Source organism: Kitasatospora sp. NEAU-CNBT7 (assembly GCF_057220535.1).
The window spans coordinates 138,312-192,927 of the sequence record NZ_JBXQQB010000014.1 but is presented as its reverse complement, the minus strand read 5'-3'; the positions used below and the strand labels follow the sequence as shown (position 1 = coordinate 192,927).

Here is a 54,616-nt window from a genome sequence, read left to right as displayed (position 1 = left end):
CGTTGGGATCGTCGTAGAACTCGGTGCGTGCCACGTGATCAGCTCTCCTCAACCGGCAGGGCGGCGTTCCACACTGCGTCGAAGCTCGCAGCATAGGTGTCAAACAGCGTCCCTGCCCCGGTTCGGCGCAGGTGCCAGACCGGCGCTCCGAAGGCGTTGACCCCCCACACATGGGCGTTTACCAGCACCTGGTCATCTGCGCGGTAGAGGCTGTTGTAGAGCGTGGTTCCGTGGGTGCGGATCTCGATGCCGGGCGTGCCGAGCAGCGGGCGGTAGTGCATGAGGGCGAGCCTGCACCGGGACTCGATGCCGTGGCCGAACCTCTCTTCTTCCCCGCGTTGCTTGACGTTCTCACTGTCGGCGGCGCCGAGGGCGATCCGGACCACGCATCCTTCGGCGGCGCGCTCACGAAGTAGATCGTTAAGCCGGGGATACGCCTCGTGAAGGAATACGGCAGCGTAGACCAGCACGTCGATGCGCTCCGTGGCCTTTCCGAGCAAGTCCACGAAGACGGATACCGGTAGATCGGCTCGCTGTTCGTACAGGGCGACCAGTTCAGGGCTTATCGCGCGTGCGGCGCGCGGCTGCCGCAGACTCGGCCACAGTGCGAACATGTCTTCTCCGAGGGCTTCGGCAGCCAAGCGGGCTGTACCTAACCGAGGCGTGCGGTTCTGATTGGCCCACCGCTCAACCGACTTGGTGTCCACGCCGGCTCTCTCGGCCAGGGCTGAACACGTCCAACCTCCCGACGCCATAACGTCTTTCAGTCTCTCGTTCGGCATCTCGTTTGTCTCCCCACACATCACGGACCTTTTGTAGGGACGTTCTACCGCACGAGGGACGTTCTGAAGTGTCCTTTGAGCGAGGTTCCACCGTCCCGGGTGACTGCCAGATCTTGGTGTCAACTCGGCGGAGGAGAGGAGCGGGGCCGATGGCGACGCGCAGGACGACCCGAGGGGCGATCTACCTACCCAAGGTCGGAGAGGTGGTCCGGGACCGCGCCCACCAGGGCGCGGAGGGCACCTACATGGGCACCGTGGGCGGCATGGTCTATCTCCGCCCCCGAGGGGGTGGGAAGGAGTGGGAGACCTACCCGACCGAGATCGAAGCTTTGCCGGGTGTGCCGGAGCTGATCCCTGTCATGCATCCGAGCGCCCCGCGCCGGGCGCCGGAGCTGATCGGGTCGTGAGGCCCTCTCGCCTGGTCATCATGGGTCGTGTGCTCCGGGCGCTGGTGACCGAACCGCGTAACACGGTCGCTTGGATGTGGGGTGCCCACATCCAATTCGCTTGGCCTGTAACGATGTTCAGTCCCTACCGAAGGACGCTTGCCCGGCGGATGAAGCTCCGCCGGAAGCTCGACCAGCAGATGCGCACTTGCGCCCGACTATCCACCGGCGGCGCTGATGCCTGATCCCTATGAGTCACCAGTGTTCGGCATCGGCGGCCTCTGGGCGGGCCAGCGCCGGGCCCGGACCGGGCTGCCCCCGCCTGTTCCGTGGTGGGCGCAGGGGCGGCCCGTGTGGGCCCCGGAGAACGAGGAAAGGCGCGCCTGTGGCGGTTCGCAAGCGGTACCGGTTTCTGAACTGGACCGTCACTCACGACAGCGCGCCCGACGCGCCCCCGACATGGCACATGTTCCGGTGTCTCGGGGAGGACGAGGACGGCAAGCCGTGCGGCGCGGAAGGGCCCGTGATCGAGGACTTCCAGGAAGCGCAGCGCTGGCCGTTCGAGCACCTGCGGGAACATCAGGACCACCGCAGCTTCGCGCATGTCGCCGAGGTGCCGTGGCTGATGATCCCCGAGGAGGAACCGTCGTGACCGGAGCCGACCAGGACGAGTATCGGCGCGCCCGGAGCGAGCCGGTCAGCCGGCGGGCCGCTTACGGGGTGTCGGTGGCTGCTGTGGTGCTGCTCGCGGTGACGTTGCTCGCGCTGGCCCGGCCGCACTGACTCAAGACTCCCGCTCCGGCCGTCATCCCTGGCAGGCAGCCGACCGGAGCGGGCTCCGCAACACCGCACGACCCGGACACCGACCGGCGGTCCGGCCCGACACGATGTGAGGAGTTACCAGTATGAGTACTCCGACCGAGCGCCCGCCGGGCGACACCGGACCCGGTACCACGCAGGGCACGGCGCGAAGCTGCGCGCGGCCCCGGCAGCGCACCAACTAGCGGCACCAACTAACCGACAGAAGACAGGAGTTCACGCATGGCATGGGGTAGGAGCAGCGGCGGGAGCGGCGGGGGCGGCAAGCACGGCGGGGGTTCCGGCTCCGGCTCGGGCGGCAGTCAGCAGGACGACTCCAGCAGCGGCAACAAGCACGGCGGTGGCGGGTCGGACGAGGGTGGTAACACCTCGGACGGCCAGGGTCCGGCGACGGGCCGCTAACCGGTGAGCAGCGAGCACGAAGCGGAGGCCGGTCGGACCCGGCTGGCCTCCGCGCTCATCGCCAACGGGTCATTGACTACGGACTGGCTGCCTGCCTACAACGCCGTGCCGCGTCACCTGTTCGTGCCTGACACGATCTGGCCGGGACAGGCGGACGGTGTGCGCCAGGGCGAGGCGATCAACAAGAGCATCAACCCCGCCGAGTGGTGGAACGCTGTCTACTCGGATGTACCGCTCACCACACAGTGGGACGACGGAGAGCATGCGGGCAGCACGCGCGGCACCATGCCCACGTCGTCCAGCAGCATGCCCACCATGGTGTTCTCGATGCTCAATGCCCTCAGCGTCGAGGACGGCAACACGGTGATGGAGATCGGCACCGGAACCGGCTGGAATGCCGCTCTCCTGTCCCACCACCTCGGGTCGGGCAGCGTCGTCACCGTCGAGGTGGACGAAGACAGCGCGGCCAGCGCGCAACGCCGCCTCGCCCGTGCTGGGTACTCGCCCGTGCCCGTGGTCGGGGACGGGGCAGAGGGGTACCCGAAGGCGGCACCGTACGACCGGATCATTGCCACCTGTTCGGTCGGGAGCCTGCCGTACACGTGGGTCGAGCAGTCACGGTCCGGCGGGGTGGTCGTCGCGCCGTGGGGCCCGGAGTACGGCGGCGAAGCAATCGTCCGGCTCGCGGTCGGCGACGACGGGAAGGCATCCGGACGGTTCGTCGGGTCATCAGCGTTCATGCGGCTCCGGCAGCAGCGCACCGACCAGCCGAACAGCCTTGCCTACCTTTCGGCGCCTTGGCCGGCTGACGGGGTTGCGTCCTCAACTTCACTATCCCCGGAGCTACTTGGTGGATGGCAGGAGATGTTCGCCATCGGGGTTCAGGTGCCCGGCGCGTTTCCCCTGATCGAGCGGTACGACGACGGGTCTTACACGCTGTGGCTGCACGACACGGCCGTCACGTCGTGGGCTACGGCCGACTGGGAGCCCGACAGAGAACGCTACGAGGTGGTGCAGTCCGGCCCCCGCAGCCTCTGGGGCGAAGTGTCCACCGCATGGCACTGGTGGGACGACCAGGGCCGCCCCGGGTTCAACCGCTTCGGGCTCACGATCACCCCGGACGGCCACACCGTGTGGCTCGACAGCCCGGACAACCCGGTGCCCACCCGAGCCTGACCCCGTACGCGCAGAGCCCCGACCCCTGATCCCGGTAGCAGCGGAACCAACATCAGGGTCGGGGCGTCGGCGCAGAATTCGGCAGGCGGGCGAGGGCAGTGTGACGGTAGTCTCATCTGCCATGGCTGACTCTCTCAACATCGAACGGTCCTCCGGCTTCGACGACGCCGACAACCTCGTGATCGAGATCCCTGCAAGCGTTTGGGCCACGCTGAACTCTGAGAACGAGTGGGAAGGGAACGAGGCGGACGGCGAGGTGACCTCCGGGTCGCTGAATCTCTGGAAGGTGAAGATCCGGATCGGAGGCTGACACCGGCCCTTCTGGCCCCGCCCTCTACTGGCCCTTGCTGGCTGGGGCGGGGCTTCGTGCTGCTCAGGCGGATGCCACTCCCCGAGTATCCCGAGGGGTGTACGGTTCGAGCCACGTGTACCAGGTCACCCCGACCGCGGCGAGCTGCGCCACCTCCTCGCGGCGCAGCCCGGGGGTGCGGCGGCGGCCGAGCCCGGGCAGCCCGACCTGCTCGGGCGAGATCCGCTCCCGGCGGCTGCGCAGGAAGGCGGCCAGCTCGTGGCGGCGGGCCGCGGCGGGGGCGGGGGCGGCCGAGGTGGTGTGACTGCTCATACGCTCAGCATGCCCGCTCGGTGTGCCGGGTGCCAGGTACTTCTGATACCTGGATAAACACTGTCTGGTACCAGGTTCCGAGTGGGCGGATCGTAGGACCCGTGACTCAGCAACTGACCTTGCCGCAGACCCTCCCGCACGTCCCCCGCCCGGCCGTCCCCGGGCTCGGACGGGCCGGGCTCACCACCGTGCTGCTCGGCGCGTTCCTCCCGATGCTCGACTTCTTCATCGTCAACGTCGCCCTCCCCACCATCGACCACGACCTCGCCGCCGGCCCCGCGGTGCTGGAGCTGGTGGCCGCCGGCTACGGCATCGCCTTCGCGGTGCTGCTGGTGCTCGGCGGGCGGCTCGGCGACGCGGTCGGCCGCCGCCGGCTGTTCGTGGCCGGCGCCGCCGCGTTCGCGGTCACCTCGCTGGCCTGCGGCCTCGCCCCGACGGCCTGGACCCTGGTGGCCGCCCGGGTGGCCCAAGGGGCCTCGGCCGCCCTGCTGATCCCGCAGGTCCTGGCCACCATCACCGCCGCCACCGAGGGCGCCCGGCGGGCCCGGGCGCTCGGGATCTACGGCGCGGTCGGCGGGATCTCGGTGGTGATCGGCCAGGTGCTGGGCGGCCTGCTGGTCTCCGCCGACCTGTTCGGGACCGGCTGGCGCGCGGTGTTCCTGCTCAACGTGCCGTTCGCGCTGGCCACCGCGGTGTTCGCGGTGCGCTGGGTGCCGCAGACCCGTTCGCCGCGGGCGGCCGGGCCGGACCTGCCCGGCACCGCGCTGCTGACGGCCGCGCTGCTGGCGCTGTTCGTGCCGCTGATGGAGGGCCGGGCGGTCGGCTGGCCGCTGTGGACCTGGTTGCTGCTGGCCGCGTTCCCGTTCCTGGCCGCCGCGTTCCTGGTGGTCGAGCGGCGGACCGAGGCCGCCGGACGGGTGCCGCTGGTCCCGCTGTCGCTGGTCCGGATCCCCGAGATGCGGCGCGGGCTGGGGATCGCACTGCCGTACTTCACCGGGTTCGGCGGGTTCATGTTCGTCATCGCGATCCTGCTCCAGCAGGGGCTGCACCAGGACCCGGTGGCGGCCGGCCGGGCGCTGGTCCCGATGGCGGTCGGCTACTTCGGCGCCTCGCTGGCCGGGCCACGGCTGGTCGGCCGGTTCGGCAGCCGGGTGATCACGGTCGGCGCCGCGGTCCAGGGCACCGGGCTGGCGGCGCTGGCCGCCGTCGCGCTGGCCGACCCGGCGCAGCTGTCCGTGCCGCGGATGCTGCCGGGGATCGCGCTGGCCGGGATCGGCCAGGGGCTGATCGGGATGCCGCTGTTCCGGGTGGTGCTCTCGCAGGTGCCCGCCGAGCAGGCGGGGGTGGGCAGCGGGGTGCTGGCGACCACCCAGCAGTCCAGCCTGGCGCTCGGGGTGGCGGCGGTGGGCACCCTCTTCCTGGGGCTGGTCCCCGCGCTGGGGATGGCCCGCGCCCTCGCGGTCGTGCTCACCGTGCAGCTGGCCGGCTCGGTGGTGATCGCGCTGCTGAGCGTCCGGCTGCCGCGCTCGGTGGCCTGAGCCCGGCGCGGCCGGGGGCCGGGGTTGCGGGGGCCCGGGGTCGCGGGGTCGCGGGTCGGAGCCGGGCCCGGGTACCCGCGGTGACCTGCGGGGTGCCGGGAAAAGTGCGGGACCGCCGTCGGTGGCGGATGACACGATGGCGGTATGACGAGTGTTCCCCCCGCCGGCCCGGCCTCCCCCGCCGCCCACGACTCCCCCGCCGGGCCCGCCGGTCCCACCCCGCCGCTCTCCCCGGTCGACGCCAGGACGCGGGAGGAGCTCGCCGCGCTGGTCGAGGCGGGCGCCCGGCCGAAGTACCTGCTGTTCTGGGGCCACCGGCCGGAGCGGGACGGGCGGATCGGCGCCGGTGCGCTGAGCCAGTGGTGGCCCGCGCGGTTCACCGTCGACGGGGTGGGCTACCCGACGGCCGAGCACTGGATGATGGCCGGCAAGGCGCGGCTGTTCGGGGACGAGGAGATCGTGCCCAGGATCCTGGCCGCCCGGACACCGGGCGAGGCGAAGAAGCTGGGCCGGCAGGTCCGCGGCTTCCACGACGAGCGCTGGGCCGCCGAGCGGTTCGAGCTGGTGGTCCGGGGCAACGTCGCCAAGTTCGGCTCCAGCGAGGAACTGCGCGGCTATCTGCTGGGCACCGGCGGCCGGGTCCTGGTGGAGGCCAGTCCGCTGGACCGGCTGTGGGGCATCGGGCTGGCGGCGGACGACGAGCGGGCCACCGCGCCGGACCGGTGGCGCGGACTCAACCTGCTCGGCTTCGCCCTGATGGAGGCCAGGGCCCGGCTCGCGGCCTGACCCCCGCCGGCCTGCGGAAACCCCAGCAGCCGCCCCCTGCACGGCAGTTGATCCTCTTCCAGCCGTAAGAGCACCGACTCGCTCCCGTAACATGCCTGCCGTATCGGCGCGCCAGGATGGCTGCCAGGTACGGCCCGGGGCGGGGCAGGAGTCCTCGGGCGGAGAGGGCGGGTCCGACACGATGACAGTCCAGGAGCTGGGTCCGGCAGCCGAGGTCGAGGCGTTACGGGCCGAGCTCGACGAGCTGCTGCGCGCCCGGCAGTACGCGGCGCTGCGCGAGCGGCGGCTGGCCGAGGCCGTGCGGGCCTCGGCGCAGCCGCCGTCCGAACCACCGGACGACCTGCTGCGGCAGCTCGGCCAGGCCCGGCGGCTGCGGGAGGGGCTCAGCGAGCGGTGCCGGGAACAGCACGACCGGCTGCGGCTGCTGGAGGAACGCGGCCGTCCGGCGGCGCCGCCGCGCCGCCCCACCGGGGCCAGGTTCGCGGGCGCCGCCGCCCCGGCGGCCGACGCGGCGGGCACCGCCGCGCAGCCGGTGCTGCCGCCGACCGCGACGGCGCCCATCCGCGGCGCCCGGTTCAGCGGCGTCCGGCCCGAGCCGAAGCCGCAGCCGCCGTCCCGGCCGGTGTCCCGGCCGCAGCCCGAACCCGAGGCGGAGTCCCGCCCGCAGCCCGCGACCGGCGCCGGGACGGCCGAGGGCCCGCGGGCCCGCCGCGCCGAGGAGCTGGTGGCACTCGCCGGGCTGATCTCCGACCTGCACCGCCGGGGCTCGGGCACCGAGTCCGCGGCGCTCGCCACCCGGGCCGCGCTGGCGCTGGCCCCGGCGGACGTGGTCCGGCTCGCGGTCCGGCTGCGCACCGGCGGACCGGCCGGGGCGGCCGGGTTCCTGGCGCGGGCGACGGCCGGCGGCCCGGCGGCGCACGCCGTGCACACCCTGGCCGGGCTGCGCGAGGCCGGGCTGGCCGAGGAGGCGGCCGAGCTGTTCCACCTGCTGCGCGCGGCGCCCGCCACCGAACTGCCGGAGCTGCTGGCCGCGCTGGAGCAGGCCGGGCAGAGCGCCGACGGCCAGACCCTGCTGTGGGAGTGGGGCTCGGCCCCGACCGTCGCGCTCGCCAGGCTGGCCGAGCAGTTGCACGCCGCCGGCCGCGCCGGGGACGCCCGGACGCTGCTCCACCAGGCGGCCGGGCGGCCGGTGGCGGAGATCGCGGAGCTGGCGCCGGAGCTGGCCGGCCCGCTCGCGGTGGCGCTGGTCGGCGAGGTGGTCGCACTGCGTTCGGCGACCGGCCTCGGCGAGTTCGGCCGCGCCCTCACCCCGCACCCCGAGCTGTACGGGGCCCTGCTCGCAGCGGTCGCCCGGCTGGACGAGAGCCGGGCCAGGACCGCGCTGGCGGCGCTGCGCACGGCCGGTCTGCCGACCGAGCCGGCCGACCGCGGCCAGGGCCGCCGCCGCTCCCGCGGCCGCTGACCCCGACCGCCGCCGGCCCCGACTGCCGGTGGCCCCGGCGGCCGGGCGCGCACCGGGCGCCCGCAGCCCGCAGCCCGCAGCACGCAGCGCGACGGCCCCCACCGCACGAGGCGGTGGGGGCCGTCGGGGACGTCCCGGGTCAGCAGCCGATCAGGCGGGCACCGAGGTAGGACTTCACCTGGTCCAGGGAGACGCGCTCCTGGGCCATGGTGTCGCGCTCGCGGATGGTGACCGCGTTGTCCTCGAGGGTGTCGAAGTCGACGGTGACGCAGAACGGCGTGCCGATCTCGTCCTGGCGGCGGTAGCGCTTGCCGATCGCGCCGGCGTCGTCGAACTCGACGTTCCACGCGGTGCGCAGGTCGGCGGCCAGGCCGCGGGCCTTCGGGGACAGGTCGGCGTTGCGCGACAGCGGGAGCACCGCGACCTTGACCGGGGCCAGGCGCGGGTCGAGCCGCATGCCGACGCGCTTCTCCATGACGCCCTTGGCGTTGGGCGCCTCGTCCTCGAAGTAGGCGTCGAGCAGGAAGGCCAGCATCGCGCGGTTGAGGCCGGCGGCCGGCTCGATGACGTACGGGAAGTACCGCTCGCCGGACTCCTGGTCGAAGTAGCGGAGGTCCTTGCCGGAGTGCTCGCTGTGCACCGAGAGGTCGTAGTCGGTGCGGTTGGCGATGCCCTCCAGCTCGGAGAACTCGGTGCCGCCGAAGTTGAAGCGGTACTCGATGTCCACGGTGCGCTTGGCGTAGTGGGAGAGCTTCTCCTTCGGGTGCTCGAAGAAGCGCATGTTCTCGGTCCGCAGGCCGAGGTCGACGTACCAGTCCCAGCGCTGCTGGAGCCAGTACTCGTGCCACTGGTCGTCCTCGCCCGGCTTGACGAAGAACTCCATCTCCATCTGCTCGAACTCGCGGGTGCGGAAGATGAAGTTGCCGGGGGTGATCTCGTTGCGGAAGCTCTTGCCGGTCTGGGCGATGCCGAACGGCGGCTTGCGGCGCGAGGTGGTCTGGACGGCGCTGAAGTTGGTGAAGATGCCCTGCGCGGTCTCCGGGCGCAGGTAGGCCAGGCCGCTCGCGTCCTCGGTGACGCCGAGGTGCGTCTTCAGCATGCCCGAGAACTCCTTGGGCTCCGTGAAGGCGCCCTTGTTGCCGCAGTTCGGGCAGTTGATGTCGGCGAGGCCGTTGGCGGGCAGCCGGTTGTGCTTGGCCTCGTACGCCTCTTCCAGGTGGTCGGCGCGGAAGCGCTTGTGACAGGAGAGGCACTCGGTCAGCGGGTCGTTGAACGTCGCCACGTGGCCGGAGGCCTCCCAGACCTCGCGGGCCAGGATCACCGAGGAGTCGAGGCCGACGACGTCCTCCCGAGCGTGGACCATCGAACGCCACCACTGGCGCTTGATGTTCTCCTTGAGCTCGACACCCAGTGGGCCGTAGTCCCAGGCGGCGCGCGTACCTCCGTAGATCTCGCTGCAGGGGTAGACGAAGCCTCGGCGCTTGCTCAGGCTGACGATGGTGTCGATCTTGTCGGCGGCCACAGTGCTCTCTTCAGTACGACGGCACGGTCAAGGCGCGGCTGGTTGCACGCACCCGAATGCCCCAGGTTACCGGGAGCGCGGGCCCCGCCGTCACACGGTTTGACCGCGCGCCGGGCGCGTTCCGGCCACCGCCGGGGCGCGCCCGTACATCCTTGCTGCACAATCAGCCATTCGAGTGAGTTGACAATCATTTCCATTCAAGATGAGAATGGTTGTCATGATGATCCGACGTTCCTCCATAGCCCTCGCCGCGAGCGCAGCCGTCGGCGCCCTGCTGCTCACCGCGTGCGGTGGCAGCTCCAGCGCCGCCGACGGCGACGGCCGGCTGAAGGTGGTGGCGTCGTTCTACCCGATGGCCTACCTCGCCGAGCAGATCGGCGGCAGCCATGTGAAGGTCACCGGCCTCACCCCCGCCGGGGTCGAGCCGCACGACCTGGAGCTCAAGGCCCGTCAGGTCGGCGCGGTGCAGAGCGCGGACGTGGTGGTCTACCTCAAGGGCCTGCAGCCCAGCGTCGACCAGGCCGTGAAGGGCACCCACGCCGCGCACGTGGTCGACGCGACGGCCGTCTCGCCGCTGGTCGACCACCACCTGGACGAGGGCACCGAGGAGCCCGGCGGCGAGCACGCCGGCCACGAGCACAGCGGCCCCGCCGGCGACCCGCACATCTGGCTCGACCCCACCCGCTACGCGGCGGTCGCCCGCAGCGTCGGCAGCGAACTCGCCGCCGCGGACCCGGCCCACGCCGAGGACTACCGCACCGCCACCGACCGGCTGCTCGACCGGCTGACCGCCCTGGACACCGCGTTCCGCGACGGCCTGAAGGACGTCCCGACCAAGACCTTCGTCACCAGCCACGCCGCGTTCGGCTACCTCGCCGACCACTACGGCCTCGAGCAGGTCGCGATCAACGGCGTCGACCCGGAGGCCGAGCCCACCCCGGCCCGGCTCACCGAGATCCAGCAGGCGGCCCGCTCCCACGGCGTCACCACGATCTTCTTCGAGACCCTGGTCGACCCGCGCCTCGCCGAGACCGTCGCCAAGGACCTCGGCCTGCGGACCGACGTGCTCGACCCGCTGGAGGGCGTCAAGGACCCGGCCACCGAGGACTACTTCTCGGTCATGCAGCACAATCTCGCCAACCTCCGGACCGCGCTCGGCGCCACCGGCTGAGGGGGACACCGACCATGAGCACCGCCATCCCGCAGGCGGCCGGCCCCGCCGCACCCGACCCCGCCGCCGCACCCGGCCGCGCCGCCACCGAGGCGGACCCGCCCCCGGCCGTCCGGCTGCTCGACGCCACCGCCGCGCTGGGCGGGCGGCCGGTCCTGCGCGGCATCGACCTGACCGTGCGGCCCGGCGAGGTGGTCGCCCTGCTCGGCGCCAACGGCTCCGGCAAGTCCACCACCGTCAAGTCCGTGATCGGCGCCGTCCCGCTGCAGCGCGGCAGCCTGGAGCTGTTCGGCACCCCGCTCGGCCGGTTCCGGGCCTGGCACCGGATCGGGTACGTGCCGCAGCGCACCACCGCGGCCGGCGGCGTGCCCGCCACCGTCCGCGAGGTGGTCTCCACCGGCCGCCTGCCGCAGCACCGGCTGCTGCCGTTCCGCCGCCGCGACCGCGCCGCGGTCGACCGGGCGCTGACCGCCGTCGGCATGCTGGAGCGGGCCTCGGACGGCGTCGCCGGGCTCTCCGGCGGCCAGCACCAGCGGGTGCTGATCGCCCGCGCGCTGGTCGGCACCCCGGATCTGCTGATCATGGACGAGCCGATGGCCGGGGTGGACCTGGACAGCCAGCAGGTGCTCGCCGACACCCTGCGCAGCGAGGTGGCGCGCGGCGCCGCCGTCCTGCTGGTGCTGCACGAACTCGGGCCGCTGGAGCCGCTGATCGACCGCGCCGTGGTGCTCCGGGACGGCTGCGTGGCCCACGACGGCCCGCCGCCGCGCGGGGTCGGCCAGCACGCGCTGCCCGGCCACGACCACGTCCACCCGCACGCCGACGACCACCACCGGAGCACCCAGGGGCTGCTGTCATGACCGAGATGCTGCAGTACGACTTCATGCAGCGGGCGCTGATCGCCGCCGTCCTGGTCGGGGTGACCGCCCCCGCCGTCGGCATCTACCTGGTGCAGCGCCGGCAGGCGCTGATGGGCGACGGCATCGGGCACGTCGCGCTCACCGGTGTCGGCCTCGGCTTCGTGTTCCAGACCAGCCCGGTCTGGATGGCGGTGCTGGTCTGCGTGCTCGGCGCGATCGTCATGGAGCTGGTCCGCTCGCGCGGCAACCAGCGCGGCGACATCGCCCTGGCGATGCTCTTCTACGGCGGCATGGCCTGCGGGAAGCTGCTGGTCAGCCTGAGCCCGCAGGCCGGCAGCAGCAGCCTGGAGAGCTACCTGTGGGGCTCCATCCTGACCGTCTCGGCGGACGACCTGGTGGTGATCGGCGCGCTGGCCGCGGTGGTCGTCGCGATCACCCTGGGCCTGCGCCGGCAGCTGTTCGCGGTCTGCCAGGACGAGGAGTTCGCCCGGGTGACCGGCATCCCGGTGCGGCTGCTGAACCTGCTGCTCGCGGTCACCGCCGCGGTCACCGTCACGGTGGCGATGCGGGTGGTCGGTCTGCTGCTGGTCAGCGCGCTGATGGTGGTGCCGGTGGCCGCCGCCCAGCAGCTCACCCGGTCCTTCGCGGCCACCCAGGCGGCCGCGATCGGCCTCGGGACCGGCGTCGCGCTGCTCGGGGTGGCCGGCTCGTACCAGGCCGACGTGCCGTCAGGACCGGCCATCGTGCTGCTGGCGATCGCCGCGTTCGCGGTCTTCAGCGCGCTGGCCGCGCCGCTCGCCCGGCGGCGGCACCGGGCCCGGCCGGCGGACGGCCCCGCGGTGTGCGACGTGGCGCTGCCCGGACAGCAGGACGGGCGTCGTACGGACGCCCCGCTGCCCAGTTCCGGGCTGGCACAATGAGGTGCGACAGCACCCGACCACCAGGAGGACTCACGGTGACCACCGCAGGCCCGTCGCCGCGCGCGCGATCGACTCGGCAGCGAGCCGCCGTCTCGGCGGTCCTGGACGAGATCGAGGACTTCCGCAGCGCGCAGGAGCTGCACGACATGCTCAAGCACCGGGGTGACTCGGTGGGGCTGACCACGGTCTACCGGACCCTGCAGTCGCTGGCCGACGCCGGCGAGGTGGACGTGCTGCGCACCGCCGACGGCGAGGCGGTCTACCGCCGGTGCAGCAGCGGGCACCACCACCACCTGGTCTGCCGCAGCTGCGGCGCCACGGTCGAGGTGGAGGGGCCCGCCGTGGAGCGCTGGGCCAACGCGGTCGCCGCGGAGCACGGTTTCAGCGACATCGCGCACACCCTGGAGATCTTCGGCACCTGCGCGGAGTGCGCCAAGAAGGCCTGAACCGGCGGGTACGCGCGTGGGGCCCGGGTTCCGAGGAACCCGGGCCCCACGCGTACGCCACCGCTCAGCGCTGGGCCGGCAGCTCGGGCGAGCCGTCCTCGACCGCGTTCGGGATCGCACCGCCGAAGCGGCGGTCGCGCCGGGCGAACTGCTCGCAGGCGCGCCACAGGTCGCGGCGGTCGAAGTCCGGCCAGAGCACGTCCTGGAACACCAGCTCGGCGTAGGCGGACTGCCAGGCCAGGAAGTTGGAGGTGCGCTGCTCGCCGGAGGGACGCAGGAAGAGGTCGACGTCCGGCATGTCCGGGTAGTACAGGTACTTGGCGAAGGTCTTCTCGTTGACCTTCTTCGGGTCCAGCCTGCCCGCGGCGACGTCCCGGGCGATGGCCTGCGCGGCGTCGGCGATCTCGGCCCGGCCGCCGTAGTTGACGCAGAAGTACATGGTCATCGCGTCGTTGTCCTTGGTCTGCTCCTGGGCGACCTGGAGCTCCTGGACGACGCTCTTCCACATCTTCGGCATCCGGCCGGCCCAGCGGATCCGGATGCCCAGCTCGTCCATCTCGTCGCGGCGGCGGCGGATCACGTCCCGGTTGAAGTTCATCAGGAACTTCACCTCGTCCGGGGAGCGCTTCCAGTTCTCGGTGGAGAAGGCGTACAGCGAGAGGTTCTTGACCCCCATCTCCAGGCAGCCCTTGAGCACGTCCAGCACGACCGCCTCGCCGACCTTGTGGCCCTCGGTGCGCGGCAGGCCGCGCTCCTTGGCCCAGCGGCCGTTGCCGTCCATCACGCAGGCGACGTGGTTGGGCACCAGCTCGCCGGGGATCTTCGGCGGCCGGGCGCCGCTCGGGTGCGGGTCCGGGGTCCGGTACTCCCGCTGCTTGCTGCCGAACAGCCGTCGCGCGACCATGCTCACTTCTCCACGTATCTCATCGAGCGGATGCCCCGCTCCAGGTGCCACTGCAGATAGGCGGCCACCAGCCCGCTGCCCTCACGCCAGTACCGGGGTTCGCAGCCGTCCGCCGTCTGCCAGTCCCCCGACAGCAGCGCCCCGAGCAGTACCAGTGTCTCAGGGGAGGGTACGGCACTTCCGGGGACGCGGCAGTCCGTGCACAGCACACCGCCGGCCTGCAGCGAGAAGAACCGGTTGGGGCCGGGCAGCCCGCACTTGGCGCAGTCGGTGAAGCTGGCGCCGTAGCCGTTGACGGCGAGCGAGCGCAGCAGGAAGGCGTCCATCACCAGGTGCGGCTGGTGCTGCCCGGCGGCCAGCGTGCGCAGGCCGCCGACCAGCAGCAGGTACTGCTGGACGGCGGGCTCGCCCTCGTTCTCGGCGAACCGCTCCGCGGTCTCCAGCATCGCGGTGCCGGCCGTGTAGCGGGTGTAGTCGGCGACGATCGGGCCGCCGTACGGCGCGATCGTCTCGACCTGGGTGCACAGCGGCAGGGTACGGCCGACCAGGTCGCTGCCCCGGCTGAAGAACTGCACGTCGACGTGGGAGAACGGCTCCAGCCGGGCGCCGAACTTCGACTTGGTCTTGCGGATGCCGCGGGCGACCGCGCGCACCTTGCCGTGCTGGCGGGTGAGCAGGGTGATGATCCGGTCGGCCTCGCCGAGCTTCTGGGTGCGCAGCACCACGCCGTCGTCGCGGAACAGGCTCATGCTGGTCCCCGGCCGGGACGGTCGGACAGTGTGGACATCCCACCATTGTCCCGCAGCGCCGGGGCTCCTCGGGCCATCCGGCGGGCGGGCAGCCGTGCGCCCGCACCCGGGGCGGTGGGGGGATCGCCCGTGGCGGTGCGGGGCGCGGCGGGCCCGGAAGGGGGTCGGGCCCGGTCCTGGGGCGGCGCTGCGGGTGCGGAGCGCCTTCCGTGGCCACAGCGGTGCCACGGGGCCGGAGCGGTGGCTCAGTGCGGGGCGCGGGTGGCGGCCGCCAGCAGTTCGCCGACCTGGGACTCGGAGAGCTTCAGGCATCGGCCGACCACCGCCAGCGCGGCCCGCTCCTCGGGGAGGTAGCGGCCGTCGGCCAGCGCGATCCAGGCGCCCTGCAGCAGCAGGCGTTCGCGGCCCTGCTGGGCCAGGTGCGGGGCGAGCGGCTCCAGGGCGGCGTGCAGTTCGACGGCCAGGCCGCTGCCCACGCCGTCCACGTCCAGCGGTTCGCCGCCGCTGTGGCCGGAGAGCGCCGCCAGTGCGGCCAGCACCTGGGCCTCGCCGCTGTCCTCGAAGCCGGCCTCGCGGACCACCGCGCAGGCGGCCTCCCGGCCCGCCCGGCTGGCGGTGCCGCCGGCCGCGAGGGTGGCCAGCGCGACGGTGTACTGGGCGTCCCGCAGCATCGCCGCCAGCCGGACGCAGGTGAGCTGGTCCAGCGTCTCGGTGCCGTACCGGCCGTGGCAGGAGGTGCACTGCACGCAGCCGATCACCGGGCCGAGCGGCAGCACCGGGCTGCCGAGCAGCCGCAGCCACCGCCGGCCGTGCTGCCGGCGGTAGTTGCGGTCCCCGCCGCAGCCGGGGCAGAAGAACTCACCGAGAACGTCCGTCCGCCAGCGAGGGCGGACACCCCACAACCCTGTCACGGTGCCACTCCCCAGACATGGCAGGCGGCCTGCGCATCAGTGGGCAGGTCACGCGACCGGCCGTCGGGACGTCCCACCGACCCGGCTTCCGGTGCGTCGATGTTGCCACGGTTACCGGCACGTGTCAGCACCCCGAACGGGTGCCGGTGGATAAATCTGTGACGCGTGCCACACCCGCGAGGAGTGTGGCACGCGTCACGGCCGCCGGTCGGCGGTGCTACGAACTACCCGCGCTGCGACCGGTTGACGGCGCTCACCATGGCCTTCAGCGAGGCCAGCACGGTGTTGGAGTCGATCCCGACGCCCCACAGCACCTTGCCGTCGACCGCGCACTCGACGTAGGCGGCCGCCTGGGCGTCGCCGCCCTCGCTCAGCGCGTGCTCGGCGTAGTCCAGCACCCGTACGTCGACGCCGATCCGGGCCAGCGCGTCGCCGAAGGCGGAGACCGGGCCGTTGCCGGTACCGGTCAGGGTGACCGGGGCGCCGTCCACCACGGCCTCGGTGGTCAGCGCGTCCCGGCCGTCCTCGGTGGTCAGGCTCCGCGAACCGCTCAGCGAGATCCGGCCCCAGGCGTTGTCCGGGGTCGGCAGGTACTCGTCCTGGAAGACCGACCAGATCGCGGCCGGGGTGACCTCGCCGCCCTCGGCGTCGGTCTTGGCCTGGATGATCCGGGAGAACTCGATCTGCATCCGGCGCGGCAGGTCCAGCTTGTGGTCGTTCTTCAGCACGTAGGCGATGCCGCCCTTGCCGGACTGGCTGTTGACCCGGATGACCGCCTCGTAGCTGCGGCCGACGTCCTTCGGGTCGATCGGCAGGTAGGGCACGCCCCAGGTGTACTCGGAGACCGGCACGCCGGCCGCCTTCGCGTCCGCCTCCAGGGCGTCGAAGCCCTTCTTGATGGCGTCCTGGTGGGAGCCGGAGAAGGACGTGTAGACCAGGTCGCCGGCGTACGGGTGGCGCTCGGGGACGGCCATCTGGTTGCAGTACTCGTAGGTGCGGCGGATCTCGTCGATGTCGGAGAAGTCGATCATCGGGTCGACGCCCTGGGAGAACAGGTTCATCCCGACGTTGACCAGGTCCAGGTTGCCGGTGCGCTCGCCCTGGCCGAACAGGCAGCCCTCGACCCGGTCGGCGCCCGCCATGATGGCCAGTTCGGCGGAGGCGACGCCGGTGCCGCGGTCGTTGTGCGGGTGCGCGGACAGCGCGACGAACTCGCGGCGGGACAGGTTCCGCGACATCCACTCGATCTTGTCGGCGTAGACGTTCGGGGTGGAACGCTCCACCGTCGTCGGCAGGTTCAGGATGATCTCGCGGCCCTCGCCCGGCTGCCAGACGTCCATCACCGACTCGCAGACCTCCAGCGCGAAGTCCAGCTCGGTGTCGATGAAGATCTCCGGCGAGTACTCGTACCCGAAGACGGTCTCCTCGCCCAGCAGCTTCTCGCCGTACTCCATCACCAGCCGGGTGCCGTCCACCGCGATCTGGCGGATGTCGTCCTTGGAGCCCTTGAAGACCACCCGGCGGAACAGCGGCGACGTCGCGTTGTACAGGTGGACGGTGGCCCGGTGGGCGCCGACCAGGGACTCCACGGTGCGCTCGATCAGGTCCTCGCGGGCCTGGGTCAGCACCGAGATGGTGACGTCCTCGGGGATCGCCCCCTCCTCGATGATCGAGCGGACGAAGTCGAAGTCGGTGGCGCCGGAGGACGGGAACCCGACCTCGATCTCCTTGTAGCCCAGCTTCACCAGCAGGTCGAACATCTTGCGCTTGCGGGCCGGCGACATGGGGTCGATCAGCGCCTGGTTGCCGTCCCGCAGGTCGGTGGACAGCCAGCGCGGCGCCTGGGTGATGACCTTGCCCGGCCAGGTGCGGTCCGGCAGGTCGACGGAGCCGAACGGCATGTAGCGGTGGAACGGCATCCCGGACGGCTGCTGCAGCACGGTGGCCGCGGTCACCGGGGTGGGGCGGTCGTTGAAGGCACGGGCGATGGCGGACTGCTCGGTCATGGAGGACTCTCGGCTTCCGAAGTCGATTGCGGGCTGGGTCGGGGCGGTGGACACCCGACCGGGCCGACTGCTGAGCCGCATCGAACAGCATCACTGACGGATGCAAGGGCACAGCACAGTCCCCGCGGCGAGGGAGCCGGCCTTCTCTGGATCTAGAGGCCCTCGCCGCGGCAGCTAAGAAGAAGCAGCCCGTAACGCATGATGCAGCCCAGCGTAACCCAGCTCCCGGGGCGCACGAAGTGAACCGCACCACGATTCCACCCCTTGAGACGCCCGGTCACTGCGCGCGGTGGTGACAAGAAGTCATGGATGCGTCACTCTTGGCTACATGACTGCTGCCGCGCGCCGCTGCACGATCGTGCCGCCCTTCGTCCTCGACCGGCTCGCCGAGCAGGGCCACGAGGCCGCCCGCACCTCCCTCGCCCTGGACACCCTGCACCGCGAGAGCCGGCTGGCCACCGCCCTGCCCCCGCCGCCCCCGGCCCACCACCTCACCCGCACCATCGGCGACGCCCGGCACGGCCGCCGGCTGCCCGGCCGCACCGTCCGCGCCGAGGGCGGCCCGGCCACCGGGGACGCCACCGTCAACCGCGCCTACGACGGACTCGGCGCCACCTTCGAGCTGTTCGAGCAGGTCTACGGCCGGCACTCGATCGACGGCGCCTGGCTGCCGCTGGACGCCACCGTGCACTACGGGGTGGACTACGACAACGCGTTCTGGGACGGCAGCCGGATGGTCTTCGGGGACGGCGACGGCGAGATCTTCGTCGACTTCACCAGCTGCCTCGACGTGATCGGCCACGAACTCGCCCACGGCGTCACCCAGTACACCGCCGGGCTGGACTACCAGGGCCAGAGCGGCGCGCTCAACGAGTCGCTCTCCGACGTCTTCGGCTCCCTGGTCAAGCAGTACGCCCTCGGCCAGAGCAGCGACCAGGCCGACTGGCTGATCGGCGCCGGACTGCTCGCCCCGGGCGTGCACGGGGTCGCGCTGCGCTCGATGAAGGACCCGGGCACCACGTACGACGACGAGCGCCTCGGCAAGGACCCGCAGCCCGCCCACATGGACGGCTACGTGGACACCGCCGACGACAACGGCGGGGTGCACATCAACTCCGGCATCCCCAACCACGCCTTCTACCTGCTGGCCACCGCGCTCGGCGGGCCGGCCTGGGAGCGGGCCGGCCAGGTCTGGTACGACACCGTCACGGGCGGGCACCTCGCCCACGACGCCGGCTTCACCGACTTCGCCCGCGCCACGGCCGCCGCCGCACTGGCCCGCTACGACCGGACCGCCGCCGACACGGTGACCGCCGCCTGGTCGCAGGTCGGCATCAGCGCCACCGGCTGACCACCGGACCCTGCGCCCGCGGGCCGGACGGGAGCCGGCCGGCCCCACGCGGAGTCTGTGAAAACACTCGGCAAAACGCCCCACTCCGTAGCAAACTGACGACCATGCGTATCCAGGTGACCCGGACCGGCGGCCTCGCCGGTCGCGTCCAGCGTGCGGAGCTGGACACCAGCGAGCGCCGCGACGCACCGCACGTCCACGCCCTCGCGCGCGAGGCGGTGGCCGGCGGCCTGCGCGCGCCCTCGTACGGCGTGCCCGACGGCTTCCACTACGAGATCACCGTGGACGGCCGGACGGTGTACTGCGCCGACCCCAAACTGACCGACTCCCAGCAGGAGTTGGTCAGCCTGGTGCTTCGGGAGGGCGAGTAGGGCCGGCCCGGCTCAGCGGCCGCGGGCCTCGAACCGGCGCGCCTCCCGGCCCCGCGGCCCGGCCTGCTCGTAGAGGGACTGGCGAACCACCGCGTCCGAGACGCCGACCAGGGCGCAGAGCCGGCCGAGCAGCTCGGCTCCGGAGGTCCGGCTCCCGTCGGGGGCCGGGTCGTTGCGGATCGCGGCCAGCGCGGCGCCCGCGTCCGGCAGCCCGGCGCGGTCGGCCAGACGGGCGCAGTAGCGGTCCCAGGATTCACGCTGAGCGGCGTTCTCGGCCGGATCGGCGGGCGGCGTCCAGTCCGCGCTCCAGCCGAGTTCCTCGGTGTCCCCGTTGCCCAGCACCAGCGTCACGCAGGTCCCCCACTCGTTGTCCCGCAGCAGCCAGACCGGCTGCTTCAGCTCCCAGGCGAGGTTCCAGGCCGGACCGACCAGCCGGCGGGAAGAGATCTTGCCGAACCGGGGCCTGAGCGGGTCGAAGAGCACGCCGGTGCCGCGTTCGCCGTCCGGCAGCAGGTAGCCGCCCAGCTTCGACGGGCGCAGCGCGGTCAGCACCTGCTCCTCGGTGGCACGGGTGATCAGGGCGTAGGTCGGCACGGGTCGTTCTCTCCGGATACGGGGACGGGCGGATGTCCGGCCGGGGCGGGCGCGGCCGGGGCGGGTCGGCGGCCGGCTCAGTCGGCGTTCTTGAAGGCGGAGGCCGGGTAGCGCAGTTCCGCCGGAACGGCCTCGTCGACGGCGGTCAGCGCCGGGCCGATCCCGGCGAACAGCTCGGGCATCACCGGGATCACGCAGTGGTTGCGGCCGAAGACCACCCGGCCGGGGGTGTGCACCTCCACGCCGACCACGTCGGCGAAGGCGATGTGGTGAACGCCCCCGGACGGCATCCGCGTCCAGAGCCCCTCACCGGTCACCACCAGCCGGGCCCTGCGGGCCCCCGCGTCGGTCAGCCGGTCGCGCAGCGGAGCCCTGAACGTCTGTCCGCCCTCGGGGAGTTCGGCGGTCCCGGCGCAGCCGCCCTCGGGCAGCTCGGTGCCGTCGGCGCGCCGGGCAGCGGGCCTGGTCCCGATCGGCACCACCAGCAGGGCGCTGTCCATGGCCCGGGCGAAGGCCTCCCGGACCTGCTCGGGGGTCACCTTGTCGAGCAGGTCGAGCCGGTCCGCGACACTGCGGTAGCTCCAGCCGAGCAGTTCGGCGTTGGCGGCGAACTCCAGCTCCAGTGCCACCGTCCGGGGGTCGAGGAAGAACTCGCGGGTCCCCTCGGCCTCCTCCGCCACCTCCTCGGCGGACGGGCCTTCGGCGGCCAGCAGCAAGGCCTGCTGCCAGAGCAGTTCGGCGACCTGCTGCTCCTCGCCGTCGCGGGCGTCGAGGTGGACCATCCGGTCGCCGCTGCCCGGTCCGGCGAGCGCGCGCTCGCTGGAGACGTCGTAGGACAGTCCGCGCTGGCTCCGGGCGACTTCGCGCAGCCGCTCCTGGAGGACGGCCATGGCGAGTTGCAGGCCCGGGTCGGCGAGGTCGCCGTGCACGCCGAGGCCCGGTCCCGGCACGGTGTCCTCCTGCCAGGAGGAGGCCGTCACCAGGACCGGCTGGGTGCCGCTGCGGTCGGGGCGGTCGCCGGCGGGCAGTGGCAGCCGCAGGCCCGGCGGCGGCGGGCCGGTGAGGGTGAGGACGGCGTTGCCGGCGTGGAAGTAGCGGGCCGCGCAGTCCCGGACGGCGTCCAGCGGGATCCGGTCCGGGCCCGGGCCGTTGAAGGGGGCGAGGCCGAGTCCCTGGATGCCGTAGCGGTGGGTGAGCAGCGCGCCGGCGGTCGGGTGGGCCGCGCAGCCGTCCTCGGCGGCGAGCACGCCGCTCTCCCGGTCGGCCCGGTCGACCGGGAGGTCGGCGAGGGCTCGGCAGACCCGGTCCAGGAAGGCGACGATCTGGTCCGGGCGGCCGGTGGCGGTGAACTGGGTGAGTTCCAGGTCGACCTGGGCGTTGTGCTCGTGGTGCAGCCGCGGCAGGGTGCCCATGGCGAGGTGCTCGACCAGGTGGGTCACACCAAGGGTTCGGAAAGTCTCGTCCCGGGCGCCGCAGCCGAAGATCAGGGCTGCGGTCAGCGGACCCGGGGCATCTGCCCACAGAACGGGCACGTCATCGATGAGGTCACGGTGCACCGACCGATCATATGGTCAGACTACGTGGCTTCCGATCACGGGCCGGACACAAGTGCTAGCCGAACCTTCCGTTTACGTAGTCGGAGGTCCGCTGGTCGAGCGGGGTGGCGAACATCGCCCCGGTCGGGCCGTGCTCGACGATCGCGCCGGGGGTGCCCTGTTCGGCCAGGAAGAAGGCGCAGTGGTCGGAGACCCGCTGGGCCTGCTGCATGTTGTGGGTGACGATCACGATGGTGACCTCGTGCACCAGTTCGCGGATGGTCTGCTCGATCCGGCGGGTGGAGGTCGGGTCGAGGGCCGAGCAGGGCTCGTCCATCAGCAGCACCTTGGGCCGGACCGCCAGCGAACGGGCGATGCACAGCCGCTGCTGCTGGCCGCCGGAGAGCGCCCCGCCGGGCTGCCGCAGCCGGTCGGCGACCTCGCGCCACAGGCCCGCCTTGGTGAGGCACTCCTCGACCAGGTGGTCCTTCTCGGCACGGGTGGCCCGGATGCCGGTGAGCTTGAGCCCGGCCACCACGTTGTCGTAGATCGACATCGCCGGGAAGGGGTTGGGCTTCTGGAACACCATGCCGATGTCGCGGCGGGCGGCGGTCAGCCGGCGCTCGGGCGCGTAGATGTCACCGCCGTCCAGCAGGACCTCGCCGGCCAGGCTCGCGCCGGGGATCAGCTCGTGCATCCGGTTGAGGATCCGCAGGAAGGTCGACTTGCCGCAGCCGGAGGGCCCGATCAGGGCGGTGACCGCGCCCGCGGGCATGGTCAGCGACACCTGCTCCAGCACCTTGCGCGGGCCGAACCAGGCGGAGACGGCACGGGCGTCCAGGGTGCCGGCCGGGCTCACGGGGGCGGGCAGGACGGCCGTGTCCACGACGGCCGGCTCGACGCTGGTCATCCAGCACTCCTAGGGTTGTGACGGTCGGTCAGATCAGGTTGGGGAGCAGCTGGGCGACCTGGTCGGCGACCGAGAGGCCGAGCACGGCCAGCACCGGCACGCCGACGATCCAGGCCTGCAGCCGCCCCAGGCGGACCCAGGCCAGCGCCAGGGCGACGGCCGCCAGCAGCAGCGCCTCGCCCCAGAGCACCAGCGGGATCCAGGCGCCGCCGTCGGTGCCCATGGCGCGTTCGGCGGCGGGCAGCGCGTCGGTGGTGAGCGGGCGCGGGTTGGCCGGCCGGACGTCGTCCTCGGTGGCGGGGTCGTCCAGCAGGTCGGCGTCGACCAGCAGCGTCCCGGACGGGGCGTAGAGCGGGCCGTCGCCGGTGACCAGCTGCAGCCGGGACCAGCCGGCCTTGACCGGCGCCGGGAGCGGGTCGCCGGCCCGGCGGACCGCGACCACCCGGTAGTCGCGGGCGCCCTGGCCGGTGGTGACCCGGAAGGTCTCGCCCGGCCGCAGGCTGCCCAGCACGCCGAACGGGCCGCCGAAGCCCGCCTGCCGGCCGAGCACGACACTGGTGCCGGCCTGGCCGGGCATCGGGGTGTCCCGGCGGTGGCCGGGGCCGGACTCCAGCACTCCCCCGGCGGTGCCCTCGCGGACGACCTCGCGCAGGCCCAGCTGCGGGATCTCCAGCAGCGCGACCGGGGTGCCGGGGACGACCGGGCGGCCGTCCTTGTCGAGCTGGCCGATCGGGGTGGTGCCGGCCGCCAGGGTGGCGCGCAGGTCGGCGTAGCCGGTCTCGTGGTCGCGCAGGTGGCGCAGGCCGCCGAGCGGTCCGAGGTCCATCAGCAGGCCGAGCAGCAGCGCGGCGGCGATGGCCAGCGCGGCGCCGATCAGTTGCGGCCGGTCGGGCAGCAGCCGGGGCCGGGGCGGGCGGGTCGGCGCAGGCATCGGAGGGGGCACCGGGGCGGGCGGCGCGTACGGGTTCGGCGGAGGAACGGGCGGGCCGGGCGGCGGGGCGACGGCGGTGGTCATTCGGCGCTCCCCTGCGCGGCGGGCACGGGCTCGGCGTCCCCGGCGTCCCCGGTGGGTACTGCGGGCGCGGGCTCGGCGGCCTTGGCGGCCCCGGCCGGTGCGCCCTGCGGGACGGCCCTGCGGGTGAGCCGGCGGCGCAGCGGCGGCACCGCCACCCAGCCGATCAGCAGCAGGCCGCCGGCGATCGCGACCCAGGAACCGGTGCCGAGGCCGGACGCGCGCTGCTGGGCGGCGGTCTGCTCGCCGCCGCGGCCCGGCGTGCCCGTACCCGCGGCGCCCGCGGCACCCGGGGCGGGCGCGGCCTTCGCGGGGTCGAGCGGGGCCTCGTGGATCACGCCCTCGGGGGCGACCGAGGCGGTCTGCCAGGTGGTCGGGGTGGTGAAGGTCAGGACGCCGCTGAACTCGCGCAGCGGCGCCGGGTTGACCTTGGCCCGGCAGACCGCGGTGATGGTGTACGCGCCGTGCAGGGCGCCGGCGCCGCTACGGTTGGCGACCACCCGCAGGGTGTTGCTGAGCGGCAGCACGTACCCGCCGCCCGCGGCCTGGCGGTAAGCGGTGGCGGCGACCGTGCCCGCCAGCGGGGCGCCCTCGGGCGGGAAGCCCTCGCCGGTGATCCGCATGCTCAGGTAGTCGGCGGCCGGGTCCGGGCAGGGGCCGGAGGTGAGCAGGTCGATCGCGTCGTCGTCGCGGCCCGCCGGGTAGTCGAAGGCGATGGTGCCGGTGTCGGCCGCCGCGGCGTGCGGGGCGCCGGCGAACTGGCCGGCCGTCAGCAGCGCGAGCAGCAGCAGGGCGGCCCCGACGGGGGCGGCGGCGGGCCGGGCGGCCGGCCGGGCCGCGGCGAGCCGGGCGCGGCGGCGCCGGCCGCGCCACCACCAGGTGCCGCCGAGCGCGAGCGGCAGCAGTACCGCCAGCAGGGCCCACGGGATGTCGGCGTAGCGCTGCTTGTGGACGGTGCTGGTCAGGCCGGGGTCGCGGTCGCCGCCGATCGGCAGCGGGTCGATGGTGATGCCGGCGGTGCCGAGGAAGGCCGGGTAGGCGCCGGAGACGTCGACCCGGTACGAGACGGCGTTGCCGGGCAGCAGTTCCTGGAGGTCGGCGGGGGCCTGGCCGGTGGCGACCGAGCCGAGCAGATTGGTCACCCGGACGGCCTGCTTGCCGCCGAGCCGGACGTTGCCGCTGTTGCGGACGGTGTAGCTGACGGTGGTGCGGCCGGTGTCGAGCGGGTTGAGGCTGGGGTGGTGGACCACCCGGGCGGACTCCACGGTGAGTTCGGCCCGCAGCGCCCCGGAGACCCGGATGTTGACCCGGGCGCCGACCCGCTGGTCGACGGTGACGGCGTTGCCCTGGGCGTCCTTGCTCTCCTGCCGCAGCGCGGCCACGATGCCCGCGGGGTGGTCGCCGGGGGTGGCGTCGGCGGGGACGGCCAGGGTGAACGGGACGATCTGACGGCTGCGGGCGGGCACCGTCAGTGCGTCGGCCGCTGCCTTCAGCCAGGTCCCGGCCTGGGTGGACGGCTTGCCCTCGGGCAGCACGTCGTAGCCGCCGGCGTCGGTGTTGAACGCGTCGGCCGGGTAGAGCCGCAGGGTGAGCGGCTGGTCGCTGTAGTTCCAGACCGCGACGTGGTCCTTGACCACCGCGCCGGGGGTGGCGGCGTAGGAGAAGGCGCCGCGGTCGTCCGGGGTGTCGGCGCCGGACGGCTGGATGCCGAAGGTCTGCGCCTGCGGGCCTTCGGCGGGCGCCAGCTGCTGGGCACCGTACGCGGTCGTGCCCGGCAGCAGGAGCAGCAGGGCGGGGACTAGGGCCAGGAGCCATCGGCGCATCGGCGTCGTCATCCTAGGGAGCAGGTGCGGGTGGGTGGGGCGGTCGGACCGCTCCGGCCGTGCGGCGGTGCACCGTTGGTGCCGGTGGTGCACCGCCATCAGGCCAGGGTGGTCCGACCGCCGGGTTGCGTCGGGGCCGATCCCGGGTGAAGGGGAGCCGTCAGATCGCGGTCGGGGTTCAGATCGCGGTCAGGGTGAGCACGCCCTGGTAGGTGCCGGCCGCCGTGGAGGTGGGGGCGAGCAGGGTGAGGTCGGCGCCGACCTTGGCGGTGCCGAGACCGGTGGCGGTGGCGAGGGTGCGGGAGGACTTCAGGCCGAGCGCACCGCCGTCGTTCACCTCGACGGCGTTGGCCGGGGCGACCTGACCGCCCAGGGTGACCTTGAGGCCGTCACCCTTGGAGACCAGGTTCGGGGCCCAGCCGAGGTTCTGCGCGTTGATGCTGCCCGTGCCCGAGCTGAACTGGGCGACCTGGCCGCTGACCGACCAGCCGGGCGCGCCGGCCCGGGTGTCGGTGACGGTGACGGTCTGGATCGGGCCGGCGGTGGCGAAGCGGGTGGAGTCGTTGTTCAGGGTGAGCGGCGGCAGGGTGACGTTGGCGCCGGCCACGCTGATCACCAGGGCACCGGGGGCGACCGTGGTGGTGATGGTCTCGGAGACCGGGGCGGGCGGGGTGGGGCCGCCCGGGTTCGGCGGGGTGACCTGCGGGGTGACGGTGAACGGCACGGCGGCGGAGGCCGAGGCGGCGTACTGGGTCGCGTCGGCCGGGGTGAAGGCGGCGGTCAGCTGGTGGTCGCCCTCGGCCAGCGCGGTGGTGCTGAACTCGGCGGCGCCGGCGGCGACCGGCTGGGAGCCGATCACGGTGCCGTTGTCCTTGAACTCGACGGTGCCGGCGGCGGCCGGGGCCACCGACGCGCTCAGCTTGACCGAGGCGCCCTTCGCGGCGGAGCCGGCCGGGGAGACGACCAGGCCCGTGGTGGTGGCCTGCGCACCCTTGGGGCTGATGGTGTAGGAGACGTTGGCGAAGGTGGAGCCGAGGAAGTGGCTGTCGGTCGAGGTGAAGACCGCCTTGAGGGTGTGCGCGCCCTCGGCAAGGGTGTTCACGGTGGCCGTGGCCTGGCCCGAGGAGACGGTGGCCGGCGCGCCGACGGCGGTGGCGCCGTCGAAGAACTGCACGGTGCCGGCGGCGGCCGGGGAGACCGCGGCGGTCAGGGTGACGTCACTGCCGACGGTGGCCGAACCGGTCGGGGCGACCGAGAGCGTGGTGGTGGTGGCCTGCGCGACCGGGGCGTTCGGGTCGGTGGAGGTGTACGCGGTGGGGCTGGTGAACCAGACCGAGCCGACGAAGTCACCGAAGTAGGTGGCGCCGATCTTGGCCCGGCAGCGCAGGTGGAACTCGTACTGGCCGGACAGCGTGCTGAAGCCGTTCTTCTGCGCGAAGCTGCGCATGGTGTCGCTGAGCGGGACCGACAGGCGGCCCTGGGCGTCCGGGGAGTAGACCGACTGCGCCACGTTGGGGGTGACGCCGTAGCCGTCGGCGGGGAAGCCCTGGCCGAAGACCAGCAGCTGGAGGTTGGTGCCGCCGTTGCAGGAACCGGAGGAGACCACGTTCATCAGCTCGTCGTCGGCGCCGGTGGCCGGGTTGACGCTCAGGGTGCCGATGACCGGCACGGTGTCGGCGTACGCGGCGGCGGAGCCGAGCAGGGTGATGCTGCCCGCGGCCAGGACGGTGGCCGCGCCGAGCGCGACGGCCCGCGGGATGCGGTAGGTGCTCACTGTGATGATCGCCTTTCTGGCACTGATCGGTGATGCAGGGTCAGGTGGAGCGCTGTCAGGTGGAGCAGGTGCGGGTGGTACGGGGTCGTGCGGGGTGGAGCGGGTGGAGCGACGGGCGGGGTGCGGGTCAGCCGGTGGTGCGGGAGGTGTCGCCGCAGTTGGCGTTGACGCCGAAGCCGTACTGCTTGATCACGGCGGACTGCTGGCAGATGCCGGAGCCGGCGCCGACGAAGGCGTCGCTCCACGGGCTGACGCCGACCTTGCTGGTCGGGATGACGTTGTAGACGTCGCGGACGGCGGCGGCGCTGGTGTTGAGCAGCACCGAGGGGACGCCGTTGACGTTGCCGAGCTGGGCGGTGCCGCGGATGTCGGCGAGGGTGCCGGAGCTCTGCGCGATGTACTGGGCGATCGAGAACGGCACCAGCGAGGTGGTGTCGAGCACGCGGCCGTCGTGCTCCTCGATCTTCTTGCCGCCCTTGGTGTCGGCGATGCAGGGGTAGCGGCCGGCCTGGACGTCGCCGTCGGCGATGCCGACGGTGGACTCCCAGAAGCTGCGGGTGCCGGAGCCGGCCTGCGGCAGCAGCGGGCGGATCGAGTAGTTCGGGGCGGTGCCGACGTAGCCGGGGTCGCAGGTGTAGATGGCGTGCAGGTCGGCGACGCTCAGGTCGAGCGGCACCGAGCTGCCGGCGCTGACGGCGTAGGTGACGCCGTCCACCGCGAACGGGATGTAGGTCAGGCCCGGGGTGGCGGCGGCCAGGTTGAGGCTGGAGGAGCGGGAGAAGTCCAGGCAGCCGTTGCCCTTGTTGAGCTCGTTGAGCAGGGCGGTGCGGCCCGCGCCGGAGCCGTTCGGGCGGGCCAGGTTCTGGCAGGCCGCGGCGGCCTTGGTGGTGATGGTGGCGGAGCCGACGGCGTCGTACGAGCCGATGACCTTCTGGCCGTTCACGGTGACGACGTTGGCGAGCGCGTTCATCACGCCCTGGGTGGTGTCCGAGCCGACGCCGGACAGCGGGCGGACGGCGCCCGGGTCGGCCTGGGCGGTGCCGGTGCCGGCCACCAGCAGGCCGAGGCCGGCCGCGACGGTGACGCACTTGGCGAGCTGGCGCTTGTCGATGAGCTTCATCTGGTCGGTTCCCCTAAGAGAGTTGGCGAGTCGGAGCGTTGCTGAGAGCGGGTGGTGCGAACGCGGGTGGAGCAGGTTGGAGCAGGTGGAACAGGGTGGTGCGGGTGTTTCCGGGCACGGCCGATGGGCCCGTCGGCCGGGTGGCTCGGGTTCGCCTCCGGTCCCGGCGCACGGCGGTGCGCCGGGCGGGCGGTGGTGGAGCGGCGAAGGGAGCGGGAAGGCGGGTGGTTCAGGGGCGGCGTCGGCGCAGCAGCCTGGGCACGAAGATCCCGCCGGCGCTGGCCAGCAGGCCCGCCACCAGGACGCCGAGCAGCAGGTAGCGCAGCGATCCGACGTCGGTGCGGGCGGTGCGGCCCGCCGGGGCGGCGGCGACCGTCGGGGCGAGCGTGACGACGGTGTGGGCGGGCGCGGGGGTCTCGGGTGCGGGTGCGGCGGGCTCCGGGTGGTCGGCGGTGGCGGGCCGGCGGGACGGTGCGGCGGGTGCGGGCCCGTCGCCCGGCTCCTCGGCGGCCGCTGCGGTCTCGGACTTGCCGGCGCTGTCCTCGATGCGCTGCGCGACGGCCAGCGTCCTGGCCCGCATCGCCGCGGGCAACTGGACGTATCCGGCCGGGAGTTCGCCGATCGCGATGCCGGGCTGCTGGCCGGGTCCGACGGCGTAGCGCAGCAGGTCGGCGTAGGCCTTGCCGTCGCCGGCCACGAGTGCGGACGGCACGGTGGCGGCGTAGGTGATGGCCGTCAGCGGGTATCCGCCCGGGGTCTTCACCGCCGGGTCGACCACCTGCACCCCCGGGGCGCCGCCGTCGGTGGCGGCGGCCGCCGCGGCGAGCAGGGTGGCATCGGTGGCGGCGGTGAACTCCCCTGCGGCGTTGCGCAGTTTGGCGGTGGACAGGCCGTAGCGGGCGGCCTGGGCGGTGGTGGTGAGGGCGAGCACCCCGCGCAGCCCCTGGGGCTGCGGGACGGCCTTCTTGAGCGACGGCGGGATGCTGGAGGGGTCCCACTCGGTGCGGGCGAGGGTGTCACCGCGGGCGGCGGCCCGGGCGGCGTCGCGCATGCTGCCGCCGTAGGGGTGGCCGTCGAAGTTGCACCAGTCGGGCCGCTCGTCCTCCTTGTCGAACTTCTTGCAGTAGTCGTCGGCCTTGGCGTAGCCGGAGCGGGGCAGTTCGGGCCGGCCGTCGCCGAGGTACGCGGTGTTGATCGAGTGGTGCCAGACCGGGTCGGGCGTACCGTCCAGGAAGGCCTTGGCGTCCGGGTCGGCGAGCAGCCACTGCCAGACCGTCCGGGTGAGGTCGCCGTCGGCGGAGGGCACCAGCAGGTCGGCGATCCCGATCGGGAACGAGAGGCCCACGAACTGCGGGTTGATCTGCAGGAACTCCGGGTCGGTGACCAGGTCGCGGGGGTTGCCCGGCGGGACGTTGGGATCGCCGGGGTTGACCGCGTAGCGGTAGCTCTGGGTGAGCAGCTTGGCGATCAGCCGGGGGGTGAGGTTCATCTCCTGGATCCGCTGGCCGTCCTGCTTGGCGAGGTCGGGCGGGGTCAGCGAGTTGGACTGGCTCTCGATGTCGAAGGCCAGCACCAGGCCGGAGAGGCCGAGCGGGGCGTACACGGGGGTGCGGCCGTCGGCCTGGTCGGCGGGGGCCAGCGGCGCGCCGACGAAGACCAGGCCCGGGTTGCCGCGGGTCAGCCGGAGCCGGGCCAGGTCGTCGGTGGCCTGGCCGAAGTTGAAGATCCGGCCGGCCTGCCGGCAGACCGCCGGCTGCCAGCGCCAGATCATCTCGGCTGCGAACTCGGTTCCTACGGTGGGGAGTTCGGCACTGCCCAGCGGACAGGACAGTCCGACCGGCTCGAACCTGAGCGGCACCACCAGCCGGTGGCTCCAGTTGGTGGCCGACAGCGGTGAGGACTGCAGCCGGGCGGACGGGCCGGCCAGCGCGCTGCCGTCCACCTCGGTGGAGCCGCGCGGGACGATCACCAGCCAGCAGCGGCGGCCCTCGGTGAACGGCCCGGGCTGGTCCTTGGGGGTGTTGCCGCAGCCGAGGCCGGGTGCCTCGGCGCCGGTCTGGACCTCGAAGTAGACCTGCCCGGTGCCGTCGGAGCGGGTCGGTGCGAAGGGCACCTCGTTGGTGGACTGGATGTTGTAGAACTGGCTGCTGCCGTCGGTCTCGGCGGGATCCCCGGTGACCGGGCGGAACGGCGCGTAGACGTTCTGGCCGGGCCCGGCGGGCTTGAGCGGTTCGGCGGGGTCGACCAGGACGCGCCCGGGGTTGAGCTGGCGGCTCGGGACGAAGTCGCCGCCGCGGCTGTCGCCCTTGGTGGCGCCGTACTGGCACTGCTCGCGGTCCGGTCCGGTGTCGGCGTCGCCCCAGCACTGCATCAGGGTCAGGTAGTTCTGGCCGAAGACCAGCGGGCTGGGCTGGGTCTGCCGGCCGCCCTGCCAGGTGACCGAGACCACCTGGTTGACCAGGTGGGTGGTCTGGCTGACCGTCACCTGGAGTCCGGCGAACTCGCCGGTCCCGGTCACCGTCGCGCCGTCGGCGGGCGCCGCCGCGGAGGCGGCGGCCCGGGCCGTCGGCGTGCCGGCGGCGGGGGCGGTGCCGGCCGGGGAGGTTCCGGCGGCGGCCGGAGCGGCCGCGGTCCCGGCGGGCGACTGGTCGATGCCGACCGGCGCGCCCATCGGGTCCACCGGGATCTGCGGGGTGGCCGCGGCGCCGGCCGCCACCGCGGCGGGCGGCGGCCCCGGGTCGACGGAGAGCGCGGCACCGGCCGCGGTGGCGAGGACCAGGGTGAGGACGGCCGCGGTGCGCAGCGCCCGCAGCGCGGTCCGGGATCCGGCGGTCATCTCTCCCCCTCGGAGCCGTCGGCGGCGGCGCGGCGGGCCGAGCGGCCGGCGATCACCGGCGGGAGCACGATCACCGCGCCGAGCAGCAGGCCGGCCAGCACCATCAGGGTGTGCCGCAGCCCGGTTCCGGCGACGCCGGACAGCGCCACCGCGTCGGCGGTGTAGCGCTGTCCGCCGCCGCTCCCGCCGCCGTCACCGCCTGCCGCGGCGTCACCGCTCTGGTCGCCGGCTGCGGTGTCCGCGCCGTTGGGGGCCCCGGAGCCGCCACCGGAGGCGGCGGCCGGGGCGCCGGCACCGGCTCCGGCACCCGCCCCGGTCCCGGCCTTGCCGGGGTCGGCTCCGGCGCCGCCCGAACCGCCCTTGCTGACCGGGGTGACGGTCTTGTTGCCGCCGGTGCCGGTGGCGCACTGGGCGGCGGAGCCCTTCTTGTCGCAGTCCTTGGGCTGGTCGGCGCTGTCGGCGTACGGGTTGGCGCCGTTCTTGCCGAAGGTCGGGTTGTTGCACTTGGCGGCGTCGAAGGCGCGGCCCTCGCTGCCGGGGATCTTGGCGAGCTGCTCGAAGCCGGACTTCACCAGGTCCTGGGTGAGCGGGGAGTAGCCGCCGCCGTCGGCCTGCTGCTGGCCGTCGCACAGGAAGTAGTAGCCGAACGCGCCGAGGGTGCGGCCCTTGTCCTTGGTGAAGCTGTCCTTGGTCTCGGTGGTGTGCACCACCATGTAGCTGTAGCTGGACAGCGGGTAGGCGGCCGGCTCGGGGGCGTCGTACACGCCGTCGAGCTGCTGGGTGAGGTCGCCGGGGTTGATCTGGACGTGCTTGAGCGCGACCGAGACGTTCTTGCCCGCCGGTTCCACGTAGTAGCCCGCCGAGTTGAGCAGCTTGACCACCGGGAAGTGGCTGTTGAGCGCGTAGGAGTACTCGACGTAGGTGATGGTGCCGTCGTTGCGGTCGTTGGCGACGGTCTTGGCGACCGCGTCGGAGCTGCCGAGCGCGGGCCAGTTGGAACCCTCCAGCCGGGGGAACCAGGAGGTCATCGCGCAGGGCGCCTTGCGCGGCGTCTTCACGCAGTAGTCGTCCCAGATCGACTTGTACTTCTTGGCGAACCACGAGGTGAGCTGGGCGGTGGTGCCGGAGCCGTCGGAGCGGACCACCGGGCGCACCGGTGTCTCCGGCAGCCGCAGGCTGGGGTTCTCGGCCTGCACGGCGGGGTCGTTCCACTTGGTGATCTGGCCGGTGAAGAGCTTCACCACGGTCTCGCCGGACAGCCGCAGGTTGGTGACCCGGGTGCCGCCGATCTTCAGGTTGTACATGAACGAGGTACCGCCGGCCACGATCGGCAGGTAGGCGATCGGCCAGGGCGGGGGCGCGTCGACCTGGCCCTGGTCGGTGAGGTTGTACGGGATCTCGGTGACGGCGAAGTCGGTGCTGCCGTTCTTGAACTGGTTGCGGCCGAAGGTGGAGCCGCCCGGGTCGAAGTCGATGGTCATGCCGTACTGCTTGACGTTGCTGATCCACTGGTCGACCGCGTTGAAGCTCCAGGTCGAGCCGGCGCCGCCGATCCGGCGGTAGTCGTCGGCCCGGGCGCCGGGCGCACCGAGGGCCAGCGCGGATCCGAACACCGCCAGCGCGGCGAGCAGGGTGAGGGTGCGGGAGAGCGCTCGGCGCAGCACGGGGACCTTCCGGGCGGTTCGGTTCTGGTTCTGGCTCTGGTTCTGGTTCTGGTTCTGGTGCTGACCCTGGTGCCGGGTCCGGTGCCGGGTCTCGGCCCGGGGCAGGGCCCCGGCCTGCGCCGGGTGCTGTCCGGGGGCGGCGGCCCGGTGCATCCGGCGGACGTCCTCGGCGGAGCGCAGCGCCCGGCGTTCCTGCTGGCGCCGGGTCAGCTCGCCCGGTCCGCGCCCGCCGACCGCACGGGCCAGCAGGAACAGCGCCAGCACCAGGGCGAGCAGCACCGCCGCGGCGCCGAAGGCCCGGGCGACGTGCAGTTCGGAGGGGAACTTCACCAGCGTGAAGGCCATCAGCGGCAGCGAGGCCTGCGGGCTGGAGAACGGGTCGAAGTTGAGCAGCTTGGTGTAGCCGGAGCAGAGCAGGACCGGTGAGGTCTCGCCGATGCCGCGGGCGGCCGCCAGGATCACCGCGGTGGCCAGGCCCGAGCGGGCGCTCGGCAGGGTGACCGTCCAGACGGTCCGCCAGCGGCTGGCCCCGAGCGCGTAGGAGGCCTCCTTGAGCGAGGCCGGCACCAGCCGGAGCACCACGTCGGAGGCGCGGATCAGGATCGGCAGCATCATCACCGACAGCGCGACGCTCGCGGCGAAGCCGGACCTGCTCTGCCCGAGGCCGATCACCAGCACCGCGTAGACGAACAGGCCGGCCAGGATGGACGGCAGCGCGGTCATCGCCTCGACCAGGGTCCGCACCAGCCGGCTGAACCGGCCCGGCACCTCGCCGAGGAAGACCGCGCAGCTGATGCCGAGCGGGATGGTGATGCTCAGTCCGATGGCGATCTGGGTGAGGGTGCCGACGATGGCGTGCAGCGCCCCGCCCTTGTCCAGCGGGTCGGCGGGCCCGGCGGCGGAGAGGTCCTGGGTGAAGAAGTTGGGGTGGGCCAGCGCGGTCCGGCCGTGCCAGAAGACGTAGCTCACCGTCCACACCAGCACGCCGAGCAGCAGCAGCGCGATGCTCTGCACGACGACCGCGGCCAGCCGGTCGCGGACCGCCATCCGGCCCTCGTCGCGGGAGACCAGCGCGTACAGGCCGAGGAAGCAGAGCCAGGCGCAGACCACGAACCCGATCACGCCGCTGAGCGGGGCGATCCAGCGGAACAGCAGCGCGGTGACCGCGAGGGCACCGGCCAGGCTGGACCACAGTGCCCAGGTGTCGGCTCCGCGGCGGCCGCCGGTGCGGCGCCGGGGCGGGTCACTCCCGGCGGCGGGCGCCGGCACCACGGTGGTGGCGGGCCCGGCGGTGGCGGTGGGCGCGGTGGTGGTCATGAGCTGGCTCCCGAACGGCTGCGCGCCACCACCGCGGCCGCGGCGAAGTTGACGACCAGGGTGAGCAGGAAGAGCGCGAGACCGGCGGCCATCAGGGCGGAGATGGCGAACGGCGAGGAGTCCCCGTAGCGGAGCGCGATCATCGGGGCGACCGCGCTGCCGCCGGTCTGCAGGATGTGCGGCTGGATCTCGAACTGCATGGAGAGGATCAGGTAGACCGAGATGGTCTCGCCGAGCGCCCGTCCGAGGCCGAGCATGGTGCCGCCGATGATGCCGCCGCGGCCGAACGGCAGCACCACCGAGCGGATCATGCCCCAGCGGGTGGAGCCCAGCGCGTACGCGCCCTCGCGCTCGCCGGCCGGCGCCTGGTCGAAGACCTCGCGCATGATCGAGCACATGATCGGCGTGATCATGAAGGCGACCACGATGCCGGCCATCAGGCTGGAGGCGGTGAAGATGACCGGCGGGTTGAGCGGGTCGTCGAGGTCGATCCCGCGGGTGCGGAACAGCGGGAACCAGCCGGCGTAGGTGGCCAGCCAGCGGGCCACCCCGGCGAGTTGGTACTGGAGCAGGACGAAGCCCCAGACGCCGTAGACCACGCTGGGCACCGCGGCCATCAGGTCGACCAGGCCGATCAGCAGCCGCTTGGCGCGGCGCGGCGCGTACTCGCTGATGTACAGCGCGCAGCCGAGCGCCAGCGGCATCGCCAGGACCACCGCGATCCCGCCGATCAGCACGGTGCCGATCAGCACGGCGGCGATGCCGAAGTGGCCGTGGCCGGCGTCCGGGTTCCAGTCGGTGGTGGTGAGGAAGGACCAGCCGGCCACCCGCAGCGCCTGGACCGCGCGGACGGCGAGGTAGCCGCCGACGGCCAGCATCACCAGCAGGACCAGGGCTCCGCTGCCGCGCGCCCAGAGCAGGAACACCCGGTCGGCCAGGCCCGGGTTGACGGTCAGCGGGCGGGCGGTGGCGGCCGCCCCGGCCGGTTCGGCGGCGGTGCCGGCGGGCGCGCTCACACCAGGCTCCGCAGGGCGCCGCGCGGCTGCGGGACGGACCGGGCCGGCAGCGCCAGTGCCCTGGCCTGCTGCGGGCCGCCGGCCGCGGCGCTGAGCACGCCGGCCAGGAACAGTCCGAGGTTGTACTGGCACTCGCGCTGGCGGCGGAAGGCCCGGGTCGAGCTGGCCACCGGGACGTTCTCGAACTCCAGGCGCCAGCGCCAGAGCTGGCCGTGCTCGACGGTGCCGATGGTGGCCCGGAGCCGGTCGACCTGCTGCTGCAGCCGCTCGATCGAGGCCAGGCACGCGTCGGCGTCCCGGAAGGTCTCCTCGCTCTGCCCGAGGTGCCGGTTGTTGGCACCGAGCAGGCGCCACACCACGGCGTCACCCGTGCGCACCCCGTGCGGGTGCACGGGTCTGCTGACAAGGAGGAATCGCGGCTGTCCCATGCCCGGTGTCGCCTTCCGAAGCGCTCAGTGGCCGGAAGAGACCGTCTCGGCCCCGGGGGGATGAACGGATGCCGAGGCATGAACGCCGGACACGGAACCCGTGAACGGGTGGCGCGCCACTCCTCCACAAGTCGCGCACCACCCGTTCCGATCCGACGATAGATCAGGGGTGGTCGCGGGCCGCTGGACCGACGGTCGGTGGGCGACCGGAGGCGGCGTGGAGCGCCTCGGCGGTACACGTCCCGGACTCCGGCGGGCACCCCCCGAGGGCCCGTTCCGCGGGCCCCGGAGGCCCGTCGGACGGTCCGCGGCCGGGCGCCGCCCGCCGGGGCCGTCCGGGGTCCGGGGCCGAACGGATCCGGCCAAGCGCCCACCGCGGGCGCCCCGCGGCGGAGTTTGCCTCCCGTTGGTACGGGCACCCGGCCGGCCCGGCCCTCCCAACCGGAGACCAAGTGCGGGCGGCGGCCCCCGGACCGGTCAGCGCCCGGCGGGGAGCGCGGTGAGCTGACGGATCAGCAGGTCCACCCGGGCGTCGTGGTGCTGCGGGCGCAGCCGCCGGCCGGCGGCGAGGACGGCCAGGCCGTGCAGGGCGCCCCAGAGCACCTCGGCGAAGGTCTCCGGGTCGCCGCCGCGGGCCGCGGCGAGCGGCCCGACCACGGCGGAGAACTCCCCGAAGGCGGCCTTCAGCGGGGCGGGCGAGTTCTCGGTGCCGAATTCCAGGTCGGTCTCGTGGACGAACATCGCGGCGTAGAGCGCGGGCCGCTCCCGGGCGAACCCGAGGTAGACGCCGGCCAGCGCGCGCAGCGCCTCGGCGGGGTCGGGCAGGCCCGCCCGGGCCGCGCGCAGGGCGGCGGCGAGCTCCTCGAAGCCCTCGACGGCGACCGCGGCCACGATCGCGTCCCGGGACGCGAAGTGGCTGTAGAGGACCGGCTGACTGTACTCGACGGCTTCGGACAACCGGCGCGTGGTCACCGCGCCCCAGCCCTCCGCCTCGGCCAGCTCCCGCGCGGCTCGAATGATCAACTGGTGGCGTTCCGCCCGTTCGCGCTCCCGGCGCTGCTGTACGGCCATGGCTCGATCCTAGCACCGCTAGACATTCGAGCAGAGATAGTCCTAGCATCGATCCCAGACCTAGCAGCGCTAGGAAGCCAGTCGGTGCCCTCCGGGCACCGGCACGTCCTCCAGGGGGAACCAGATGTCCAGGCAGCGCATCACCACCGTGCTCGCGGTCCTGACCGGCGCCACGGTCGTCTTCTTCGGGCTCAACTTCCTGCTGAACCCGGCCGCCGCCGACGGCTTCGGCATCACCCCCTGGCCGCAGGGGAACGCCACCGGCTACTTCGTGGTCAAGGGCGTGCGGGACCTCGCGGTGGGCGGCACGGTGCTGGTCCTGCTCGCGCTCGGGCAGCGCCGCGCGCTCGGCTGGGTGGTCCTGCTCGACGCCCTCCTCCCGCTCGGCGACGCGACCGCCGTCACCACGCACGGCGGCACCCTCGGCTTCGCGCTGGCCGTGCACGGCTCGGCCGCCTGCGTGGTCCTGCTGACGGCGGCCCTGCTGCTCACCGAGGGCCGGACGGCCGCGGCACCCGCCGCCCGGGCCTGAGCGCCCCCGCGGGGCCGCCCCGGCCCCGGGAACGCCGGAGGCCGGCCGGACACCGCGTCCGGCCGGCCTCGTGGTGCGCGGGCCCGGTCAGAAACCGAGCTTGCGCAGCTGCTTCGGGTCCCGCTGCCAGTCCTTGGCCACCTTGACGTGCAGGTCCAGGTAGACCGGCGTGCCGAGGAGCGCCTCGATGTGCTTGCGGGCGGTGGTGCCGACGTGCTTGAGCCGGGCGCCCTTGGCGCCGATCACGATGGCCTTCTGGCTCTGCCGCTCGATGTAGACGTTGGCGTGGATGTCCAGCAGCGGCCGGTCGGCGGGACGGCCCTCGCGGGGGATCATCTCCTCGACCACCACGGCCAGCGAGTGCGGCAGCTCGTCGCGCACACCCTCCAGCGCGGCCTCGCGGATCAGCTCGGCGACCATGATCTGCTCGGGCTCGTCGGTGAGGTCGCCGTCCGGGTACAGCGGCGGGCCGGCCGGGAGCAGCTCGGTGAGCAGCTCGCCCACCAGCTCGACCTGCTGGTCGCCGACGGCGGAGACCGGGATGATCTCGGCCCACTCGATGCCGAGCTCGATGCCCAGCTGGTGGATCGCGATCAGCTGCTCGGCCAGCTTCTTGGAGTCGACCAGGTCGGTCTTGGTGACGATGGCGACCTTGGGGGTCTTCTTGACCTCGGCGAGCTCCTTGGCGATGAACTTGTCGCCGGGGCCGAGCTTCTGGTCGGCGGGCAGGCAGAAGCCGATCACGTCGACCTCGGCCCAGGTCGAGCGGACCAGGTCGTTGAGGCGCTCGCCGAGCAGCGTGCGGGGCTTGTGCAGGCCGGGCGTGTCCACCAGGACCAGCTGGGAGTCCGGGCGGTGCACGATGCCGCGCACGGTGTGGCGGGTGGTCTGCGGGCGGTCGGAGGTGATCGCGACCTTCGTCCCGACCAGCGCGTTGGTCAGGGTCGACTTTCCCGCGTTGGGACGGCCGACGAAGCACGCGAACCCGGAGCGGTACGGGGATGAAGGGGCACTCATGCCGACCATTCTCCCTGATCACCACGGGGTGGACGGACCAGCCCGGGTCAACCGGTCTTCTTGCCGCCTCCGGGCGAGGTCAGCGCACCGATCAGGACGAGCAGCAGCAGCACCAGCGAGCCGATCAGCCAGTACGGCGACCCGGTCTCCTTCCAGCGGCCGAACCCCATCACGGTCAGCAGCAGACCGGCGAAGAACGCCAGCACCCCCATGGTCCCCTCCCCGGACAGCCCGTGGTCACACTATCGGTCCGGACGGCCCGGGTGCCCCGGCCGGGGCACCCGGGTCCGGACGGCTCAGCGGGCCTCGGCCCGGACCCGCAGCGTCCCGTCCGGGCCGGCCAGCAGCACCGGGGTGCCGGCCCCGCCCAGGTCCCGGACGGCCGCGAGGTCGGCCTCGGCGGGGCTATCCGCGGCGGTGACCACGGCGGCCGCCTCCAGGCCCTTGGCGCCGCTGGCCACGGCCATCGCCACGGCGGTCTGCAGGGCGCTCAGCCGCAGCGACTCCAGCGCGACGGTGCCGGCCACGTAGGTCCGGCCGGTCTCGTCACGTACCGCGGCCCCCTCCGCCACGCCGTTGCGGGCGCGGGCGGAGCGGGCCAGCGTGATGATCTTCTTGTCCTCGGGGTCCAGCCCGGTCAGCTCACTCATGAGGCCTGAGCATAGGCGGCGGGCCGACCGCGCCGTCCGGGGTGTCTCAGTGGCCGGTCGGCCGGGGGTCGCCGGGCCGCATCACCTTGACCAGGGCGGGCGGGCCGTTGGGCAGCGTCTCGGGCTTGCTGTGGCGCTGCTTCCAGTACGGGTTGTCCTGCGGGAGGTGGCTGCTGACCCTGCCGTACATGCCGAAGGTCAGCACCACGAAGCCGAACACGAAGCTGAAGATCACGTTGGGGATCCGGAACGCCAGCCGGTTGGCGCTGCTGTCCAGCACCATCAGGCCGACGAAACCGGCCAGGATGAAGAGCACCCCCATGATCATGTTGATGTTCGAGGCGATGTTGCCGCCGATCACCGCTCCGGCGATCAGGATCACGCCGGCGATGATGGAGATCACGCTCAGGGTGCCGTTGCTCGACAGCCCGATGACCTCCTTGCCCTGGGTGTCGAGGAAGCTCGGGTGGTCCAGCAGCCCGAGGATGCCGAAGACCAGCAGGAACACCCCGCCGAGTCCGGCGCCGACCCGGTACACCTGGCCGAGCCGGTGGTCGACGGGCAGTTCGTCCTGCAGTTTCATGGAGACCTCCTGGCCTGGGGTCCAGGCCGTGTCCGACCATTCGCGTCGGATCAGCGCGCGGCGTCGGGCGCCCGGCTGGGCGTGCCGGCGGAGCGCCCTCGTACTGGGTCGTACTTGGGCGATTCGCCGGTGCGTCCAGGCGGGATGCGCGGCGTCGGGCGCCCGGCGGGAATTGTCAGACACGGTCTAACCGTGTTCGGCGCCGTGGAACGGCACCTCGTGCAGATACAGGGACCCGCACTGCTGGCAGATGCGCAGGCCCGTCCCCCATGCCGTCTCCGGCTTGCTCTCGGCCCCGGGGTCGACCGGGGCGCCGCACATGGCCATGGTGGGTTCGCCGGTCCGGACGACGTGCCACTTGAGCACGGCACCGGACGGACCCTCGGGCCCGTACTCCGCACGCAACTGATGTGCCATGACTTCATGGTCGGGAGCGTCCGGAGGACTGGTCAAACGGGCCGTAGCTTCGTACGAGGACGGAACGGCCCGCGGGGTGGCACCCCGCGGGCCGTCCTGTCCGAACCGGGCCGTCCTCGGCCGGGTCAGTCGGTGTCCGGGTCCTCGTCCTCGTCCGCCGTGCGGACCGGGGCCGCCACGACGGTGCCGATCCGGTTGCGGCGGCCGGCCGAGCTCTCGGCGGTCAGCCGGATCGCGGTCAGGTCGGTCACCGACTCGTCCGGGACCGGGATCTCGCAGGAGGACCCGGGGATCGGCACCCGGCCGAGCCGCTTGCCCAGCAGGCCGCCGACGGTCTCCACGTCCTCGTCGGCCAGCTCGATCCCGAACAGCTCGCCGAGGTCCTCGACCAGCAGCCGGGCGGTGATCCGGTACGAGCCGTCGCCGAGGTCCTCGACCGGGGCGATCTCCCGGTCGTACTCGTCGGTGATCTCGCCGACGATCTCCTCCAGGATGTCCTCGATGGTGACCAGGCCGGCGGTGCCGCCGTACTCGTCGATCACGATCGCCACGTGCGAGCGCATCTGCTGCATCTCGCGCAGCAGGTCGGCCGCGGGCTTCGAGTCCGGGACGAACACCGCGGGGCGCATCACCGAGCCGACCGGCTCCGACTCGGAGTCCCGGTTGATGTGGGTGCGCCGGACCAGGTCCTTGAGGTAGACGATGCCGACCACGTCGTCCTCGTTGTCACCGACCACCGGGATCCGGGAGAAGCCGGAGCGCAGCGCCAGGGTCAGGGTCTGCCGGACGGTCTTGTGCCGCTCGATCATCACCAGGTCGGTGCGCGGCACCATCACCTCGCGGACGATGGTGTCGCCCAGCTCGAAGACCGAGTGCACCATCCGGCGCTCCTCGTCCTCGATCAGGTCGTCCTGCTCGGCCAGGTCGACCAGGGCGCGCAGTTCGGCCTCGGAGGCGAACGGGCCCTCCCGGTACCCCTTGCCCGGGGTCAGCGCGTTGCCGAGCAGGATCAGCAGCTTGGGGATCGGGCCGAGGATCCGGGCCAGCGGCAGCAGCACGAAGGTCGCCGCGGTGGCCGTGGTCAGCGGGTGCTGGCGGCCGATCGTGCGGGGCGAGACGCCGACCGCGACGAAGGACACCAGCACCATCACGCCGAACGCCACCAGGACGGCCTGCCAGGTGCTGTCGAAGGACCGGACGCAGACCACCGTGACCAGCACGGCGGCCGCCATCTCGGCGGCCACCCGGATCAGGGTGGCCAGGTTCAGGTAGCGGATGGTGTCGGAGGTCAGCACCAGCAGCCGGTCGGAGCCGCGCCGGCCGGCCCGGTGGGCCTCCTCCGCGCGGAACCGGGAGATCCGGGAGATCCCGGCCTCGGCGCAGGCGGCCAGCCAGCCGAGCACCACCAGCAGCAGAGCTCCGACCAGGAAGCTCGTACTCGCACCGCTCACAGACGGCCGGCCCTCAGTGGACGGTCGGCGCCGGGGAGAGCCCCGACAGTCCGCGACCGGCCCGCCAGCCGTCCAGGATCCGCTTCTGGAGCGCGAACATCTCGCGCTCCTCCTCGGGCTCCTCGTGGTCGTAGCCGAGCACGTGCAGCACGCCGTGGACGGTGAGCAGCTGCAGCTCGTCGTCCATGGCGTGCTTGGTGGGGGCGGCCAGGCCCTGCTGCTTCGCCACCTCCGGGCAGAGCACGATGTCGCCGAGCAGGCCCTGCGGCAGGTCCTCGCCCTCCTTGCCGGGGCGCAGCTCGTCCATCGGGAAGGACATCACGTCGGTGGGGCCCGGCAGGTCCATCCACTGCACGTGCAGCTCGGCCATGGCCTCGCTGTCGACCAGGATCACGGAGAGCTCGGACTGCGGGTGGATCCGCATCTTGTCGAGGGCGTAGCGGGCGACGTCGAGGATGGCTTCCTCGTCGGCGTCCCACCCGGACTCGTTGGCGATGTCGATCGACATGGAGGGTTCGGTACTCAGCTTTCGGCGCGATGGGACTGCCGGGGCGCACGCGCGCCCCGGCGCTGGACGGGTTTGGTGCGGGCGGTGCCGGCCTCGTCGGCCTCCTGCTGGGCGTCCCAGCGCTCGTAGGCGTCCACGATCCGGCCGACCAGCTTGTGCCGGACCACGTCGGTGCTGGTCAGCACCGAGAAGTGGATGTCCTGGACGTCGGCCAGGATCTCCTGGACGACCTTGAGGCCGCTGCGGGTGCCGCCGGGGAGGTCGATCTGGCTGGTGTCGCCGGTGACCACCACCCGGGAGTTGAAGCCCAGGCGGGTGAGGAACATCTTCATCTGCTCGGGCGAGGTGTTCTGGGCCTCGTCCAGGATGATGAAGGCGTCGTTCAGGGTGCGGCCGCGCATGTACGCGAGCGGGGCGACCTCGATGGTGCCGGCCGCCATCAGCCGCGGGATGGAGTCGGGGTCCATCATGTCGTGCAGCGCGTCGTACAGCGGGCGCAGGTAGGGGTCGATCTTCTCGTACAGGGTGCCGGGCAGGAAGCCCAGCCGCTCCCCCGCCTCGACGGCCGGCCGGGTCAGGATGATCCGGTTGACCTCCTTGGCCTGCAGCGCCTGCACGGCCTTGGCCATCGCCAGGTAGGTCTTGCCGGTGCCGGCCGGGCCGAGGCCGAAGACGATGGTGTGCTTGTCGATCGCCTCGACGTAGCGCTGCTGGTTGAGCGTCTTGGGGCGGATGGTGCGGCCCCGGTTGGAGAGGATGTTCGCCGTGAAGACCTCGGACGGGGCCGGGTGGGCCGGGTCCTCGGCGGCCTTCCTGAGCATCGCGATGGAACGCTCCACGGCGTCCTCCGTCAGGGGCTGGCCGGTGCGCAGCACCAGCATCATCTCGCTGAAGAGCTGTTCGACGAGCTTGATCTCGGCCTGGTCGCCGGTGGCGGTGACCTCGTTGCCGCGGACGTGGATGTCGGCGTCGGGGAAGCCGCTCTCGATCACCCGCAGGAGCGAGTCGGCCGCCCCCAGCAGGGTGACCATCGGGTGCTTCTCCGGAATGACGATCCGGGTGCTGGCCGCGTCGGGACGGTGACCGTTGGTTCGGGTCTGCGGTGTGTCACTCATGGGTCGGCGCTGAGGCCTGCTCATCCCATCTGTCGAGTCGTGGTGCCGCGCGGGCTCTCCGGGTCACCAGGGTACGCCGCGCAGATGTTCGCTGCGGCGGCGCGGCACCCCGGGCGGCGCATCCGATGCTGGACCCGCGCGGCCGGTGAGGCGAATGGTTTTCCGGTCATCGCCGCGGCGGGACCGGCACCCTGGCGAGTCATCGCCGCGGCGGGACCGGCACCCTGGCGAGGTCCTCGGCGACCACGATCTCGCCGTCGAAGTGCGCGCGGGCCTCGGCGAGATGGCCGTCCAGGGCCGGGTAGCGCTGCGAGAAGTGGGTGAGGAGCAGGGTCCGCACCCCGGCCTCGGCAGCCACCCGGGCGGCCTGGGCGGCGGTCAGGTGGCCGTGCTCCTCGGCCAGCCGGGCGTCGGCGTCCAGGAAGGTCGCCTCGATCACCAGCAGGTCGGCGCCGTCGGCGAGCTCGTGGACGCCCGGGCACAGCCGGGTGTCCATCACGAACGCGAACCGCTGGCCCGGCCGGGCCTCGCTGACCTCGTCCAGGGTGACGGTGCGGCCGTCCTCCAGGGTGACCGAGCCCTCCTGCTGGAGCCGGCCGACCAGCGGCCCGCGCAGGCCGAGCGCGGCGAGCCGCCCCGGCACCAGCCGGCGGCCGTCCGGTTCGGTGAGCCGGTAGCCGAAGGAGTCCACCGGGTGCGAGAGGCGGACGGCGGAGAGCTCGAACGGCGCGCCGGGCGCGGACAGCGGGCCGGCCACCGGGATCGGGCGGGGCCGCAGCCGGGCGCTCTCGTGGTAGGCGGTCGCGTACCGCAGCCGGTCGAAGAACACCTGGCCGCTGGCCGGGTAGTAGACGTCCACCGGGTGCGGGACCCGGTCCAGGTTGATCCGCTGGATCACCCCGGCCAGGCCCAGCGAGTGGTCGCCGTGGAAGTGGGTGACGGCGATCCGGGTGATCCCGGTGGCCGAGACCCCGGCGTGCAGCATCTGCCGCTGGGTGCCCTCGCCGGGGTCGAAGAGCAGGCCCTCGCCGTCCCAGCGGAGCAGGTAGCCGTTGTGGTTGCGGTGCCGGGTGGGCACCTGGCTGGCGGTGCCCAGGACGACGAGTTCGCGCTGTGACACCGGATCAGACCAGGCCCTCGCGGAGCGGCTCGCCGCCCAGCACGTGCACGTGGGCGTGGAACACGGTCTGGCCGGCACCCGCACCGGTGTTGAAGATCAGCCGGTAGTCCGAGAGACCGTCGGCGGCGGCGACCTCGCCGGCCTCGGTGAGCAGTTCGGCGGCGACGGCGGGCTCGGCGGCGGCGAGCGCGGCGGCGTTCGGGTAGTGCACCGCGGGGATGACCAGGACGTGGGTGGGGGCCTGCGGGTGGATGTCCCGGAAGGCGACGGTGTCCGCGGTCCTGCGGACCACGGTGGCCGGGATCTCGCCCGCCACGATCTTGCAGAACACGCAGTCGGACTGCGGCTCGCCGGCCATCTCGCTCTCCTCGCGCTGATCGGTCGTCACCGGCCGGTGCCGGTGTCGGCGGCAGCCTAGCCGAGTCGGCGGGCCCCGGGGCCGGGCGGCCGGGGCGAGGCACCCGCCGCCGGGGCCGGCCCGGATGTTTGAAGACGTCTCAGCGGGCAGGCGACGGACGGCGCCGTCCCGTTCGCCGGCGCCCGGCGTCGAGGCCCCGGCCCGCTCCCCTCCCGGGGCCTCGACGCGTACCCGGGGACCGGCCGCCCCCGACCCGGCCCCCGACCCCGACCGTGTCAGGAGGAGACCCGCATGCCGATCTGGACCGTCCTTCGCCCGCTCCTGGTGGCGGCCGCCGTGCCGGCCGCCGTGTTGGCCGTGGACCGGCTGCTGCTGCTGGCCGTCGCCCGGCTGTCGGCCGCCCGGCCCGGCGCCCGGCGCTGGCAGCTGCTGCGGCGCTGCCGGATACCCGCCCTGGTGACGGCGGGGGCCGCGCTGCTGCTCGGCAGCGAGCCGGCCGCCGGCCTGGGCGCGGGGGTGCGCCCGCCGGTCCGGCACGGCCTGCTGCTGGCGCTGCTGGTCAGCGCGGGCTGGCTGGCCGCACGGACCGTCTCGCTGTTCATCGAGTCCGCGCTGACCCGGTACGCGGCCGGGCGGCGCGACCCCGGGCGGGTGCGCCGGGCGCGGACCCAGGCCGACCTGGTCGGCCGGATCTCCGACGTGGCCATCGCGGTGCTCACGCTGGCCGCCGCGCTGATGACCTTCCCGGCGGTCCGCGCGGTCGGCGCCAGCCTGCTCGCCTCGGCCGGCCTGCTCGGGCTGGTGGCGGGCGTGGCGGCGCAGTCCTCGCTGGCCAACCTGTTCGCCGGGATCCAGCTGGCCTTCGGCGACATGGTGCGGATCGGTGACGTCGTGGTGGTGGCCGGCGAGTGGGGCACGGTGGAGGAGATCACCCTCACCGCGGTGGTGATCGCCACCTGGGACCAGCGGCGGATCGTGATGCCTGTGTCGTACTTCGCCGGCAAGCCGTTCGAGAACTGGTCCCGGCGCGACCCCGGCATCACCGGCACCGTGCTGCTCCACCTCGACCACCGCACGCCGGTCGGCGAGCTGCGCACCGAGTTCGAGAAGCTGCTGGCCGACGACGGCCGCTGGGACGGCACCGGCCGGGCGCTCCAGGTGGTCGACACCACCCCGAGCACCATCGTGGTCCGGGCGCTGATGACCGCGCCCGACGCCGAGCAGGCCTTCGAGCTGCGCTGCGCGGTCCGCGAGCACCTGGTCGCCTTCCTGCGGGACCGGCACCCGTACGCGCTGCCCCGGATCGCCGTCGGGCGGGCGGAGCCGGGCGGCCCCGGCGCGCAGCACGACGCCGCGGCGGAGCACGGCACGGCGGCGGGGCACGACGTGGCGGCGGGCCCCGGGACGGCGGCGGTGCCTCACCCGGCCCCGGCGCGGTCCTTCGACGGGGACGGCGCGGACGGCGGGCGGTAGCCGCCGGACCGGCCCGGGCCGACGTCCCCGGCGGCGTCGGCGTCCCCGACATCCCCGACGTCCCCGACGTCCCCGGCGTCCCGGGCGGCGTCGGCGTCCCCGGCGGCGTCGGCGTCCCCGGACTCCTTCGCCCGGGCCAGCCCGGCGTCGACCTCCAGGCCGAGCAGGATCGCGAGGTTGGTCAGCCACAGCCAGACCAGGAACACCATCACCCCGGCCAGCGCGCCGTACATCCGGCTGTAGGTGTCCACGTACGCCGCGTACAGCGCGAAACCGCCGGAGGCCGCCAGCCAGAGCGCCACCGCCAGCGCGCTGCCGGGGGTGACCAGGCGCAGCCGCCGGGAGCGCAGGTCGGGGGCCGAGCGGTAGAGCACCGTGACCATCAGGGTGACCAGCAGCACCAGCGCGGGCCACTTCGCCACCGACCACAGGGTCAGGCCGAAGTCCCCGACGCCCAGGGCCCGGCCGGCCTGCGCGGCGAGCGGGCCGGTGAACACCACGATCGTCACGCCCGCCGCCAGCAGCACCACCAGGACGGCGGTCAGCACCAGCCGTACCGGCGCCAGCAGCCACAGCGGCCGGTGCTCGCGGACGCCGTACGCGGTGTTGGCGGAGCGGATGAACGCGCCGACGTACCCGGAGGCCGACCAGAGCGCGCCGACCGCCCCCAGCGTCGCGAACACCCCGCCGGCCCCGGCGTTCTGCTGCACCTGGCCGACGCCGTCGCGCAGGACGTCGCCGGCCGGGCCGGGTGCCAGCCGGCGCAGCCCGTCCATCACCTGCCCGGTGGGGGACGGGCCCGCCAGGCCGAGCAGGCCGGTGAGCAGCAGCAGGCCGGGGAAGAGCGCCAGCACGCCGTAGTAGGTCAGTGCGGCCGCCCGGTCGAAGAGTTCGTCACCGAGCAGTTCGCGGCCGGTGCGCCGCAGGACGGTGCGCCGGAGCGCGGCGGCCCGGCTGCGGGGTCGCTCGGCGGTGGGCGGCATGTTTCGATCTCCTCTGCGGCGGCGGGTCGGTGGTTCAGGCGGCCTGGCTGCGGCGCTCGACGTGGTCCTTGAACTCCTGCAGGCAGCGGTGCACCTGGTGGGCGACGAAGCCCAGCCGGTCGCCGATCAGGTCGATCACGCCGTGCGGGGTGTGGTCCAGCTGGAGCATGATCCTGGTACGGCCCGCGCCCAGGTCGTGGAAGGTGGCCACGCCCGACTGCTCGGCGCCGTCCACCGAGCGCCAGGCGATCCGCTCCCCCGCGATCCGTTCGGTGATCTCGGCGTCGAACTCCCGCTGGACGCCGTCCACCCGGGCCACCCAGTGCACCGTACCGCCGGGGCCCGGCACCACCTCCTCGACCCCGCTCATGAACCGCGGGAACGCGGACACCCGGCACCACTGCTCGTAGACGGCCCCCACCGGCGCCGCCACCTCGATCGACTCCTCGGTCCTGGACATGGCTCCTCCTCGGCTCGCGCGATGCTCGTGTCGCGGCTCGTCTGCCCGCCCCGGGCCGCCGCACGCAGGCCCGCCGCCAGGTCGTGGACGATGCATCAACTCGACTTGAGATCCGAACAGTTGACCGGCATGCTGCCGCTCCGGATCCGCTTGACCCGGGCGCCGCGGGGTACCCGCCAGGTGCCGGCGGCAGACCGCCGCGGCGAGGGGAGCGCGACCATGGCACGAGCGACGACGGCACCCGGCGGCAGAGCCGGGGCCACCACCGGAACCACCGCCGTCCGGACCGGCGGCGGGCAACCCTTCCTGCGCCGCCGCGGCCTGCTGCCCGGCCTGGTCCGGGCGGCCGTACTGGCACTCGCCCTGGCCGCCACGGTGGCCTTCGCGGTCGCACTGGCCCGGGTCACCCTGGTGCCCTCGCCCGCCTCCCGCGACCTGGTGCACGCCAACCTCCGCCCGGGCGCCTCGCTGCGGGCCTACCTGGACCGGCCCGCGGTCCGCGCCGCCGCCCAGCAGGTGGGCGGGAACCTGCTGCTCGGGGTGCCGTTCGGGGTGCTGCTGCCGGTGCTGTTCCAGCGGCTGCGCGGCCCGTTCGCGGTCACCGCGCTGACCGCCCTGGTGATGGTGACCGTCGAGTGCGCCCAGGCCGCGCTGGTGGTCGGCCGGGCCTTCGACATCGACGACGTCATCCTCAACACCACCGGTGCGCTGCTGGGCTGCCTGCTGCTCGGCCGGCGCCTCGGCCGCGCCCTGCACACCCGACGCGACTGAACCGGCACCCGCCGGAGCATCCCCCGGGCCATCCCCCGGAGCAACAGCCCCGAGAAGCAGTCACCGAGAAGCAGTTCCCGAGAGCAGTTCCCGAAGAGAAGGCGACGCAGCAGATGGCACTCCTCAGACGCAGCCGGCCGGCCGGCTCCGGCGCCGCAGGCACTCCCGCCCCGGAGACCGCGGCGGACACCGCCCCCGAGCCGGCACCCCGCCGGCGGGACGGCCGGCGCACCCCCTGGTACATCGGCCTGCCGGTGACCCTGGCCGCGATCCTCGCGGTCTTCCTCGCCGGGGCGCACCTGGGCCTGTTCCCCTCGATACCCAACCCGTTCGAGCGCCGGACGGTGGACCGCAGCCAGCCCGTCCTGCTGCGCTCGATCCAGGACATGAAGCGGTTCACCGGCGCCCAGGGCAACTTCCAGGTCATCGTCGACCTCGACCACGAGGCCGCCTTCCTGCCGTCGGCGCTGCTCGGCAACCGGACCCTGTACGTGGCGGCCGGCACCGTGGACGCGTACGTCGACCTCAGCGCGCTCGACAAGGGCGCGGTGACCGTCTCCGCCGACCGTTCGACCGCCGCCGTGGTGGTGCCGCACGCCCAGCTCGCCCCGGCCGCGCTCGACGTCCGCCGGTCCTACGTCTACCTCCAGCAGCGCGGGTTCTTCGACCGGATCGGCGACTTCTTCAGCGGCAACCCCGGCAACCAGCAGCAGGTGGAGCTGCTCGCCACCCAGAAGATCGAGCAGGCCGCCAAGGACACCGAACTCACCCAGCGCGCCGAGCAGAGCACCCGGTCCATGCTCGAGGGGCTGCTGCGCTCGGCCGGGTTCACCACCGTGACGGTCACCACGGCCGCCTGACCCGCCGGACCCGTCCGGCCGGTACGGCCCGGGGCGCCCACGACGGTCGGCCGACCGCGGGCGCCCCGGGCCGTACCGGCCGGGCTCGGGTTCTCGATTGTCGGGGGTCAGTTCTCGGCGAGCAGGGCGGTGCGCAGCTGGCCGAGGATGCGCTTGAGCATCCGGGAGACGTGCATCTGGGAGAAGCCGAGGAGTTCGCCGATCTCGGCCTGGGTGAGTTCGGCGCCGAAGCGCAGCGAGAGCACCTCGCGGTCGCGGTCGGAGAGCGCGGCGAGGGCGGGCTTGAGGCTCTCGCGGTCGAGCACCAGCTCGTAGTCGCGCTCCTCGACGGCGAGGCGGTCGCCGAGGGTCGGGCCGTCCTCGGAGTCGCCGCCGGGGCCGAGGTCGAGCGAGCCGGCGGTCTGCGCCCGGGCGGCGACCACTCCCTCGCGGACCTCCTCCTCGCTCAGGCCGAGGTGTTCGGCGAGTTCGGCGGTGGTGGGGGCGCGGTCGTGCAGCTGCTGCAGTGCGTCGGTGGCCCTGGCGAGGGCTATCCGCCGCTCCTGCAGCCGGCGGGGCACGTGCACCATCCAGCCGGTGTCGCGGAAGAACCGCTTGATCTCGCCGGCGATGGTGGGGATCGCGAAGGTGGTGAACTCCACGCCCTGCGCCGGGTCGAACCGGTCGATCGCCTTGATCAGGCCGACCGTGCCGACCTGGATGATGTCCTCCATCGGCTCGCTGCGGGTGCGGTAGCGGCCGGCCACGAACTTCACCAGCGCCATGTTCAGCTCGACCAGCGTCCCGCGGACGTAGGAGAACTCCCGGGTGCCCTCCTCCAGCTCGCCGAGGCGCCGGAACAGCGTCCGGGACAGCACCCGGGCGTCCGCGGGCGACACCGCCGACGGATCCTCGATCCGCGGCAGCCCGACCGGCTCCGACGGCACCGCCGACGGCGCCGGCCCCGTCCCCGCCTCCCCCTCCGGTACGGCCTTCGGCATCGACATCGTGGGATTCAGGACGGCCATGGCTCTCCCTCTTCCGGCCCTGTTGCACGGTTCGTCCGCGCTCCGACCCACGCCGTGTACCCGGCTCCTGCTGGCCCGATCACGCCTGCACCGTTTCTTCACGATGTCCGGGCGAATCGCACACGGATCACCCGAGGTGGCCCGCCTCACGCCGGCCGGCTGCATATCCGGCCGGCGGCCGGGAAGGCGAGGGGTGGCCCCGGAGGGCCGCGGCCTTCCGTTCGCGCCCCTTCGCGGCCTATCGTCGGCCGTGGTCGAGGGCAGTACGGAGGAGCGCATGTCCGACGAAGGATTCGACGCGGGGCACCGGGTGGCCCCCGTCCCGGCCGGCCGGCTGACCGCCCGCCGGGAGCGGCTGGGCAGCACCGTCCTGGTCGTGCTCGCCGGTGAGCTCGACCTCGACTCGCTGGCCCCGGCCGACGAAGCGCTCGAACAGGCGCTCGCCGACGGGCCGGACCGCGTGGTGGTGGACCTGGCGGAGCTCGGCTTCTGCGACTCCTCCGGGCTCAACCTGCTGCTGCGCACCAGGATCGCCGCGCAGGAGGCGGAGATCGAGCTCCGGCTGGCGGCCGCGCCCGGCGGGCAGTTCGGCCGGCTGCTGGAACTCACCGGGGCGGGAGCGGTGTTCTCGCTGCACGCCTCGGTCCCCGACGCCCTGGCCGACGCATGAGCGGCGGCAGCGCGGGCCCGGATCGCCGGCCCCTCATCGACCAGCCATGAACGACCATGCCGGGGTGAACCAGATGACCAGCGGTCAGCGAGGCACGGAGGCCGCCCGGCGGCTCCCTGCGGACCTGCCCCCCGCCGGACAGCGGCGGACCGTCCGCCTGGCCGGGCTGCCCCGACAGGTGGCGCACGGCCGGGAGTTCGCCCGTACGGCCCTCACCGACTGGCGGTGGCCCGGCGAGGAGGCGGTGGAGGACCTGCTCCTGATCGTCTCCGAGCTGGTCGCCAACGCCCGCCTGCACGCGGGCGGCGCCGTGCAGTTGAGCCTGCACGCGTCGGCCGAGCGGCTGCGGATCGAGGTCAGCGACGCCGTCAGGACACCGCCCGTGCTCAGCCTCCCGCACCGCCCAGGCCTGCCGGGCGGGCACGGCCTGCACATCGTCCAGCGGCTCTCGGACGACTGGGGCGTGGCCCTGCACGCCGACGGCAAGGTGGTCTGGGCCGAGGTGCTGGCACCGGCGGCGGAGGCCGGCGCCGGGGCGTGAACGCTCCCGGCCGGGACACCCCGCATACCGGCCGCCGCCCGGGGTAGGCGAGCGCCGGTCCGAACGGGCCGTGCCACGGGTTGGAGGTCCCCATGGGAATCGGCGGTTGCGTCATCGTGTTCGCGCTCGGGGCGATCCTCGCCTTCGCCGTCGACTGGCACCTCGCCGGGGTGAACCTGCACCTGGTCGGCGTCATCCTGATGATCGCCGGGCTGCTCGGGCTGGTCGCCTACGTCGGGGTGTTCCGCCGCCGCCGGCTCGGCGCCGACGTCGGCAAGGAACTTAGCTACGGGGACGGAGGCCTCGTAGGGGTGGGCGGCCTGTTCGCCCCCCCGCCCCCGCGGTCACAGCTCGGGCAGCGGCGGCGGCGTCTTGGCCGGGGCGCCTGCCAGCGCCGCCAGGGCGATCCGGACGCCCTCGGCGAGCTGCGGGTCGACCCCGGCCGCCCACTGGTGCGGGGCGATCGGCACCTCGACGTCCGGGTCGACGCCGTGGTTCTCCACGCCCCAGCCGTAACCCTCCAGCCAGAAGGCGTACTTGGGCTGGGTCACCGCGGTGCCGTCCACCAGCGCGTACTTGCTGTCGATGCCGATCACACCGCCCCAGGTGCGCATGCCGACCACCGGGCCGATGCCGAGCGCCTGGATGGCCGCGTTGACGATGTCGCCGTCCGAGCCGGAGAACTCGTCGGCCAGCGCCACCACCGGGCCGCGCGGCGCGTCCTCCGGGTACGAGGTCGGGTTGGCGACGTCCCGGGCCGGGGCCCAGCCGATGATCCGGCGGTTGAGCTTCTCGATGATCAGCTGCGAGGTGTGGCCGCCGCGGTTCTCCCGCAGGTCGACCACCACGCCCTGCTTGGCCATCTCCACCCGCAGGTCGCGGTGGAGCTGGGCCCAGCCGGGGCTGGCCATGTCCGGGACGTGCAGGTAGCCGAGCCGGCCGCCGGACAGCTCCCGGGTCTCGGCCCGCCGGCCGGCCACCCAGTCGTGGTAGCGCAGCGCCTCCTCGTCGGCCAGCGGCACCACCACCGGGTGGCGCTCGCCGGTGCCGTCCTTGCCGGTGACGGTCAGTTCCACCGGCTGGCCGGCGGTCCCGGCCAGCAGCGGCGCCGGCCCGGTCACCGGGTCGACCGGGCGGCCGTTGACGGCGAGGATCGCATCACCCGGGCGGACCGCCGCGCCGGGCGCGGCCAGCGGGGAGCGGGCCCGCGGATCCGAGGACTCGCCGGGCAGGATCCGGGCGATCCGCCAGACGTCGCCGTCGCGGACCAGGTCGGCGCCGAGCAGCCCCTGCCGGCGGGCCTCCTCGGTGCCCCGGCCGGGGGCCCGGACGTAGGCGTGCGAGGTGCCGAGTTCGCCGACCGTCTCCCAGAGCAGGTCGACCAGCTCGTCGTGGGTGCCGACCTTGTCGAGCAGCGGGCGGTAGCGCTCCAGCACCCCGGCCCAGTCCACGCCGCTCATGTCGGCCCGCCAGAAGTTGTCCCGCATCAGGCGGCCGTTCTCGTCGAACATCTGCCGCCACTCGGCGGCCGGGTCGACGGTGACCCGCACCCGGGCGAGGTCCACCTCCAGGTCGTCGTCCTCACCGGCCTTGGACTCCGCCGGCAGCACCCGCAGCCGGCCCTCGTCCAGCACCACGAGCCTGGTGCCGTCACCGCTGACGGCGTACCCGTCCACCTCGGCGACCAGCTCCTCGGCCTTGCGCCGGGTGAAGTCGAAGCGCTCCAGGGCCGGGCGCGGGTGGCCGTCCTCCAGCGAGGCGGCGATGTCGCCGAGCTCGCCCAGCAGCGGGACCCGGGTCCACAGCACGCCCTCCTTGGTGGCGTGCAGGCTGCCGAACTGGCCGCCCGCCACCGGGAACGGGATGATCCGGTCGCCGAGGCCGTCCAGGTCCACCCGGGTGAGCGGGGGCGCCTGCTCGCCGTCCTCCTTGGCCGCCGCGGCGCCGTCCTTGGCGTCCTTGCCGCCCTTCGCCTCCTCCGGCTCGCCGCCGGCCGGCCGACCGGCCCGCTGCGGTCCGAACGGTGACGGCGTGTCGGCCGCCAGCGTCAGCAGGTACGGCCGGGCGCCGGTCGGGAACGACAGGTCGAACACGTGGGAGTCGTACACCGGGTCGAAGTTGCGCACCGACAGGAAGGCCAGGTGCCGGCCGTCCGCGGTGAAGGCCGGCGAGTAGTCGGCGAACCGCTGCGGGGTCGCCTCGGAGACCGTACGGGTGGCCAGGTCGGCCAGCATGATCTGGCGCAGCCCCCACGGGCCCAGCACCGGCTGGGACCACGCCAGCCAGCCCGAGTCCGGGCTGAACACCAGGCCGCTGACCTCGCCGTCCGGGCTGCGCAGCAGCTCGTGCACGGCGCCGCCGTCGAGCGGGACGAGCAGCAGCCGGCCGTCGTGCGAGGCCACCGCCAGCTGCCCGCCGTCCGGCGAGACGGCCAGGTCGAGCACCCGGCCGAGCTGCCCGGCGGCGAGCCGGCGGCGCTCGGCGCCCAGCACGTCCGGGGCGTACGCGATGGCGTCCTCGCCCTCGGCGTCGGTCACCCAGACCGCGCCCTGCCCGCCGTCCGCGCCCGGCACCACCCGGGCCAGCCGGGCCCGCGCCCCCGGGGTCTGGTCCAGCACCCGGGCCGGCCCCTCGCGGTGGGTCAGCCAGTGCACGCTGCCGCGGACCACCACGGCGCTGGCCCGGCCGGTGCGGTCCGGCGCGACCGTCTCCAACTGCCCGGCGGCCGGGGTCGGATGGGGCTGGCGGCCGGTCCGCGGGCCGGCCGGACGGACGTCCAGGCGGCGCGGTCCGGCGCCGTCCAGGCCGTCCAGCAGCCACAGGTCGCCGGCGCTGTGCCAGACCACCCGGGTGCCGTCGGTGCTCGCGTTGCGGGCGTAGAACGGGCCGTCGGTGTGCCGGCGCAGGTCCGAGCCGTCGGGCAGGCTGGAGTACAGCTGTCCGCTGCCCTCGTGGTCGGAGAGGAAGGCGACCCGCTCCCCCACCCACATCGGGGACTCGATGTTGCCGTCCAGTTCCTGGTGCAGCCGCTCGAACTCCTGCGCGCCGATCCAGAGTTTCCCCGCGGTGCCGCCGCGGTAGCGCTTCCACCAGCCCGGCTCGCGGCTGATCGCGGAGAGCAGCAGCGCCCGCTCGCCCCCGGGCTCGAACGCGAGCCCGCCGATCGGCCCGTACGGCAGCCGGGTGGGCTCGCCGCCGTCCAGCTCCAGTGCGAACGCCCAGGACCGGCGGATGGTGGCCTGCCCGGCGGTGGTGGTGGCGACCGGCCGGCCGTCGGCGGTCCAGCCGCGCAGCGCGGTGAACGGGCTGCCCCAGTGGGTGAGCCGGCGCGCCGGGCCGCCGTCGACCGGGGCGACGTGGATCTCCGGCGCGCCGTCGCGGGTGGAGGCGAACGCGACCAGCCGGCCGTCGGGCGAGAACCGGGGCCGACTGACCGGGACCTGATCGGCGGTCAGCCGCCAGGCCCGGCCGCCGTCGACCGGGGCCAGCCAGATGTCGTCGTCGGCGACGAAGGTGACGAGGTCGCCGTGCAGGTGCGGGTGGCGCAGGTAGGCGCCCGTGGAGGTGCTCTCTGGTTCGGTCACAGCAGTCACCCTAGGCAGGGCCCGGCGGGGCGGCCAAGGGTTTCTTCGAGGGCGAACCCCGCACTCCGGCGGGTCGCGGACTCAGCCCCAGCGGCCGGTCCGGCCGAGCAGCAGCGCCCCGGCCGCCACCCCCGCGGTGGAGGTCCGCAGCACCGAGCCGCCGAGCCGGTGCGGGCGGGCGCCGGCCTGCGCGAACGCCGCCAGCTCCTCCGGGGAGACCCCGCCCTCGGGA

General features: G+C 73.6%; 55 protein-coding genes and 1 pseudogene (2 of these 56 only partly in view). 21 read left to right on the top strand and 35 right to left on the bottom strand.

Going from position 1 to position 54,616, the window contains the following annotated elements; all coding sequences use genetic code 11:
• Both AC2TEW_RS20210 and AC2TEW_RS20205 read right to left on the bottom strand, forming a co-directional pair.
• A protein-coding gene (locus tag AC2TEW_RS20210) for an NUDIX domain-containing protein (protein WP_484624309.1) crosses the window boundary here: on the bottom strand, positions 1–34 show its start. Its footprint begins 437 nt before the window's first position; 34 of the gene's 471 nt are visible here — the first part of the coding sequence; the start codon lies at positions 32–34; the stop codon falls past the left edge of the window.
• Positions 35–38: 4 nt separating this feature from the next.
• A complete protein-coding gene (locus AC2TEW_RS20205) occupies positions 39–782 on the bottom strand; it encodes an XRE family transcriptional regulator (protein ID WP_484624308.1) in 744 nt (247 codons plus the stop codon).
• Between the two features lie 149 nt (positions 783–931).
• Between AC2TEW_RS20205 and AC2TEW_RS20200 the strand changes: the two genes are divergently transcribed.
• The 6 genes from AC2TEW_RS20200 (at position 932) to AC2TEW_RS20175 (ending at position 3,875) form a co-directional block, all read left to right on the top strand.
• A complete protein-coding gene (locus AC2TEW_RS20200; protein WP_484624307.1) occupies positions 932–1,189 on the top strand; it encodes a hypothetical protein in 258 nt (85 codons plus the stop codon).
• 364 nt (positions 1,190–1,553) lie between these two features.
• Complete coding sequence (locus AC2TEW_RS20195; RefSeq protein ID WP_484624306.1) at positions 1,554–1,820, top strand: DUF7848 domain-containing protein; 267 nt, start codon at positions 1,554–1,556, stop codon at positions 1,818–1,820.
• Complete coding sequence (locus AC2TEW_RS20190; protein ID WP_484624305.1) at positions 1,817–1,951, top strand: hypothetical protein; 135 nt, start codon at positions 1,817–1,819, stop codon at positions 1,949–1,951. Before AC2TEW_RS20195 ends, AC2TEW_RS20190 begins: the two co-directional genes overlap by 4 nt.
• A 258-nt stretch (positions 1,952–2,209) precedes the next feature.
• A complete protein-coding gene (locus AC2TEW_RS20185; protein ID WP_484624304.1) occupies positions 2,210–2,389 on the top strand; it encodes a hypothetical protein in 180 nt (59 codons plus the stop codon).
• Between the two features lie 3 nt (positions 2,390–2,392).
• Positions 2,393–3,565, top strand: a complete 1,173-nt coding sequence (locus tag AC2TEW_RS20180) for a methyltransferase domain-containing protein (RefSeq protein WP_484624303.1) — start codon at positions 2,393–2,395, stop codon at positions 3,563–3,565.
• Positions 3,566–3,686: 121 nt separating this feature from the next.
• On the top strand, positions 3,687–3,875 hold the full coding sequence (locus AC2TEW_RS20175) for a hypothetical protein (protein WP_484624302.1): 189 nt from the start codon (positions 3,687–3,689) through the stop codon (positions 3,873–3,875).
• 105 nt (positions 3,876–3,980) lie between these two features.
• Here AC2TEW_RS20175 and AC2TEW_RS20170 read toward each other — a convergent pair.
• A pseudogene (locus AC2TEW_RS20170) lies at positions 3,981–4,223 on the bottom strand (XRE family transcriptional regulator); the annotation flags it as partial.
• Between the two features lie 65 nt (positions 4,224–4,288).
• Here AC2TEW_RS20170 and AC2TEW_RS20165 point away from each other — a divergent pair.
• From AC2TEW_RS20165 to AC2TEW_RS20155, 3 genes are all read left to right on the top strand, one after another.
• Positions 4,289–5,725, top strand: a complete 1,437-nt coding sequence (locus AC2TEW_RS20165) for an MFS transporter (RefSeq protein WP_484624730.1) — start codon at positions 4,289–4,291, stop codon at positions 5,723–5,725.
• Between the two features lie 144 nt (positions 5,726–5,869).
• A complete protein-coding gene (ybiA, locus tag AC2TEW_RS20160; protein WP_484624729.1) occupies positions 5,870–6,511 on the top strand; it encodes a riboflavin biosynthesis intermediates N-glycosidase in 642 nt (213 codons plus the stop codon).
• Positions 6,512–6,692: 181 nt separating this feature from the next.
• On the top strand, positions 6,693–7,973 hold the full coding sequence (locus AC2TEW_RS20155) for a hypothetical protein (RefSeq protein WP_484624728.1): 1,281 nt from the start codon (positions 6,693–6,695) through the stop codon (positions 7,971–7,973).
• Between the two features lie 139 nt (positions 7,974–8,112).
• On the opposite strand, the gene AC2TEW_RS20150 is transcribed toward AC2TEW_RS20155, so the two are convergent.
• The gene (locus AC2TEW_RS20150) at positions 8,113–9,495 is read right to left on the bottom strand and encodes a glycine--tRNA ligase (protein ID WP_033820809.1); all 1,383 of its coding nucleotides are present in this window, start codon (positions 9,493–9,495) and stop codon (positions 8,113–8,115) included.
• A gap of 217 nt (positions 9,496–9,712) precedes the next feature.
• On the opposite strand from AC2TEW_RS20150, the gene AC2TEW_RS20145 reads away from it, so the two are divergent.
• Genes AC2TEW_RS20145 through AC2TEW_RS20130 form a run of 4 tightly spaced genes read left to right on the top strand, consistent with a single transcriptional unit; the run spans position 9,713 to position 12,892 of the window.
• On the top strand, positions 9,713–10,666 hold the full coding sequence (locus AC2TEW_RS20145; RefSeq protein WP_484624727.1) for a metal ABC transporter substrate-binding protein: 954 nt from the start codon (positions 9,713–9,715) through the stop codon (positions 10,664–10,666).
• A gap of 14 nt (positions 10,667–10,680) precedes the next feature.
• Positions 10,681–11,526 carry a metal ABC transporter ATP-binding protein gene (locus AC2TEW_RS20140; RefSeq protein ID WP_484624726.1) on the top strand — a complete coding sequence of 282 codons (846 nt, stop codon included), beginning with the start codon at positions 10,681–10,683 and terminating at the stop codon, positions 11,524–11,526.
• On the top strand, positions 11,523–12,446 hold the full coding sequence (locus AC2TEW_RS20135) for a metal ABC transporter permease (protein WP_033820806.1): 924 nt from the start codon (positions 11,523–11,525) through the stop codon (positions 12,444–12,446). Before AC2TEW_RS20140 ends, AC2TEW_RS20135 begins: the two co-directional genes overlap by 4 nt.
• Positions 12,447–12,481: 35 nt before the next feature.
• On the top strand, positions 12,482–12,892 hold the full coding sequence (locus tag AC2TEW_RS20130) for a Fur family transcriptional regulator (protein WP_033820805.1): 411 nt from the start codon (positions 12,482–12,484) through the stop codon (positions 12,890–12,892).
• Positions 12,893–12,956: 64 nt separating this feature from the next.
• Here AC2TEW_RS20130 and AC2TEW_RS20125 read toward each other — a convergent pair whose 3' ends face one another.
• From AC2TEW_RS20125 to leuA, 4 genes are all read right to left on the bottom strand, one after another.
• Complete coding sequence (locus AC2TEW_RS20125) at positions 12,957–13,796, bottom strand: isoprenyl transferase (protein WP_484624725.1); 840 nt, start codon at positions 13,794–13,796, stop codon at positions 12,957–12,959.
• A 2-nt stretch (positions 13,797–13,798) separates the two neighbouring features.
• Entirely contained in the window at positions 13,799–14,545 is a 747-nt protein-coding gene (recO, locus tag AC2TEW_RS20120; RefSeq protein WP_033820803.1) for a DNA repair protein RecO, read from the bottom strand.
• 245 nt (positions 14,546–14,790) lie between these two features.
• Entirely contained in the window at positions 14,791–15,456 is a 666-nt protein-coding gene (locus tag AC2TEW_RS20115; RefSeq protein WP_484624724.1) for a TerB family tellurite resistance protein, read from the bottom strand.
• A gap of 224 nt (positions 15,457–15,680) precedes the next feature.
• A complete protein-coding gene (gene leuA, locus AC2TEW_RS20110) occupies positions 15,681–17,462 on the bottom strand; it encodes a 2-isopropylmalate synthase (RefSeq protein ID WP_484624723.1) in 1,782 nt (593 codons plus the stop codon).
• Positions 17,463–17,790: 328 nt separating this feature from the next.
• On the opposite strand from leuA, the gene AC2TEW_RS20105 reads away from it, so the two are divergent.
• Together AC2TEW_RS20105 and AC2TEW_RS20100 are read left to right on the top strand one after the other, a co-directional pair.
• A complete protein-coding gene (locus AC2TEW_RS20105) occupies positions 17,791–18,813 on the top strand; it encodes a M4 family metallopeptidase (RefSeq protein WP_484624722.1) in 1,023 nt (340 codons plus the stop codon).
• A 104-nt stretch (positions 18,814–18,917) separates the two neighbouring features.
• Positions 18,918–19,184 (top strand): protealysin inhibitor emfourin, encoded by a 267-nt coding sequence (locus AC2TEW_RS20100; protein ID WP_033821089.1) that lies wholly within the window; start codon positions 18,918–18,920, stop codon positions 19,182–19,184.
• 12 nt (positions 19,185–19,196) lie between these two features.
• Here AC2TEW_RS20100 and AC2TEW_RS20095 read toward each other — a convergent pair whose 3' ends face one another.
• From AC2TEW_RS20095 to AC2TEW_RS20040, 12 genes are all read right to left on the bottom strand, one after another.
• Complete coding sequence (locus tag AC2TEW_RS20095) at positions 19,197–19,778, bottom strand: hypothetical protein (protein WP_484624721.1); 582 nt, start codon at positions 19,776–19,778, stop codon at positions 19,197–19,199.
• Positions 19,779–19,855: 77 nt separating this feature from the next.
• The gene (locus tag AC2TEW_RS20090) at positions 19,856–21,334 is read right to left on the bottom strand and encodes a peptidase M16 family protein (protein ID WP_484624720.1); all 1,479 of its coding nucleotides are present in this window, start codon (positions 21,332–21,334) and stop codon (positions 19,856–19,858) included.
• A gap of 55 nt (positions 21,335–21,389) precedes the next feature.
• Positions 21,390–22,223 (bottom strand): phosphate ABC transporter ATP-binding protein, encoded by an 834-nt coding sequence (locus AC2TEW_RS20085; protein ID WP_484624719.1) that lies wholly within the window; start codon positions 22,221–22,223, stop codon positions 21,390–21,392.
• A gap of 28 nt (positions 22,224–22,251) precedes the next feature.
• On the bottom strand, positions 22,252–23,238 hold the full coding sequence (locus tag AC2TEW_RS20080; protein WP_484624718.1) for a sortase: 987 nt from the start codon (positions 23,236–23,238) through the stop codon (positions 22,252–22,254).
• The gene (locus AC2TEW_RS20075; protein WP_484624717.1) at positions 23,235–25,058 is read right to left on the bottom strand and encodes a hypothetical protein; all 1,824 of its coding nucleotides are present in this window, start codon (positions 25,056–25,058) and stop codon (positions 23,235–23,237) included. Before AC2TEW_RS20075 ends, AC2TEW_RS20080 begins: the two co-directional genes overlap by 4 nt.
• Positions 25,059–25,236: 178 nt before the next feature.
• The gene (locus AC2TEW_RS20070) at positions 25,237–26,832 is read right to left on the bottom strand and encodes an Ig-like domain repeat protein (protein ID WP_484624716.1); all 1,596 of its coding nucleotides are present in this window, start codon (positions 26,830–26,832) and stop codon (positions 25,237–25,239) included.
• A 127-nt stretch (positions 26,833–26,959) separates the two neighbouring features.
• Positions 26,960–27,952: a hypothetical protein gene (locus tag AC2TEW_RS20065; protein WP_484624715.1), complete on the bottom strand. Its 993-nt coding sequence runs from the start codon at positions 27,950–27,952 to the stop codon at positions 26,960–26,962.
• A gap of 229 nt (positions 27,953–28,181) precedes the next feature.
• The gene (locus AC2TEW_RS20060) at positions 28,182–30,788 is read right to left on the bottom strand and encodes a hypothetical protein (protein WP_484624714.1); all 2,607 of its coding nucleotides are present in this window, start codon (positions 30,786–30,788) and stop codon (positions 28,182–28,184) included.
• Entirely contained in the window at positions 30,785–33,769 is a 2,985-nt protein-coding gene (gene pstA, locus AC2TEW_RS20055) for a phosphate ABC transporter permease PstA (protein WP_484624713.1), read from the bottom strand. The genes AC2TEW_RS20060 and pstA overlap by 4 nt, the downstream gene beginning before the upstream one ends.
• Positions 33,766–34,785, bottom strand: coding sequence for a phosphate ABC transporter permease subunit PstC (gene pstC / locus AC2TEW_RS20050; RefSeq protein ID WP_484624712.1), 1,020 nt, complete (start codon positions 34,783–34,785; stop codon positions 33,766–33,768). The genes pstA and pstC overlap by 4 nt, the downstream gene beginning before the upstream one ends.
• On the bottom strand, positions 34,782–35,213 hold the full coding sequence (locus AC2TEW_RS20045; RefSeq protein ID WP_484624711.1) for a hypothetical protein: 432 nt from the start codon (positions 35,211–35,213) through the stop codon (positions 34,782–34,784). The genes pstC and AC2TEW_RS20045 overlap by 4 nt, the downstream gene beginning before the upstream one ends.
• Before the next feature lie 477 nt (positions 35,214–35,690).
• On the bottom strand, positions 35,691–36,284 hold the full coding sequence (locus AC2TEW_RS20040; protein WP_484624710.1) for a TetR/AcrR family transcriptional regulator: 594 nt from the start codon (positions 36,282–36,284) through the stop codon (positions 35,691–35,693).
• Positions 36,285–36,408: 124 nt separating this feature from the next.
• On the opposite strand from AC2TEW_RS20040, the gene AC2TEW_RS20035 reads away from it, so the two are divergent.
• Positions 36,409–36,816, top strand: coding sequence for a DUF4267 domain-containing protein (locus tag AC2TEW_RS20035; protein ID WP_484624709.1), 408 nt, complete (start codon positions 36,409–36,411; stop codon positions 36,814–36,816).
• An 87-nt stretch (positions 36,817–36,903) separates the two neighbouring features.
• On the opposite strand, the gene era is transcribed toward AC2TEW_RS20035, so the two are convergent.
• The 10 genes from era to AC2TEW_RS19985 form a co-directional block, all read right to left on the bottom strand.
• Positions 36,904–37,833: a GTPase Era gene (era, locus tag AC2TEW_RS20030; RefSeq protein ID WP_484624708.1), complete on the bottom strand. Its 930-nt coding sequence runs from the start codon at positions 37,831–37,833 to the stop codon at positions 36,904–36,906.
• Positions 37,834–37,880: 47 nt separating this feature from the next.
• Positions 37,881–38,045, bottom strand: coding sequence for a hypothetical protein (locus tag AC2TEW_RS20025; RefSeq protein ID WP_158515499.1), 165 nt, complete (start codon positions 38,043–38,045; stop codon positions 37,881–37,883).
• Between the two features lie 84 nt (positions 38,046–38,129).
• Positions 38,130–38,483 carry a cytidine deaminase-like protein gene (locus AC2TEW_RS20020; protein ID WP_484624707.1) on the bottom strand — a complete coding sequence of 118 codons (354 nt, stop codon included), beginning with the start codon at positions 38,481–38,483 and terminating at the stop codon, positions 38,130–38,132.
• A gap of 46 nt (positions 38,484–38,529) precedes the next feature.
• The gene (locus tag AC2TEW_RS20015) at positions 38,530–39,066 is read right to left on the bottom strand and encodes a DUF4383 domain-containing protein (protein WP_484624706.1); all 537 of its coding nucleotides are present in this window, start codon (positions 39,064–39,066) and stop codon (positions 38,530–38,532) included.
• Between the two features lie 186 nt (positions 39,067–39,252).
• Positions 39,253–39,483, bottom strand: a complete 231-nt coding sequence (locus AC2TEW_RS20010; protein ID WP_033820378.1) for a hypothetical protein — start codon at positions 39,481–39,483, stop codon at positions 39,253–39,255.
• Between the two features lie 125 nt (positions 39,484–39,608).
• Positions 39,609–40,934: a hemolysin family protein gene (locus AC2TEW_RS20005; RefSeq protein WP_484624705.1), complete on the bottom strand. Its 1,326-nt coding sequence runs from the start codon at positions 40,932–40,934 to the stop codon at positions 39,609–39,611.
• A gap of 13 nt (positions 40,935–40,947) precedes the next feature.
• Positions 40,948–41,442 carry an rRNA maturation RNase YbeY gene (gene ybeY / locus AC2TEW_RS20000; RefSeq protein ID WP_033820379.1) on the bottom strand — a complete coding sequence of 165 codons (495 nt, stop codon included), beginning with the start codon at positions 41,440–41,442 and terminating at the stop codon, positions 40,948–40,950.
• Positions 41,443–41,456: 14 nt separating this feature from the next.
• The gene (locus tag AC2TEW_RS19995; RefSeq protein WP_033820380.1) at positions 41,457–42,557 is read right to left on the bottom strand and encodes a PhoH family protein; all 1,101 of its coding nucleotides are present in this window, start codon (positions 42,555–42,557) and stop codon (positions 41,457–41,459) included.
• 199 nt (positions 42,558–42,756) lie between these two features.
• Positions 42,757–43,677, bottom strand: coding sequence for a ribonuclease Z (locus AC2TEW_RS19990; RefSeq protein WP_484624704.1), 921 nt, complete (start codon positions 43,675–43,677; stop codon positions 42,757–42,759).
• A gap of 4 nt (positions 43,678–43,681) precedes the next feature.
• Positions 43,682–44,035: an HIT domain-containing protein gene (locus AC2TEW_RS19985; RefSeq protein WP_484624736.1), complete on the bottom strand. Its 354-nt coding sequence runs from the start codon at positions 44,033–44,035 to the stop codon at positions 43,682–43,684.
• Positions 44,036–44,326: 291 nt separating this feature from the next.
• Here AC2TEW_RS19985 and AC2TEW_RS19980 point away from each other — a divergent pair, with 291 nt between their 5' ends.
• Positions 44,327–45,508 (top strand): mechanosensitive ion channel family protein, encoded by a 1,182-nt coding sequence (locus tag AC2TEW_RS19980; protein ID WP_484624703.1) that lies wholly within the window; start codon positions 44,327–44,329, stop codon positions 45,506–45,508.
• Here the strand turns inward: AC2TEW_RS19980 and AC2TEW_RS19975 are convergent.
• Positions 45,454–46,491, bottom strand: a complete 1,038-nt coding sequence (locus AC2TEW_RS19975; RefSeq protein ID WP_484624702.1) for a YihY/virulence factor BrkB family protein — start codon at positions 46,489–46,491, stop codon at positions 45,454–45,456. The two genes, AC2TEW_RS19980 and AC2TEW_RS19975, sit on opposite strands and share 55 nt — an antisense overlap.
• A 34-nt stretch (positions 46,492–46,525) precedes the next feature.
• Positions 46,526–46,951, bottom strand: a complete 426-nt coding sequence (locus AC2TEW_RS19970; RefSeq protein ID WP_484624701.1) for an SRPBCC family protein — start codon at positions 46,949–46,951, stop codon at positions 46,526–46,528.
• 219 nt (positions 46,952–47,170) lie between these two features.
• Here AC2TEW_RS19970 and AC2TEW_RS19965 point away from each other — a divergent pair, with 219 nt between their 5' ends.
• Both AC2TEW_RS19965 and AC2TEW_RS19960 read left to right on the top strand, forming a co-directional pair.
• Positions 47,171–47,722, top strand: coding sequence for a VanZ family protein (locus AC2TEW_RS19965; RefSeq protein ID WP_484624700.1), 552 nt, complete (start codon positions 47,171–47,173; stop codon positions 47,720–47,722).
• A gap of 113 nt (positions 47,723–47,835) precedes the next feature.
• Complete coding sequence (locus tag AC2TEW_RS19960) at positions 47,836–48,582, top strand: DUF4230 domain-containing protein (RefSeq protein ID WP_484624699.1); 747 nt, start codon at positions 47,836–47,838, stop codon at positions 48,580–48,582.
• A 107-nt stretch (positions 48,583–48,689) separates the two neighbouring features.
• On the opposite strand, the gene AC2TEW_RS19955 is transcribed toward AC2TEW_RS19960, so the two are convergent.
• Positions 48,690–49,589 carry an RNA polymerase sigma factor SigF gene (locus AC2TEW_RS19955; protein ID WP_484624698.1) on the bottom strand — a complete coding sequence of 300 codons (900 nt, stop codon included), beginning with the start codon at positions 49,587–49,589 and terminating at the stop codon, positions 48,690–48,692.
• A gap of 277 nt (positions 49,590–49,866) precedes the next feature.
• Here AC2TEW_RS19955 and AC2TEW_RS19950 point away from each other — a divergent pair, with 277 nt between their 5' ends.
• Together AC2TEW_RS19950 and AC2TEW_RS19945 are read left to right on the top strand one after the other, a co-directional pair.
• Positions 49,867–50,259, top strand: a complete 393-nt coding sequence (locus AC2TEW_RS19950; protein WP_484624697.1) for an STAS domain-containing protein — start codon at positions 49,867–49,869, stop codon at positions 50,257–50,259.
• A gap of 46 nt (positions 50,260–50,305) precedes the next feature.
• Entirely contained in the window at positions 50,306–50,800 is a 495-nt protein-coding gene (locus tag AC2TEW_RS19945; RefSeq protein WP_484624696.1) for an ATP-binding protein, read from the top strand.
• 344 nt (positions 50,801–51,144) lie between these two features.
• On the opposite strand, the gene AC2TEW_RS19940 is transcribed toward AC2TEW_RS19945, so the two are convergent.
• Positions 51,145–54,384: a S41 family peptidase gene (locus AC2TEW_RS19940; RefSeq protein ID WP_484624695.1), complete on the bottom strand. Its 3,240-nt coding sequence runs from the start codon at positions 54,382–54,384 to the stop codon at positions 51,145–51,147.
• Positions 54,385–54,465: 81 nt separating this feature from the next.
• On the bottom strand, positions 54,466–54,616 hold the final stretch of the coding sequence (locus AC2TEW_RS19935; RefSeq protein WP_484624694.1) for a 16S rRNA (uracil(1498)-N(3))-methyltransferase. 599 nt of this gene lie beyond the right edge of the window; the window shows 151 of its 750 coding nt (coding positions 600–750); the start codon falls outside the window, past its right edge; the stop codon is at positions 54,466–54,468.

Excerpts from the sequence above, each read along its gene's own strand:
- AC2TEW_RS19965 (WP_484624700.1), top strand. The coding sequence starts at position 47,171 with ATGGCACGAGCGACGACGGCACCCGGCGGCAGAGCCGGGGCCACCACC.
- AC2TEW_RS20155 (WP_484624728.1), top strand. The coding sequence starts at position 6,693 with ATGACAGTCCAGGAGCTGGGTCCGGCAGCCGAGGTCGAGGCGTTACGG.
- AC2TEW_RS19975 (WP_484624702.1), bottom strand. The coding sequence starts at position 46,491 with ATGCCGCCCACCGCCGAGCGACCCCGCAGCCGGGCCGCCGCGCTCCGG.
- AC2TEW_RS20085 (WP_484624719.1), bottom strand. The coding sequence starts at position 22,223 with ATGACCAGCGTCGAGCCGGCCGTCGTGGACACGGCCGTCCTGCCCGCC.
- AC2TEW_RS19985 (WP_484624736.1), bottom strand. The coding sequence starts at position 44,035 with ATGGCCGGCGAGCCGCAGTCCGACTGCGTGTTCTGCAAGATCGTGGCG.
- AC2TEW_RS20145 (WP_484624727.1), top strand. The coding sequence starts at position 9,713 with ATGATGATCCGACGTTCCTCCATAGCCCTCGCCGCGAGCGCAGCCGTC.
- AC2TEW_RS20100 (WP_033821089.1), top strand. The coding sequence starts at position 18,918 with ATGCGTATCCAGGTGACCCGGACCGGCGGCCTCGCCGGTCGCGTCCAG.
- AC2TEW_RS20140 (WP_484624726.1), top strand. The coding sequence starts at position 10,681 with ATGAGCACCGCCATCCCGCAGGCGGCCGGCCCCGCCGCACCCGACCCC.
- AC2TEW_RS20020 (WP_484624707.1), bottom strand. The coding sequence starts at position 38,483 with ATGAGTGAGCTGACCGGGCTGGACCCCGAGGACAAGAAGATCATCACG.
- AC2TEW_RS20065 (WP_484624715.1), bottom strand. The coding sequence starts at position 27,952 with ATGAAGCTCATCGACAAGCGCCAGCTCGCCAAGTGCGTCACCGTCGCG.
- AC2TEW_RS19950 (WP_484624697.1), top strand. The coding sequence starts at position 49,867 with ATGTCCGACGAAGGATTCGACGCGGGGCACCGGGTGGCCCCCGTCCCG.
- AC2TEW_RS20035 (WP_484624709.1), top strand. The coding sequence starts at position 36,409 with ATGTCCAGGCAGCGCATCACCACCGTGCTCGCGGTCCTGACCGGCGCC.
- AC2TEW_RS20075 (WP_484624717.1), bottom strand. The coding sequence starts at position 25,058 with ATGCGCCGATGGCTCCTGGCCCTAGTCCCCGCCCTGCTGCTCCTGCTG.
- leuA (WP_484624723.1), bottom strand. The coding sequence starts at position 17,462 with ATGACCGAGCAGTCCGCCATCGCCCGTGCCTTCAACGACCGCCCCACC.
- AC2TEW_RS19955 (WP_484624698.1), bottom strand. The coding sequence starts at position 49,589 with ATGGCCGTCCTGAATCCCACGATGTCGATGCCGAAGGCCGTACCGGAG.
- AC2TEW_RS20010 (WP_033820378.1), bottom strand. The coding sequence starts at position 39,483 with ATGGCACATCAGTTGCGTGCGGAGTACGGGCCCGAGGGTCCGTCCGGT.
- AC2TEW_RS20060 (WP_484624714.1), bottom strand. The coding sequence starts at position 30,788 with ATGACCGCCGGATCCCGGACCGCGCTGCGGGCGCTGCGCACCGCGGCC.
- AC2TEW_RS20200 (WP_484624307.1), top strand. The coding sequence starts at position 932 with ATGGCGACGCGCAGGACGACCCGAGGGGCGATCTACCTACCCAAGGTC.
- AC2TEW_RS20135 (WP_033820806.1), top strand. The coding sequence starts at position 11,523 with ATGACCGAGATGCTGCAGTACGACTTCATGCAGCGGGCGCTGATCGCC.
- AC2TEW_RS19945 (WP_484624696.1), top strand. The coding sequence starts at position 50,306 with ATGAACGACCATGCCGGGGTGAACCAGATGACCAGCGGTCAGCGAGGC.
- AC2TEW_RS19960 (WP_484624699.1), top strand. The coding sequence starts at position 47,836 with ATGGCACTCCTCAGACGCAGCCGGCCGGCCGGCTCCGGCGCCGCAGGC.
- ybiA (WP_484624729.1), top strand. The coding sequence starts at position 5,870 with ATGACGAGTGTTCCCCCCGCCGGCCCGGCCTCCCCCGCCGCCCACGAC.
- AC2TEW_RS20015 (WP_484624706.1), bottom strand. The coding sequence starts at position 39,066 with ATGAAACTGCAGGACGAACTGCCCGTCGACCACCGGCTCGGCCAGGTG.
- AC2TEW_RS19980 (WP_484624703.1), top strand. The coding sequence starts at position 44,327 with ATGCCGATCTGGACCGTCCTTCGCCCGCTCCTGGTGGCGGCCGCCGTG.
- AC2TEW_RS20175 (WP_484624302.1), top strand. The coding sequence starts at position 3,687 with ATGGCTGACTCTCTCAACATCGAACGGTCCTCCGGCTTCGACGACGCC.
- AC2TEW_RS20125 (WP_484624725.1), bottom strand. The coding sequence starts at position 13,796 with ATGGTCGCGCGACGGCTGTTCGGCAGCAAGCAGCGGGAGTACCGGACC.
- AC2TEW_RS20045 (WP_484624711.1), bottom strand. The coding sequence starts at position 35,213 with ATGGGACAGCCGCGATTCCTCCTTGTCAGCAGACCCGTGCACCCGCAC.
- pstA (WP_484624713.1), bottom strand. The coding sequence starts at position 33,769 with ATGACCACCACCGCGCCCACCGCCACCGCCGGGCCCGCCACCACCGTG.
- AC2TEW_RS20105 (WP_484624722.1), top strand. The coding sequence starts at position 17,791 with ATGACTGCTGCCGCGCGCCGCTGCACGATCGTGCCGCCCTTCGTCCTC.
- era (WP_484624708.1), bottom strand. The coding sequence starts at position 37,833 with ATGAGTGCCCCTTCATCCCCGTACCGCTCCGGGTTCGCGTGCTTCGTC.
- AC2TEW_RS20040 (WP_484624710.1), bottom strand. The coding sequence starts at position 36,284 with ATGGCCGTACAGCAGCGCCGGGAGCGCGAACGGGCGGAACGCCACCAG.
- AC2TEW_RS19995 (WP_033820380.1), bottom strand. The coding sequence starts at position 42,557 with ATGAGTGACACACCGCAGACCCGAACCAACGGTCACCGTCCCGACGCG.
- AC2TEW_RS20080 (WP_484624718.1), bottom strand. The coding sequence starts at position 23,238 with ATGACCACCGCCGTCGCCCCGCCGCCCGGCCCGCCCGTTCCTCCGCCG.
- AC2TEW_RS20205 (WP_484624308.1), bottom strand. The coding sequence starts at position 782 with ATGCCGAACGAGAGACTGAAAGACGTTATGGCGTCGGGAGGTTGGACG.
- ybeY (WP_033820379.1), bottom strand. The coding sequence starts at position 41,442 with ATGTCGATCGACATCGCCAACGAGTCCGGGTGGGACGCCGACGAGGAA.
- recO (WP_033820803.1), bottom strand. The coding sequence starts at position 14,545 with ATGAGCCTGTTCCGCGACGACGGCGTGGTGCTGCGCACCCAGAAGCTC.
- AC2TEW_RS19970 (WP_484624701.1), bottom strand. The coding sequence starts at position 46,951 with ATGTCCAGGACCGAGGAGTCGATCGAGGTGGCGGCGCCGGTGGGGGCC.
- AC2TEW_RS20185 (WP_484624304.1), top strand. The coding sequence starts at position 2,210 with ATGGCATGGGGTAGGAGCAGCGGCGGGAGCGGCGGGGGCGGCAAGCAC.
- AC2TEW_RS20025 (WP_158515499.1), bottom strand. The coding sequence starts at position 38,045 with ATGGGGGTGCTGGCGTTCTTCGCCGGTCTGCTGCTGACCGTGATGGGG.